The sequence below is a fragment of the Streptomyces sp. NPDC054770 genome (assembly GCF_053611985.1).
The window spans coordinates 1-57,671 of record NZ_JBSHBL010000034.1; the positions used below are offsets into that span (position 1 = coordinate 1).

At 68.1% G+C, this 57,671-nt stretch carries 43 protein-coding genes and 5 pseudogenes (1 of these 48 running past the window's edge); 31 read left to right on the top strand and 17 right to left on the bottom strand.

All coding sequences use genetic code 11. The annotated features are described in order from the left end of the window. Positions 1-500: TetR/AcrR family transcriptional regulator (locus tag ACWGKQ_RS26935; protein ID WP_453294531.1), on the bottom strand; the 500-nt coding region annotated here is incomplete at its 3' end. Between the two features lie 105 nt (positions 501-605). Between ACWGKQ_RS26935 and ACWGKQ_RS26940 the strand changes: the two genes are divergently transcribed. Then, positions 606-1,505, top strand: coding sequence for an NmrA/HSCARG family protein (locus tag ACWGKQ_RS26940; RefSeq protein WP_453294532.1), 900 nt, complete (start codon positions 606-608; stop codon positions 1,503-1,505). Positions 1,506-1,848: 343 nt separating this feature from the next. Here ACWGKQ_RS26940 and ACWGKQ_RS26945 read toward each other — a convergent pair whose 3' ends face one another. Next, positions 1,849-2,271 (bottom strand): ester cyclase, encoded by a 423-nt coding sequence (locus ACWGKQ_RS26945; protein WP_453294533.1) that lies wholly within the window; start codon positions 2,269-2,271, stop codon positions 1,849-1,851. A gap of 106 nt (positions 2,272-2,377) precedes the next feature. Here ACWGKQ_RS26945 and ACWGKQ_RS26950 point away from each other — a divergent pair, with 106 nt between their 5' ends. From ACWGKQ_RS26950 to ACWGKQ_RS26960, 3 genes are all read left to right on the top strand, one after another. Continuing rightward, a complete protein-coding gene (locus ACWGKQ_RS26950; RefSeq protein ID WP_453294534.1) occupies positions 2,378-2,992 on the top strand; it encodes a TetR/AcrR family transcriptional regulator in 615 nt (204 codons plus the stop codon). Between the two features lie 168 nt (positions 2,993-3,160). Continuing rightward, on the top strand, positions 3,161-3,664 hold the full coding sequence (locus ACWGKQ_RS26955; RefSeq protein WP_453294535.1) for a GNAT family N-acetyltransferase: 504 nt from the start codon (positions 3,161-3,163) through the stop codon (positions 3,662-3,664). Between the two features lie 259 nt (positions 3,665-3,923). Then, a complete protein-coding gene (locus tag ACWGKQ_RS26960) occupies positions 3,924-4,553 on the top strand; it encodes a class I SAM-dependent methyltransferase (RefSeq protein WP_453294536.1) in 630 nt (209 codons plus the stop codon). A 5-nt stretch (positions 4,554-4,558) separates the two neighbouring features. Here ACWGKQ_RS26960 and ACWGKQ_RS26965 read toward each other — a convergent pair whose 3' ends face one another. Together ACWGKQ_RS26965 and ACWGKQ_RS26970 are read right to left on the bottom strand one after the other, a co-directional pair. Then, positions 4,559-4,969 (bottom strand): hypothetical protein, encoded by a 411-nt coding sequence (locus ACWGKQ_RS26965; protein WP_453294537.1) that lies wholly within the window; start codon positions 4,967-4,969, stop codon positions 4,559-4,561. Positions 4,970-4,978: 9 nt separating this feature from the next. Further along, positions 4,979-5,284 carry a hypothetical protein gene (locus tag ACWGKQ_RS26970; protein WP_453294538.1) on the bottom strand — a complete coding sequence of 102 codons (306 nt, stop codon included), beginning with the start codon at positions 5,282-5,284 and terminating at the stop codon, positions 4,979-4,981. 837 nt (positions 5,285-6,121) lie between these two features. Here ACWGKQ_RS26970 and ACWGKQ_RS26975 point away from each other — a divergent pair. The 4 genes from ACWGKQ_RS26975 (at position 6,122) to ACWGKQ_RS26990 (ending at position 9,972) form a co-directional block, all read left to right on the top strand. Continuing rightward, on the top strand, positions 6,122-7,051 hold the full coding sequence (locus ACWGKQ_RS26975; protein WP_453294539.1) for an ABC transporter ATP-binding protein: 930 nt from the start codon (positions 6,122-6,124) through the stop codon (positions 7,049-7,051). Next, positions 7,051-7,875 carry an ABC transporter permease gene (locus tag ACWGKQ_RS26980; RefSeq protein ID WP_453294540.1) on the top strand — a complete coding sequence of 275 codons (825 nt, stop codon included), beginning with the start codon at positions 7,051-7,053 and terminating at the stop codon, positions 7,873-7,875. Before ACWGKQ_RS26975 ends, ACWGKQ_RS26980 begins: the two co-directional genes overlap by 1 nt. A gap of 181 nt (positions 7,876-8,056) precedes the next feature. Further along, a complete protein-coding gene (locus ACWGKQ_RS26985; protein ID WP_453294541.1) occupies positions 8,057-9,310 on the top strand; it encodes a sensor histidine kinase in 1,254 nt (417 codons plus the stop codon). Further along, on the top strand, positions 9,307-9,972 hold the full coding sequence (locus ACWGKQ_RS26990) for a response regulator (RefSeq protein ID WP_453294542.1): 666 nt from the start codon (positions 9,307-9,309) through the stop codon (positions 9,970-9,972). The genes ACWGKQ_RS26985 and ACWGKQ_RS26990 overlap by 4 nt, the downstream gene beginning before the upstream one ends. A gap of 70 nt (positions 9,973-10,042) precedes the next feature. Here the strand turns inward: ACWGKQ_RS26990 and ACWGKQ_RS26995 are convergent, their stop codons facing one another. Continuing rightward, positions 10,043-11,314: a sialidase family protein gene (locus ACWGKQ_RS26995; protein WP_453294543.1), complete on the bottom strand. Its 1,272-nt coding sequence runs from the start codon at positions 11,312-11,314 to the stop codon at positions 10,043-10,045. 557 nt (positions 11,315-11,871) lie between these two features. On the opposite strand from ACWGKQ_RS26995, the gene ACWGKQ_RS27000 reads away from it, so the two are divergent. Continuing rightward, positions 11,872-12,096 (top strand): hypothetical protein, encoded by a 225-nt coding sequence (locus ACWGKQ_RS27000; protein WP_453294544.1) that lies wholly within the window; start codon positions 11,872-11,874, stop codon positions 12,094-12,096. A 16-nt stretch (positions 12,097-12,112) separates the two neighbouring features. Here the strand turns inward: ACWGKQ_RS27000 and ACWGKQ_RS27005 are convergent, their stop codons facing one another. Next, positions 12,113-12,586, bottom strand: a complete 474-nt coding sequence (locus tag ACWGKQ_RS27005; RefSeq protein ID WP_453294545.1) for an SbtR family transcriptional regulator — start codon at positions 12,584-12,586, stop codon at positions 12,113-12,115. A gap of 102 nt (positions 12,587-12,688) precedes the next feature. Here ACWGKQ_RS27005 and ACWGKQ_RS27010 point away from each other — a divergent pair, with 102 nt between their 5' ends. Beyond that, positions 12,689-12,910, top strand: a complete 222-nt coding sequence (locus ACWGKQ_RS27010) for a hypothetical protein (protein WP_453294546.1) — start codon at positions 12,689-12,691, stop codon at positions 12,908-12,910. 234 nt (positions 12,911-13,144) lie between these two features. Then, a complete protein-coding gene (locus ACWGKQ_RS27015) occupies positions 13,145-14,209 on the top strand; it encodes a LacI family DNA-binding transcriptional regulator (protein WP_453294618.1) in 1,065 nt (354 codons plus the stop codon). Here ACWGKQ_RS27015 and ACWGKQ_RS27020 read toward each other — a convergent pair. Genes ACWGKQ_RS27020 through ACWGKQ_RS27035 form a run of 4 tightly spaced genes read right to left on the bottom strand, consistent with a single transcriptional unit; the run spans position 14,172 to position 18,808 of the window. Continuing rightward, entirely contained in the window at positions 14,172-15,563 is a 1,392-nt protein-coding gene (locus tag ACWGKQ_RS27020; protein ID WP_453294547.1) for a glycoside hydrolase family 32 protein, read from the bottom strand. The two genes, ACWGKQ_RS27015 and ACWGKQ_RS27020, sit on opposite strands and share 38 nt — an antisense overlap. Next, the gene (locus ACWGKQ_RS27025) at positions 15,560-16,414 is read right to left on the bottom strand and encodes a carbohydrate ABC transporter permease (protein WP_453294548.1); all 855 of its coding nucleotides are present in this window, start codon (positions 16,412-16,414) and stop codon (positions 15,560-15,562) included. Before ACWGKQ_RS27025 ends, ACWGKQ_RS27020 begins: the two co-directional genes overlap by 4 nt. Before the next feature lie 22 nt (positions 16,415-16,436). After that, a complete protein-coding gene (locus ACWGKQ_RS27030) occupies positions 16,437-17,387 on the bottom strand; it encodes a carbohydrate ABC transporter permease (RefSeq protein ID WP_453294619.1) in 951 nt (316 codons plus the stop codon). Positions 17,388-17,398: 11 nt separating this feature from the next. Continuing rightward, positions 17,399-18,808, bottom strand: a complete 1,410-nt coding sequence (locus ACWGKQ_RS27035; RefSeq protein ID WP_453294549.1) for an extracellular solute-binding protein — start codon at positions 18,806-18,808, stop codon at positions 17,399-17,401. A 151-nt stretch (positions 18,809-18,959) separates the two neighbouring features. On the opposite strand from ACWGKQ_RS27035, the gene ACWGKQ_RS27040 reads away from it, so the two are divergent. Further along, positions 18,960-20,519, top strand: a complete 1,560-nt coding sequence (locus ACWGKQ_RS27040) for a glycoside hydrolase family 32 protein (RefSeq protein WP_453294550.1) — start codon at positions 18,960-18,962, stop codon at positions 20,517-20,519. A gap of 226 nt (positions 20,520-20,745) precedes the next feature. On the opposite strand, the gene ACWGKQ_RS27045 is transcribed toward ACWGKQ_RS27040, so the two are convergent. Further along, a complete protein-coding gene (locus tag ACWGKQ_RS27045) occupies positions 20,746-21,084 on the bottom strand; it encodes a nuclear transport factor 2 family protein (RefSeq protein ID WP_453294551.1) in 339 nt (112 codons plus the stop codon). A 57-nt stretch (positions 21,085-21,141) separates the two neighbouring features. Then, positions 21,142-21,936, bottom strand: a complete 795-nt coding sequence (locus tag ACWGKQ_RS27050) for an AraC family transcriptional regulator (RefSeq protein ID WP_453294552.1) — start codon at positions 21,934-21,936, stop codon at positions 21,142-21,144. 91 nt (positions 21,937-22,027) lie between these two features. Here ACWGKQ_RS27050 and ACWGKQ_RS27055 point away from each other — a divergent pair, with 91 nt between their 5' ends. From ACWGKQ_RS27055 to ACWGKQ_RS27105, 11 genes and pseudogenes are all read left to right on the top strand, one after another. Further along, positions 22,028-22,834, top strand: coding sequence for a sulfite exporter TauE/SafE family protein (locus ACWGKQ_RS27055; protein WP_453294553.1), 807 nt, complete (start codon positions 22,028-22,030; stop codon positions 22,832-22,834). A gap of 142 nt (positions 22,835-22,976) precedes the next feature. Next, positions 22,977-23,582, top strand: coding sequence for a dihydrofolate reductase family protein (locus ACWGKQ_RS27060; protein WP_453294554.1), 606 nt, complete (start codon positions 22,977-22,979; stop codon positions 23,580-23,582). A gap of 172 nt (positions 23,583-23,754) precedes the next feature. Then, positions 23,755-24,867: a pentapeptide repeat-containing protein gene (locus ACWGKQ_RS27065; protein ID WP_453294555.1), complete on the top strand. Its 1,113-nt coding sequence runs from the start codon at positions 23,755-23,757 to the stop codon at positions 24,865-24,867. 411 nt (positions 24,868-25,278) lie between these two features. Further along, positions 25,279-25,509 (top strand): annotated as a pseudogene (locus ACWGKQ_RS27070) (transposase family protein); the annotation flags it as partial. Further along, on the top strand, positions 25,407-26,129 hold the full coding sequence (locus ACWGKQ_RS27075) for a transposase (protein WP_453294620.1): 723 nt from the start codon (positions 25,407-25,409) through the stop codon (positions 26,127-26,129). The pseudogene ACWGKQ_RS27070 and the gene ACWGKQ_RS27075, both read left to right, overlap by 103 nt. Before the next feature lie 717 nt (positions 26,130-26,846). After that, entirely contained in the window at positions 26,847-27,335 is a 489-nt protein-coding gene (locus ACWGKQ_RS27080) for a GNAT family N-acetyltransferase (RefSeq protein ID WP_453294556.1), read from the top strand. A 254-nt stretch (positions 27,336-27,589) separates the two neighbouring features. Continuing rightward, positions 27,590-29,172 (top strand): annotated as a pseudogene (locus ACWGKQ_RS27085) (FMN-binding glutamate synthase family protein). A gap of 14 nt (positions 29,173-29,186) precedes the next feature. Next, positions 29,187-31,001, top strand: a pseudogene (locus ACWGKQ_RS27090) (thiamine pyrophosphate-dependent enzyme). A gap of 59 nt (positions 31,002-31,060) precedes the next feature. After that, positions 31,061-31,355 (top strand): annotated as a pseudogene (locus tag ACWGKQ_RS27095) (hypothetical protein); the annotation flags it as partial. A 365-nt stretch (positions 31,356-31,720) separates the two neighbouring features. Next, entirely contained in the window at positions 31,721-32,065 is a 345-nt protein-coding gene (locus ACWGKQ_RS27100) for a MerR family transcriptional regulator (RefSeq protein WP_453294557.1), read from the top strand. Positions 32,066-32,475: 410 nt separating this feature from the next. Further along, positions 32,476-32,820: pseudogene (locus ACWGKQ_RS27105) on the top strand (transposase); the annotation flags it as partial. 140 nt (positions 32,821-32,960) lie between these two features. Here the strand turns inward: ACWGKQ_RS27105 and ACWGKQ_RS27110 are convergent. Then, the gene (locus tag ACWGKQ_RS27110; protein WP_453294558.1) at positions 32,961-33,788 is read right to left on the bottom strand and encodes an SAM-dependent methyltransferase; all 828 of its coding nucleotides are present in this window, start codon (positions 33,786-33,788) and stop codon (positions 32,961-32,963) included. A gap of 600 nt (positions 33,789-34,388) precedes the next feature. Here ACWGKQ_RS27110 and ACWGKQ_RS27115 point away from each other — a divergent pair. Beyond that, positions 34,389-35,522 (top strand): IS630 family transposase, encoded by a 1,134-nt coding sequence (locus ACWGKQ_RS27115; protein ID WP_453294559.1) that lies wholly within the window; start codon positions 34,389-34,391, stop codon positions 35,520-35,522. A 40-nt stretch (positions 35,523-35,562) separates the two neighbouring features. On the opposite strand, the gene ACWGKQ_RS27120 is transcribed toward ACWGKQ_RS27115, so the two are convergent. The 4 genes from ACWGKQ_RS27120 to ACWGKQ_RS27135 all read right to left on the bottom strand — a co-directional run bounded on the left by ACWGKQ_RS27120 (position 35,563) and on the right by ACWGKQ_RS27135 (position 42,884). Then, complete coding sequence (locus tag ACWGKQ_RS27120) at positions 35,563-36,189, bottom strand: XRE family transcriptional regulator (RefSeq protein WP_453294560.1); 627 nt, start codon at positions 36,187-36,189, stop codon at positions 35,563-35,565. A gap of 690 nt (positions 36,190-36,879) precedes the next feature. Next, complete coding sequence (locus ACWGKQ_RS27125; protein WP_453294561.1) at positions 36,880-37,014, bottom strand: hypothetical protein; 135 nt, start codon at positions 37,012-37,014, stop codon at positions 36,880-36,882. A 153-nt stretch (positions 37,015-37,167) separates the two neighbouring features. Further along, a complete protein-coding gene (locus ACWGKQ_RS27130) occupies positions 37,168-38,844 on the bottom strand; it encodes a hypothetical protein (protein ID WP_453294562.1) in 1,677 nt (558 codons plus the stop codon). 212 nt (positions 38,845-39,056) lie between these two features. Next, positions 39,057-42,884, bottom strand: coding sequence for a LamG-like jellyroll fold domain-containing protein (locus ACWGKQ_RS27135; RefSeq protein WP_453294563.1), 3,828 nt, complete (start codon positions 42,882-42,884; stop codon positions 39,057-39,059). 558 nt (positions 42,885-43,442) lie between these two features. Between ACWGKQ_RS27135 and ACWGKQ_RS27140 the strand changes: the two genes are divergently transcribed. The 7 genes from ACWGKQ_RS27140 to ACWGKQ_RS27170 form a co-directional block, all read left to right on the top strand. Further along, positions 43,443-51,884: a ricin-type beta-trefoil lectin domain protein gene (locus ACWGKQ_RS27140; RefSeq protein ID WP_453294564.1), complete on the top strand. Its 8,442-nt coding sequence runs from the start codon at positions 43,443-43,445 to the stop codon at positions 51,882-51,884. Between the two features lie 139 nt (positions 51,885-52,023). Beyond that, positions 52,024-52,437 carry an Imm10 family immunity protein gene (locus ACWGKQ_RS27145; RefSeq protein WP_453294565.1) on the top strand — a complete coding sequence of 138 codons (414 nt, stop codon included), beginning with the start codon at positions 52,024-52,026 and terminating at the stop codon, positions 52,435-52,437. A 1,037-nt stretch (positions 52,438-53,474) separates the two neighbouring features. After that, positions 53,475-54,590: an IS110 family transposase gene (locus ACWGKQ_RS27150; RefSeq protein WP_453294566.1), complete on the top strand. Its 1,116-nt coding sequence runs from the start codon at positions 53,475-53,477 to the stop codon at positions 54,588-54,590. Between the two features lie 32 nt (positions 54,591-54,622). Then, positions 54,623-55,942, top strand: coding sequence for a bifunctional 3-oxoadipate enol-lactonase/4-carboxymuconolactone decarboxylase PcaDC (pcaDC, locus tag ACWGKQ_RS27155; protein WP_453294567.1), 1,320 nt, complete (start codon positions 54,623-54,625; stop codon positions 55,940-55,942). 63 nt (positions 55,943-56,005) lie between these two features. Further along, positions 56,006-56,641 (top strand): MBL fold metallo-hydrolase, encoded by a 636-nt coding sequence (locus tag ACWGKQ_RS27160; RefSeq protein ID WP_453294568.1) that lies wholly within the window; start codon positions 56,006-56,008, stop codon positions 56,639-56,641. Between the two features lie 109 nt (positions 56,642-56,750). Further along, on the top strand, positions 56,751-57,530 hold the full coding sequence (locus tag ACWGKQ_RS27165) for an exodeoxyribonuclease III (RefSeq protein ID WP_453294569.1): 780 nt from the start codon (positions 56,751-56,753) through the stop codon (positions 57,528-57,530). 16 nt (positions 57,531-57,546) lie between these two features. Then, on the top strand, positions 57,547-57,671 hold the beginning of the coding sequence (locus ACWGKQ_RS27170; RefSeq protein WP_453294570.1) for a DUF6278 family protein. The gene runs 283 nt beyond the window's last position; only the first 125 of its 408 coding nucleotides appear in the window; the start codon lies at positions 57,547-57,549; its stop codon lies beyond the right edge, outside the window.

The window sequence follows — 57,671 nt, forward strand, 5'->3', positions numbered from 1 at the left end:
CCCCGTATCGTCGCGCACCCGACGGTGAGCGCGGCGACGTCCTCCGCGGTGACGTCAGTGCGGACCCCGCCGACCTGCTGGGCTGCGCGGAGCAGGTCGTCGAGTGCCTGGCGGAACCGTCGTGCCGACGCGGCCAGGCTCGGGCGCGGCCAGCTCGTTTCCGTGGTCAAGGCGTCGCACGCGTGCTTGCGCCCGTGGGACTTGTCGACGACCTCCAGGAGGAAGCCGAAGAACGCCGCGACAGGGTCAGTGCGGGCTGCCCACCGTCGAGCGGCGTCCACCAGGTCGTCGATCTGCTGGACGAGTACGGCCTCCAGCAGGATCTCCTTGCTCGGGAAGTGCCGGTACACGGTGCCGGCGCCGACCCCCGCCTGCCGTGCGATCGCGCCGAGCGAGATGTCCAGGCCGTGCTCGTCGAACGCCCGGGAAGCGGCGGCGAGAACCTTCGTGCGATTGCGACGGGCATCGGCCCGGCCGACGTCGTGGGGGGCTGCGGTCATGTCACGTAATCCCTTGTCCGTCGGACTCAACCGGGTGGAGCATTCCACATCGACCCCGGGCTCAACCCGACCGTGCCCACCGACAATCCCGGGGCGGAGGATGACATGACCACTGACCGCTTGGTCGTCGTGACCGGTGCGACCGGTCGGCAGGGCGGCGCCACCGCGCGTCGGCTCCTGGCGGCCGGCAGGCCGGTGCGCGCGCTCGTGCGGGACACGACCGCTCCCGCCGCCAAGGCACTTGAAACCGCCGGGGCCGAGCTCGTGCGCGGCGACTTCGACGACCCGTCGAGTCTGCCTGCGGCGCTGGAGGGAGCAGCGGCACTGTTCGCCGTACCGCCCGTGGCATTTGGGCCGGCCGGCTCCGACGTGGAGCGGGAGTTCGCCCGGGGCCGGGCACTGATCGATGCCGCGGCCGCCGTGGGGGTCGAGCACGTCGTGTTCACGGGCGTGGCGTCCACGCCGGGTCGTCCGGGTGGCTCCGAGGGGAAGAAACGTATCGAGGACCACCTGCGTGAGCGGATCCGGTCGGTGACCGTGCTGCGTCCGGTGCGCTTCATGTCGAACTATCTCGGTTCGACGCCCATGGGTCTCGACGGCATCGTCCACGGCGTGCACCGGCACATCTTCCCGTCGGACGAACCCGTCCAGATCATCGCGGTGGAGGACATCGCCGAATTCGCCGCGCTGGCCTTCGACCAGCCGGACCGGTTCGCGGGGCGGAGCCTGGAGCTGGCCGGGGACGCCCCCACCCCGGCCGAGGCGGTCGCTGCGATCGGCGAGGCCACCGGTTGCGCGGTGAGCTACGAACAGATCACCCATGCCGAGGCCGCTGCACTCAACCCCGAGATCGCCCAGGTCCAGGAGCGCTGGGCAGCCGGATCGCGCTGGCATGCCGACATCGAGGTGCTGCGCATCATCCACCCCGGACTGCGTACGCTCGCGGACTGGCTCGCCGAATCCGGCGCCGCCCTGCTGCGGAAGCGACTCCTCGAAACCGCCTAGTACCCCAGCTGTTGGTCGTGATCTTGCTAATCGGGGCCGGTGCGGACATGGGCGTGGCCACCGTTGATCACCGTGCGTTGTGTGGACTGACGAAGAGACGGCGGCTGCAGGTCACACCATAGATCCCGCGCGTTGGCGGGAGGCGTTCCAGGTGGCCATGGGCCGTATCGCGGGCAGGTCGGACAGCAGTGCAAGCACCGATCTCCTCGTCCGGCGCCGGGGTTCGACCTGGGTGAACGACCTGCGATCCGGCCCATGAGGTTGCCGTACGTCTCCTGCCATCGGGCGAGGTACGCGTTGGGCGCGGCCGTCGTCATCTGGCCGCCAGACGTGGGAGGTTCTTTCACCGTCCCAACTGGTCGCGTATCGCGTCGGTGTCGCGCAGGGCCCAGTGTTCGACGATCCGGCCGTTGCGGACGCGGACCATGTCCATGCTGAGGACCTCGTAGCGTCGGCCGGTCTCCGTGTGGGTGCCCCGGCTGGTGTACCGGTTGACGGAGGTGTCGCCGCAGACGACGTTCTGCTCGATCGTCACCGAGACGTCGTGGAACGCGCTGCCCGCGCCCATCCGCTCCCACTTCTGTCGCCAGGCGTCGCGCCCCCGGTGATCACCTTGGGTGCCTCCCCGGTGGTCGACGACCTCGGGGTCGATCAGTTCCAGGGCCTCATCGAGCCGGCCTTCCAGGATCTGCCCGTAGCTCTCGACGACGCGCTGGTGGATCTCTCCCGGTCCCGGGTGCGTGCTGTCTTCGGCGCCCTGCGGCATGGGGTATCTCCTCTGGTGGGGACACATGAGACGGTAAATGGGGAACTCCCCGTTTACTGCACTCGGCTACCGTAACCGGGGAAGTCCCCGATTAACAAGGAGGGTCATGGCATCGCAGAGCGCCAGACCTGCGCCGGATTCGGAACCCCAGCGTCGTCGTCGCGCGGACGCCCAGCGCAACTACGACCTGCTCGTGGCCGCGGCCAGGGACGTCTTCCACGACCACGGCGTCGACGCCCCGCTCGACGACATCGCCCGCCGGGCCGGCGTCGGCAACGCCACGATGTATCGGCACTTCCCGACGCGTCGTGAACTGATCATCGCCGTCTACTCCGAGGAAGTGGCCGAACTCTGCGCCCGCAGCCAGTCCCTACTGGCCGAGGAACCTCCCGGCGACGCCCTCTTCGACTGGCTTCAGGATTTCATCGCCCACGTGGCAGCCAAGCGGGAACTGGCACTGTCGATCACTGATGACCGCACCGGTCAGCGATCGGAGCTGTTCGACCACTGGCACCACTCCATGCACACAGCCGCGTCCGCACTGCTCACCCGAGCGCAAAGCGCCGGGACCGTCCGCGCCGACCTCAACGCATCGGAACTACTCGCCCTGGCCAACGGCATCGCCCTGACCGCCACGGATCCCACGCAAGCAGAGCGACTCGTCCTGCTGATCAGACAGGGCACGGACACTCCCTCGACACCGACCGACAGCCTCTGCTGAAAACGGCAAGCGTGACGCCGACTTCCGCCGCGTCCTCGAAATACACGCCCTGGACCGCTGCTGCGAGCCGCTCAGGCATGTAGATCGTGATGTGCCCTGGTCTGGGGGCTGTCTGCCGCTGGCGGAAACTCAGGTGGCCTCAACGCGTCATCCGGGTAGAGTCGGGCGGTGCCTGAGCTGAAGCAGCTGCATGCTGGCCATGCCCCGGCGGTCCTGGCCTTCGAGCTGGCGAACCGCGCCTACTTCGCTGCCTCGGTCTCCGACCGCGGTGACGAGTTCTTCGACCAGTTCGCCGACCAGTACGGCGCCTTGTTGGCTGAGCAAGAGGCCGGCATTGGCGCCTTCTACGTGCTCGTCGCCAAGGACGGCTCGGTTCTGGGCCGGTTCAACCTGTACCGCTTCGGGGACGGCACTGCTGAGCTCGGTTACCGGGTCGCACAGCACGTCGCCGGCCGCGGTGTGGCGACGGCGGCCGTCCGGGAGCTGTGCCGGCTGGCGGTGGTGCGGCACGGGCTGCGCACACTGCGGGCGGCCACCTCCCATAACAATGCCGCGTCCCAGAGGGTGCTGACCAAGGCAGGGTTCGTCCCGGTTGGCCCGGCAGACCCGGCCGACCTCGGCGGTAAGCCAGGCACCTGGTATCAGCACGACCTGGTGCTCCAGCCGTACTGATGACTCTTTGAAATAGGGGCTGGGTGGAATTTCGTGGCGGTCACGATCGCAGACGTCATCTTCAGGCTACGCTCTTGACGTGTGCGTCTCTTGCACCGGTTACCACTTCCTTCACAGCACTTCAGACCGCCACGCACGTTTCCGATCGGATCCAATAGGTTGAGGACCTGAAAGGTTGAGGCTCGTGGGTAAGCAAGGTCAACGTCACTCACACGTAGTTGGGCGCGGTCCTGGCGTAATCACGCCGGATGGTTGTGCAGTGGACTTGTGGGCCACCCTGCCACCCGGCGATATTCCTGCGATCATCGAGCCGGTACTTCCGCCGAATGCCCGCATTCTGGATCTTGGAGCGGGTGCCGGTCGCTTGACGCATCCGCTTGCCGCTGCCGGACATCATGTGACGGCAGTCGACGAGTCGGCAGAAATGCTGTCCCGCATTCATCGGGCCGAGACGATATGCTCAACAATTGAGAGCCTGCGCCTCGATCGCGAATTCGATGTCGTGCTCCTTGCATCGCACTTGGTCAACGTGCCCGATACTGCGGAGCGCAATGGCATCCTTGCCACCTGCCGTCACCACGTTGCAGAGGACGGCGTGGTGCTCATACAACGTTTCACGCGTAGATGGGCACAAGAGGCCGGTGGACCTAGATATTTGGGTGCGGGCATCGAGAGCGAGACAACAGTGGAACCGAAGAACTCTGAGGGGTGCGACTTGGTTTCAGTAGTCGCCAGATATTCCATCGGAGATCAACACTGGGAGCAGGAATACGTAACGTGCCTGCTCGACGATAGCGATTTGAGCGCGGACTTGAACCGGGCACGGCTGCAGCTCGATCGCTGGCTCAGTGAAGATGGGAGATGGGTAGTCGCGAAGCCTGAGCGCTGATTACCTCATCTTTCTGTCAGTCTCGGCTGATCTACCTGGTGTAGACGTCTCTGGGCGCGTCGGCGGGCTTTGACCTGCGTAGTTGCTGGCCGGGGGTCGGTTGCTCGATCGTCGTGGCCGGAGGAGATCAGGCGACGGGAGGCCGTGACCCAAGAGGAGATCAAGGAGTTGAAGCCGTTTTCGAAATGGCCCAAGTGGCCTTGGTGCATGCCGGAGTTGAAACTGCCGGTTGCAATGGTCGTCCCGCCGGAGGCGATGTCGGCCCAGTTGAGTCCGGCCTTGCCAGGCCCTGGTTCGTTCGGGGGCGGCGTAGAGGTGCACGCCGCGACGTAGGGTTTCCGGTCGGCGGCCTGGCCGGTGGTGAGGTTGTAGTCGTTGACGTAGCCCTCGATGGCGTTGTCCTTGGGGTCGAACACGGAGAACCACTACGTGTCGCCGTGTCCCCCTTGGTCCGGCTCACCCTCCGTCCAGCAAGCCAGGGCGAGCTCGTCGCCATTCTCGTAGGCCGTATTCGGAACCTGCCCGCTGTCGTAGCCGGCGTCCTGCTGCAGCGGCAGCGTCGCCCCGGCCGCCACAGCCGTGACCTTCGCGCAGTAGGCGCGATACTCACCGCCTTGCCGGTAGCACTGGTACGGGTCCGCTTGCGCGGCAGCCGGCAACGCCAACACGCCTGTGGCGGCCAGCAGCACGACAGCAAGCAGCCTGGATAAGATCGATTTGGTGTAGTTCATGAAAGTCCCCGTTGGATGGACTGGTACAAGCGCTTCAACCCGATCCGAATCTCAAGCCAGTCCGTGCTGGCAGGCCTCGTGACGGCGTCCGAGGTATCTCATTTCGTTCCCCGTGAGGTGTGTGGTTGCCGCGAAAGCTACGGGGGACTGCGGGGCGCGGACCGCCATCGCGTGCACCGGCTGTCGCCATTTCGCGCACCGGCGCCAGAAGTTGGCGTAAGCGCGCGGGTACCACCGGTGGAGGGTAGGTCTACGGTCCTGAGGGACATCAGCCCGACGGGGGGTGTGACACGGTCATCGACACCGGATACAAAGACGCCGATCACGAGCGAGTCGAGGGCCTGCAGGCGACCGCGTCGTCGATTCTCGTCCCCCTCACGGGTGACGGCACCCGTGGACACGCCGTTCCGGGCTGTCGTGGAGGCGGCACGCGCCGGGCCTGTGGCCCTCGCACGCATCCGCAGCACACCACATGTCGTGGCACGGGAAGCACGCGCGATCACGTCCACGGATCCGGATGTGTGTCGGTCGTACGGCTGCTGACGCCCCGCCGGTGTGGCAGCGCGGGTTGAAGAAGCCGGTCCTCGCTCGCGCGTGCAACCCGACCCTCTGCGCCCAGGGGCGGTCGCGGCATACCGTGCGCTGCACGGCTGAGTCCTGGACGACGTTCCGGGCGTCCGGCCAGATCGTCGATGACGACCTGGCCGGTGTACCGCGGTACCAGTGACCAGCGGGCATTGTGACCTCCGGGTCCACGGGTCGCGCCGTAGCCACTCCTAGCCTCGAAAGCAGTGACCCGGCCGGATGCCGGGCCGGACAGAAGCGGGAAGCGACGCCGTGATCGAAGTTCGTGAACTGACCAAGCGCTACGGGGACAAGACGGCGGTGGACAGCCTGAGTTTCACCGCGCCGCCGGGGCAGGTGACCGGGTTCCTGGGGCCGAACGGGGCGGGCAAGTCCACCACCATGCGCATGATCGTGGGCCTGGACGCGCCGACCAGCGGTACCGCTCTGGTCAACGGCAAGCCCTACACCCAGCATCGCGCCCCTTTGCAGGAGTTGGGGGTACTGCTGGAGGCGAAGGCCGTACATCCGGGCCGCTCCGCGTTCAATCACCTCATGGCGCTGGCGTACACGCATGGCGTGCCGCGTCGACGGGTGGAGGAGGTCATCGACCTCGCCGGACTGCACGAGGTGGCGCACAAGCGGGTCGGGGCGTTCTCGCTGGGGATGGGCCAGCGGCTGGGCATCGCCGCCGCGCTTCTCGGCGATCCCGCAGTCGTCATGCTCGACGAGCCGGTCAACGGGCTCGACCCCGAAGGCGTGCGGTGGGTACGGGAGTTGCTGCGCGGTCTGGCCGCCGAGGGCCGCACGGTGATGCTGTCCTCGCATCTGATGAGCGAGATGGCACAGACCGCCGACCGCCTGGTGGTCGTCGGGCGGGGGCGTCTACTGGCCGAGACGACCGTCGACGCTCTGGTCGAGCGGACCGAGGGCAGCGGGACCAAGGGGGTGCGGGTGGCCACCGGCGAGCCTGCGCGGCTGCGCTCGCTGCTGGCCGCACCCGGCGTCACCGTCACCTCGACGGACGCCGAGCGGCTGGTCGTCTCCGGCCTCGACACGCGGCGGATCGGGCAGGTCGCCGCTGAGCATCAGGTGCCGCTGTACGAACTGGTCACCGAGTCGGTGTCCCTGGAGGAGGCGTTCATGCATCTGACCCAGGACGCCGTCGAGTACCACAGCAGCGACGCAGGGAGGGCCGCCTGATGAGCGCGAACACCATCACCTCGACCACCCCGGTGCGCCCGAAGTACCGTGTGACGGGCCGGCGGGTGATCCGTTCCGAATGGTCCAAGTTCTGGTCGCTGCGCTCCAGTTGGATCACTCTGGGAGTGGCCGTGCTGTTCCTGGTGGCCGTCGGGGCTGTCGCCGCCGCCCTCTACAGTCCGAGCGGCCCGCTGGGCGGGAAGGACGCGGCCTCCGGCGCGGCGCTGACCCTGGCCCTGGCCGGCACCAATCTCGCGGCCCTGGCCGTCGGTGCGCTCGGTGTCCTGCTGTCGGCGGGTGAATACAGCACGGGGATGGTCCGCTCGACGTTCGCCGCGGTGCCGGGCCGGCTGCCTGTGCTGTGGGCGAAGTGCGCGGTGTACGGCCCGATCGCCTTCGTCACATCCACCGTGGGCGCCCTGGCCTCGTTCCTGTTCGGGAGCGCCGCCCTGCACGGCGAGAAGATCGCCCTGTCCCTCGGGGATGCCGGGGTCTTCCGGTGCCTGGTGGGCGCGGGCCTGTATCTGGGTCTGGTCGGTGTGTACGGCGTGACGGTCGGCCTGCTCGTGCGCAACAACGCCGGGGGCATCGCGATCCTGGCCGGTGTGGTGCTCGTCCTGCCCGGCCTGACCGGGCTGCTGCCCAGTTCGCTGGGAGACACCGTCAGCCGGTACCTGCCCAGCAACGCCGGCCAGTCGGCGATGACGCTGCACGAGTCCGGCGACTCTCTGGTCAGCCCCGGAGCGGGGGTGACGGCGCTGCTGGTGTGGGCCGTACTGCTGCTGGCAGGTGCCGCCTACCGACTGCGCCGCAGTGACGTCTGAGAGGCCGTCCGCGAGGATGGAGCCGATGGATCACACAAGGTCGGGCCACTCGGGCCGGGCGGGGACGGCCTCCCGCTCGCCCGGGGCGGCTCAGGCAGGAGCGGCGTCGCCCTCGACCGGGACGCCCCCCGGGCCGACAGCTGTCGGCCCGGGGGCCGAGGCCGTCTGGGCGCACCCCGTCATGCGCACGCTGCTGCGGATGCTGAGCCGTCTGCGGGCGGCGGACCGACGGCGTCCCTGGCTCCTCGACACCGCCGTGGTGGTCCTCGTCGCTGCCGCCGCGCCGCCGGATCTGCTGGTGCACAGCCCGGAGCATCCGGTGTCGCGCCCGGTGGGGGCCGGCCTGCCCGTCGCAGTGGTGCTGGGCATCGCGGCCGTACTGGTCGTGCCGCTGTGGTGGCGACGCCGCGATCCCGCCGCGGTCTTCGGCGTCTGCCTCGTGGTATGCCCGGTCATGTGGTCGCTGGGCCTGGGGCCCGCGGCCGCCGCCGTGCTGCTGATCGCCCTGTTCGACCTGGCCCTGCACGCTTCGCCCCGGGCGATCTGCTGGGCGCTGCCGGTGACCGTGGCGGGGTGGGTGCTGATCGTGGTCACCGTGATTCCGGCAGCCGATCCGGTGGCCTTTCTGATCCTGTCCGTCGGCACCGGCATCGGGGCCGTCGCACTGGGTCTGACCTTCCGGATCAGCCGGCTGTACCTGTCCGCGCTACGGGACCGAGCGGCACGGCTGGAGATCGAGCGCGACCAGCGCGTCCGGCTGACGGCGGCGGCGGAGCGCCGGCGGATCGCGCGCGAGATGCACGACATCGTCGGCCACAACCTGTCGGTCATGGTCAACCTCGCCGACGGCGCCGCCGTGCTCACCACCCGCGATCCCGCACGGACCGAGCAGGCACTCCATCTGATCGGCGACACCGGCCGGCAGGCGATGGACGAACTGCGTCGCGTGCTGGGGGTGTTGCGCGAGTCCCCGGAATCGGAGGACGACGGCACGCCCCGGTCCCCGCAGCCGGGCGTCCGGGACCTGGAAACCCTGCTCGACCGGGTGCGCGCGGCCGGCCTGCCGGTTGCCTGCCGCACCCTCGGCCCGGTCGACGAGCTGGGCCGCGGTGTGCAGCTCACGGTGTTCCGGGTGGTGCAGGAAGCCCTGACCAACACCCTCAAACACGTCGGACCCGGTGCCACGGCCGACGTCACGGTCGCGGTCGAGGACAGCCGGCTGCGCGTCCGGGTCACCGACACCGGTTCGCTGTCGCGGAAACGGGCCACAGCTCCCCGCGGGGACACCGGACACGGCCTGGTCGGCATCCGCCAACGGGCCGCGCTCTACGACGGCACCGCAACCATCGGACCGCGCGACGACGGCCAGGGCTGGATCGTGGAAGTCCTGCTGGATCCGTCCGCCTCGGCCACATCAGGAGAGTCCGCGCCATGACCACCGTGCTGATCGCCGACGACCAGCCGCTGCCCCGCATGGGCTTTCGGATGCTGCTCGACGGCACCCCCGGCATGAGCGTCGTGGGTGAGGCCGACAACGGCGCGCAGGCCGTCCGGATGGCGGCCGACCTGCGCCCCGACGTGGTCCTGATGGATGTCCGGATGCCCGGAATCGACGGCATCGAGGCGACCCGCCGGATCGTGGCGGCCGGCGCTCGCACCCGCGTGATCATCCTGACCACCTTCGATCTCGACGAGTACGCCTACGCCGGCCTGCGTGCCGGGGCCAGTGGCTTCCTGCTCAAAGACGTCCGGCCGGCGGAACTCCTCGCCGGGATCCAGGCGGTCGCGACCGGCGACGCCGTCGTGTCACCCCGGTTGACCCGCCGCCTGCTCGACGCCCACGCCCACCACTTCCTGGCACCCGGCGCCCAGCGTCACACGGACGCACGGCTGACCGCGCTCAGTGAACGCGAGCACGAGGTGCTCGTGGCGATCGGCATGGGGTGGACCAACGCGGAGATCGCCGACCGTCTCGTGCTGACCGAGTCCACCGTGAAGAAGCACGTCGGGCGGGTCATGGCCAAGGTGGGCGCCCGCGACCGGATCCAGGCGGTCATCGTCGCCTACGACGCGGGACTGGTCACTCCCCGCCCTTGACCTGTGCCGGCTGCATGGCAATGGTTCGCCGAGGCGCCTCGGCGAACCATTGCCATGCGGAGGACTGCCGTCAGTTCGTCGCCTTCGAGGCCGGGCGCCTGTACAGCTTCAGCGGCACCCGGCTGATGATCGAGTCGAGGGACGAGTTGTTCCGCCCGTCGGCCCAGGTGACGTAGGCGTACTTGTCGGTCAGGGTGATGCCCGACCAACGGTCACCGGGAGGGCCCGTCTCCCCGACCGGTTCGGTCACGTGGTTGACCCGCACCGGGGCGCTGAACGAGCGTCCATCGTCGAAGGAGACGACCGAGAACGCGTCACCCGTGGAGGTCCGCCACATGACCCCCAGATCACCGTTCGCGCCGAAGTCGATCGCCGGCCGCTGGGCGTTCGGGGTGGCGATCGTCGTCGGGCCGGTCCAGGTCCTGCCGGCGTCCGGGGTGATGTAGACGTCCAGGGTGTTGGAGTCCCGGGGCACCATCACGGCGAACCGGCCACGACGGGAGGTGTCGGCGGCCACCCACGGAACGGGGTCGGCGGCCGCGCCCAGGCCCGGAGTCGGCACCAGAGAACCGGTGCCCGCCGCGACAGGGGCCCCCTGGCCGTCCTTGACGGTGGTGTTCGTCCATGTCCGGCCGTCGTCACGGCTGACGTGGAAGTTCACCGGCTGCCCCGCCTCCTGGGAGGCGGACACGAGGATCCCGCCGTACACGGCGATCTCACGCCCGGGATAGCCGCACACGAGCGGGATGCCCGGCGCCACCTCGATGCAGGGCATCGGGCCCGGGATCACCCGCGAGTCACTGCTGAAGGTCTTCCCGCCGTCGGCGCTGACGGAGACCGCGCTCGGGTACTCCCATGCTGCCCCGGCGACCGCGTAGACCTTGCCGGTCGCGGCGTCCACCCGCATCTTCGGGGCACCGCCCAGGAGAAGCGGTGTGGACACCGGGTCGGTCCAGGTCCTGCCGCCGTCGGTCGACTTCGCGACCTGGTTGTGGTTCACCAGGTTCGCGTCCAGACCCGAGCTGACCTGGTTGTTGTCCACGTACACGGTGCCCTTCGCGTCGAACTGCACGCTCGGCTCACCGCACTTGGGCGCCGCGGTACCGAGCGGCCAGGCGACCTGGGTCCAGGTGTCGCCCCTGTCGTTCGAGTAGGCGAGGAAGCACCCGCCGTCGACCGGTTCCAGGCCCGGCGACGGCGGGAAGACGGTCGAGACGAAGACCAGGTTCTTCGGGTTTCCCGGGTTGACGGCGACCGTCGGCTGGCCTTCCTTGGTGGCCGGCATGCCGGTGACGTCGACTTCGTGAATGGCCGCGTTGCCCGCGTCAATCGGCGAGGCCACGGCGGCAGGTGTTCCAGACAGCAGGAACAGTGCGGAGAATGCCGCCGCGCTTAACTTTGTGGAGGAACTTCTGAACGGCACCATGTGATCCTCGATTTCCACGTCCGGTAGAACAGAATTCTTTCGTTCTCTGCGGCACGGGACCGAAATCGGTCGGACGGATATCGACTCCGTGGCCACAGGCTCGGCCAACTCTCACCAACATCGCTGATGAACGCCTGTTTCCTGCCTGGCCCGCTGACGTCGGGTTCCCGCCCGCGGTCGCAGGGTCAATGACTCGCTCCATCACTAAAGGCAAAATCGACTGCGGCAGACGGTGAACTGGCTTCTTCGCGTCGTTGTGATCCGGCCCGCTTAGGCTAGAGAGTCCCGCTGTCGTATCCGTGGGACTACGGGAGGCAATTGGCCCGACGGAGTGGTACCGCAGTACCATTCCAACTGGCGAATCTCTCATTTACGGGTGATTTCCCCGAAGCCGGCGGTAGAGTTCAAAGCCGCGACAGGTGGCGGAAGTGAGCGGATGGCGAGCAGGGCCGATGGTTCGCGACGGTGGACGGATGTGCACGCTGCGGTTCGAACTGCTGGACCACCCCGCGTGGGCCGGGGAAGAGACAGCCCGTCGGTCGGCCGACCTCGGTGTGGACCGCGCCGCCCGGCACGAAGCGGACCTCGTCGCCGTCGAGGGCGAGTCGGCCGTAGTGCGGTGCGGGGAAGTGGGCGGGAAAGAGGAACGCGTCCTCGCCGAGCGCCCGTCTCGTACGGCAACGCCCTCCGTCAGTTGACGGAGGGGCCGGGAGGTCAGCTGTTCGGGTCGGGCTTCCGTGCGACGGTGTCGCCCGCCGGCAGGGCGCGGAGCATGGCCCTGTAGAGGCCGTCGTGCGCGGGCGAGGCGGGAAGGGGGGCCCGGGCCGGGGCCTCGAAGGACTGGATCATCAGGGCGACGACACGTCGCCAGGCGTCGGGAGCGGCGTCGCCGCAGGCGTTGACGACGCCGAGGTTGGCCATGTGCAGCAGTACCAGGTCCGAGGGGTCGAAGTCCTCGCGCAGCCGGCCCGCGGCCTTGGCGCGGCCGATGAGCCGCACCATGCCCTCATACGCCTCGTTCCGGCGCTTCTCCATGGCCTTGGCGGTGGGGAAGGTCATGGTCAGTACGTCGGCGAAGCCGTTGTCGGCGGCCTGCATCGCGCAGGCGGCCTCGATGTAGCCGGTGAAACCGTGCCAGGGATCGGGGTCTTCCTGGCACGACAGTTGAGCCCGCTGCCCTGGAGTCACGTCCCCGTTCCGGACTGTTCCCGCGAACGCGGGAGGACTGGGAAGAGATCCGCGAAGTCAAGATCTTCACCGTCGGCAGACTGCCTTCTGCATGCCCGCCAGGTGGTGCGCATCCGCCGCAAGTGCCGCCGCATCGGCGAGAAGGAGCGGCAGGCCGAGACCGCCTACGCTGTCACCGGTCTGCGCGCCGAGCAGGCCACCGCGAAGAGGATCGCGGCCCGGGCACGCGCGCACTGGGCCATCGAGAACACCGTCCAGTGGACCGATGACGCCACCTTCAGCGAGGGCGCCAGGCAGGTCCGCCACCACACCCGGTCGTCGTGAGCGGCCCCGCGGTCCGGTCCGCGCTACCCTCCACCGGGCCGGTGGGCCGGCATCGCCGGCGGATGACGTGCTTACGCCCGGTCCGAAGCGGTCCCCGCCCTCCGGGGAATCCGGTGATCACATCGGACGTCCACGCCCGCGGCGCCCTGAGGCTCTCCCGTGTGCCGCGGCGCTCCCCGCGGATAGGGTGGACGGTGATCGACAGGGACGGGCTGGGTGAGGGCGGCGGACGGCATGGGCGGTGCCGAGGAGAGCAGGAGCACGGGCACCGGGCGCCCGACGTCACGGGACGTCGCCCGGCTTGCCGGCGTGTCGCACACCGCGGTGTCCTTCGTGTTCAACGGCCGAGCCGAGGGCAACCTCTCGCCCGCCACCCAGGAACGCATCCGGCAGGCCGCGACCCGGCTGGGCTACCGCCCCGACCCGGTGGCCCGCGGTCTGCGCAGTCGCCGTACGGCCGTGATCGGGCTGGTCACCGATGAGATCGCGTCCTCGCCGTTCGCCGGCCGGCTGCTGCGCGGCGCCATGGAGACCGCCTGGGACAGCGACCATCTCGTCCTCACCGTCGACTCCGGCGGTGACCCGGCCAAGGAGGACGCGGCCGTCGCGGAACTGCTCGACCGGCGCGTGGACGGCATCATCTACGCGGCCATGTCACTGCGCCGGGTCCGCGTCCCCGAGGGCCTGCACCGCACCCACTCCGTGCTGGCCAACTGCCTGCCCGAGGACGACTCCCTGCCCGCCGTGGTCCCTGCCGAGCGCGCCGGTGGCCGTACCGCGGCCCGGCTGCTGCTCGGTGCGGGCCACCGCCGGCTCGCCGTGATCGGCGGTCTGGACGACATCGCCTCGGTGGAACGTACCCGCGGCTTCCGGGACGCGCTGCGCGCCGAGGGCGTCACCGTGCCCGAGGAGTGGATCGTGCGCGGCGGCGGGGAGATCTCCGCGGGATATGCGGGGGCGCTGCGCCTGCTCGACGGGGTCGAGCCGGGCCGTCGCCCCACTGGCGTCCTGTGCTACAACGACCGGGTCGCGGCGGGTGTCCTGCACGCCGCGACCCGGCTCGGGATCGACGTGCCCGCCGATCTGTCCGTGGTCGGTTACGACGACCAGGAGCACATGGCCGCGTTCCTCACACCGCCGCTCACCTCGGTCGCGCTGCCGCACCGGGCGATGGGCGAGGCGGCGGCCCGGCTGCTCCTGGACGCCATCGAAGCCGGCCGTACGCCGCCCGCGACCGTCCGGCGCCTGGCCTGCCCTGTGGTCAGCCGCGACTCCGTGGGGCCGGCGCCCACCCGGTGACCCGGGCACCCGGCCCGTCGACGACCAGCTCGGCGATGTCGCCGGGGCGCCGGTAGACGCGCTCGGTGACCATGGCCCGGTCCGCGACGAAGAGTTCGAGGAGCGAGCCGTCGACGAGCAGCCGGAGCGCGAGTTCCGGCCCCTTCGGCACGTGCACGGTGATCGGGGCGGAGCCTTCCCGGCCGGCCCGGGGCCAGGCGCTGCGGTCGAGGACGACGGTCCCCGAGCCAGGGTCCGCCCGGACGGTCAGCTCCCGGCCCGCCGCGTCCCGGAGCAGGCTCACCGTGGTCGGGTCACATGCGGTGACCGTCAGGTCGTACGTGTGGGGAAGCGGGACCCGGCCCGGCGCGGTGACGAACGGCTCGGCCGGGCGCAGCAGTTGGAGCTCCGGGGCCGGGCTCACCTGCAGTGAACCGTCGGGGTGGATGTCGACGACCCGTGGCGCGGTGAGTACGCCTGCCCATCCGGCCCGGTGTATCTCCTCCTGCGGGCGGGCCTCCCACGACCAGCCCCACAGCAGTGCGCGGTCGGGCTCCTGGAGCACGGCGGGGGCGTAGAAGTCCCGTCCCTGGTCGAGTCGGCCGCCGGTGCGCGGCAGAAACCTCAACGCGCCTGAGTCGTCAGCTTCCAGACGGCCCGTCAGGTACCCGGTGGAGCAGGGATCTCCGTCCCACAGGCACACCGCAAGCACGTGGTCGCCGCCTGCTGTCCGGTACAGGTGCGGGCACTCCCAGCCCACCGACTTGTCGCCGAACACGCCCGCCGCCACCGGGTCCTTGCCGTCCAGCAGCACACCGGCGAACCGCCAGTCGGTCAGGTCGTCGCAGTCGTAGAGCAGGACCGACGGCGTGCCGTCGGCGTGCCCGGCGCCGACGAGGGCCCAGCGCCGGTCCGCGCGGCGGAAGACGAACGGGTCGCGGAACATCACCACGTCCAGTCCCGGCGGCGGCCCGGCCACCACCGGCGTCGGCAGCGGCTTCCACCCGGTCAGCAGCTCGTCGTCCGGATCCGCCGCCCGCGCCAGGCAGATGGTGCCGAGTCCGGTGTGGGTTCGGTCGACTCCCGTGTACACGGCGGTCGGTGTGCCGGCGTCGTCGGTCACGCAGCCCGACCAGCAGCCGGCCTCGTCGGGGCCGCCCGGCGTCGGGGTGAGCGCGATCGGGTGGTGCTCCCAGTGCGCGAGGTCGGCGCTGGAGGCATGACCCCAGTGGACGTTCGCGTGCACCGGTGCGTCGGGGTTGTGCTGGTAGAAGAGGTGGTAGCGGTCCCGCCAACGGAACGGCCCATTGGGGTCGTTGATCCAGCCGGCGGGCGGGCGGACCCTGAAACGCGGCGCGTTGGGGTCATGGCTCAACGGTTGACTCCTGCTGAGGTGATGCCCTCACGCAGAGGGCGCTGGCCGACGACGAACACGGCGACGGCGGGGAGCATCGAGAGGACGACACCGGCGAGGACGACGGAGATCGAGCCGGTGCCGAGGTTGCCCTGGAGGGAGACCAGACCCAGCGGAAGCGTGTAGTTCTGGCTGGAGGTCTCCAGGATCAGCGGGCGGAAGAACTCGTTCCAGTGGTAGTTGAAGGCCAGCACGCCGACGATCGCCAGGCCGGGCGCGGCCAGCGGCGCGTACACCGAGCGGAAGATCCGCCAGGGCCCCGCGCCGTCCAGCATGGCGGCCTCGCCCAGGTCCTTCGGCATACCGAGGAAGTACTGGCGCATCAGGAAGGTGCCGAAGGCCGTCGGGAAGGCCGGGATGATCAGGCCGAGGAGCGTGTCGGTGAGGCCCATCGACTTCAGCACCAGGAACACCGGCACGATGGTGACCTGCAACGGCACCATCATGGTCGCCAGGACCAGGCCGAAGAGCGGCTTCTTGAAACGGAACTCCAGGCGCGCGAAGGCGTATCCGGCCAGGCCCGCCGTGATCATCTGGCCTACGGCGATCAGTGCCGTCACGAGAGTGGAGTTCAGGGCGAGCAGCCATACGTCGATCTGCTGGAAGACCCCGCGATAGGCCGCGGCCGTCGGGTGCGTCGGGATGACCTGCGGGGGCAGGTCGAAGGACTGGGCCGGAGTGCGCAGCGATGTGGCGACGGTCCAGATGACCGGGCCCAGCGTCAGCAGGGCGCACACGGTCAGTGCGGCGATCCGGGCCCAGGGGGTGAGTGAGTGACGTACGCGGCTCAGGGTCGGGGTTGCTTGGCTCATAGCGCTCATGCGGCTCACCGGCTCACTGGTAGTGGACGAAACGCCGGCTGAGCCGGAACTGGACGGCGGTGACCGCCATGATCAGCGCGAAGAGCAGCACGCCCACCGCGGATGCCTCGCCGAAGTCGAGCTGCTCGAAGGCCCGCTCGTAGATCACCATCACCACGGTGCGGGTGGCGTCGCCGGGGCCGCCGTCGGTGAGGACGTAGGGCTGTTCGAAGACCTGGAGGGCGTTGATGATGCCGACCACCGACGCGACGAGCAGCGTCGGCGACAGCAGCGGCAGCGTGATGCCGAGGTGCTTGCGCAGGCCGGTCGCGCCGTCGAGGGCGGCGGCCTCGTGGATCTCCTTGGGGATGTTGTTCAGTCCGCCGACGAACAGCAGGAACGAGAAGCCGAACTGCTGCCAGACGTAGACCAGGACCACCGTGGCCATCGCCGCGTGCTCCGAGGTCAGCCAGGGCACGGGGGCGACGCCGACCAGGCCGATCAGCCAGTTCACCACCCCGAAGTCCTGGTTGAACAGGTACTTCATCACCACCGAGATCGAGGCGGCGGACAGCACCAGCGGGAAGAAGAACGCCGAGCGGAACACCGACCGCAGCCACCCCGGCATCCGCCCGTTCAGCGCGAGCGCCAGCGACAGCGCGATCAGCAGTTGCAGCGTGACCGCGAGGACCATGAACAGGAGCGTGTTGCGGAAGGAGACCAGGACGGTCGAATCCGTGAATGTGGTGCGGTAGTTGGCGCCGCCGGCGAAACTGGGCGGGTCGATCACGTTCCAGTGGAACAGGCTCAGCACGATGGACCCGATGATCGGCACGACCGTGAAGACGACGATGCCGACGACCGTGGGCGCCAGGAACAGCGTGGCCAGCAGCCGGGTGCCGCGGTCGCGGACGGACGGCCGTACGGCGACGGCGGGTGGCGCGGCGGGCCGCGAACGCACGGGCGGGACCTGGGAGTTCGGCACCTGAGTGTTCGTCATATCGCACGCTCCATGGCCTGCTCCAGGGCGCCCTGCATCCGGCGCAGCGCGGGACCCACCGCACGCGGCGAGGCCAGCGCGGAGCCGGTGTACTTGAGCAGGACGTCGGTCACCTCGGCGACCTGCGGCGGCGCGGGGATCGGGCCGGTGTCGGGAAACCGGTCGAGGGTGTCGTAGAAGACCCGCCAGTGGGCCGGGCCGCTCTCGGCGTAGCGGGCGGCGTTCAGCATCGAACGGCGCGCCGGGGTGGTCTGGTTGCTCTGGAACAGCCGGGTCATGGTGTCCTTGCGGGCCGCGTACTTGATGAACTCCCAGGCGGCTTCCTGCTTCTTGGAGGTGCGCAGCAGCGCGTAGCCCGCCGCGCCGAACTGGTGGCGCTGGGTGCGCCAGCGCGGGAAGTACTGCACGTCGTAGTCGGCGGCCCGCATGCCGGCCTGTTGCAGGCCGCCCGCCCAGAAGCCGCCCGCCGGTGTGACGCCGACGCGGCCGGTGGAGAACACGCCGACCAGATTGCTGCCGTTGCCGCCCTCGGGCCGGGTGCACAGGTCCTCCTGGACGAGGGAGGCGAGATAGTCGTACGCCTCCTCGACCCGGTCGGCGGTGGCCTGTGGGGTGCTCCAGCGGAAGCCCCCGCCGCGCCCCTGGCGGTCGGCGGCCGGGTAGAAGGTGTCCCACAGCCAGGAGCCGCCGGGAGCCTTCGACTCCTTCAGCAGGTTCGTGCCGTTCGCGAAGAGCCAGGGCACCACGCCGCCCCACAGCCGGTTGGTCCAGAAGTACGGCGTGAAGTGCGCACCGCCGGCACGTTTCATCTCCCGCAGCAGCGCGGTGAAGTCGTCGCGGCTCCAGTCGGCCGCCGGGAAACCCGCGCCCGCCCGCTTCAGCACCTGCTTGTTGAGGTAGATGTCGGCGGCGTTGAACTCCATCGGGAGTTGGTAGAGGTTCCCCTCGTACATCATCGACTCCACCAGCGAGGGGTGGACGTCGGCGAAGTACTCATGCAGCTCCGCCGCGTCCCGCCGTACCCAGCGGTCCAGGGGCACGCCGAGCCGGCGGGCGAACAACTGCACGCCCTCGGTGGCCACATACACCAGGTCCGGGGCCGTGCCCGCGGCGATCTGGGTGAGGATCTTCGCGAAGAAATCCGACCAGTCGACGGCCTGCACCGCGTTCACCCGCAGCGGGATGTCGGGGTGGAGCCGGTGGAAGCCCTTGGTGAGGGCGTCGACGGTGGCCGGGTCGAAGGCGGAGCCGAGGGTGGCGACGACGAGGGAGCCGTCGTCACGGCCGGGGATGTCGGCTCCCGTGAGCCGGTCCCAGCTCGCGGCGGTCGCGGCCAGGGCGGCTGCTCCGGCCCCGTACGCGCCGTACCGCAGCAGCGTGCGGCGGGGGAGGTGCGAGTCAGTCATCAACGGGCCTAACTCGTGTTAGTTCAGGGGTGATGCCCCAGATGATGGGAACCGGGCAGCAGGCCTGTCAAGGGTCGGGAACGCTTGACCTTTAACGAGTTAGGTCTACAGTCCTCGTTCGCAGGAGCCGCCATGAGAGGAACGATGCGTCATGCCCGGAACCCCGGGGATTTCCAGGAGATCACTGTTCGCGGGATCGGCGGCGGGCACCGCCGCCGCGCTGCTGTCCAACGGAACGGCCACGGCCAAGAGCAGGACCAAGTCCGCGGCGAGCGGGGCGAGTTACCGCGCCACGTACCACTTCACGGTCCCCGACCAGTGGAAGAACGACCCGCAGCGGCCCGTCTGGATCGACGGCGAGTACCACTACTACTACCTCTACAACGCCGACTACTTCACCGGTGTCGTCGGCACCGCGTGGCGCCTGGCCACCACCAAGGACCTGGTCTCCTTCGCCGACCGCGGGGTCGCCGTGCCCAAGGACAGCACGCCCAACGGCGATCTCTGGTCGGGTTCGGCGGTGGTCGACACCGGCAACACGGCCGGATTCGGCGCGGGCGCGGTCGTCGTCATCGTCACCATGTCCCCCGGCGGCGGCACCGACCACCAGGAGCAGTTCCTGTACTACTCGACCGACGGCGGTCTCACCTTCGACAACTACGGGACCGACCCCGTCCTGCCCAACCCCGGTGTCGCCGACTTCCGCGACCCCAAGGTGATCCGCGACGAGGACCGGGGCCGCTGGGTGATGGCCCTCGCCGAGAACGACAAGATCGGCTTCTACCACTCCGACGACCTCAAGTCCTGGACGTACGTGAACGGTTTCGTCCACGACGGCATCGGCGTCCTGGAGTGTCCCGACCTCTTCCGCATCACCGCCGTCGACGGCACCGCGAAATGGGTGCTCGGCGCGAGCGCCAACGGGAAGGGCTCGGGGCTGCCCAACACGTACGCCTACTGGACGGGTTCCTTCGACGGCAGCGCGTTCACCGCCGAGGCGAGTGAGCCGCAGTGGCTCGACCACGGCTGGGACTGGTACGGCGCCGTCACCTTCGAGAAGCGGGACGCGAGCGGCGCGGTGGACGCGGCTGCCCGGTACGCGATCGGATGGGTGAACGACTGGGACTACGCAAACACCACCCCCACCATCGACTGCGACGGCTTCAACGGCACCGACTCCGTCGTCCGCGAGATCACCCTGAAGAAGGCATCCGACAACACCTACTACCTCGCCTCCCGGCCCGTCGCCGGCCTCGACTCGTATGTCTCCCGCACCGTGAACCTGGGCGACGTGACCGTGGACGGCACGAAGGTGCTCGACTACACCGGTATCTCCTACGAGGTGACGACCCAGATCACCTGGTCCCAACTCACCGGCGCCGGGCTCCAGCTGAGGCGCTCACCCGACGGCGGCCGGCACATCGACGCCGGGATCTACGCCGACTACGCCTTCCTCAACCGACGAGGCACGGTGAACGCCGACACGTCCGGCAAGTGGCAGGAGAGCCACACCCCGTTCGACCCGTCCGCCGGCACGGTGAAGCTGCGCATCCTGGTGGACCGCACGTCGGTGGAGATGTTCGTCGACGACGGCCGCTACGTGCACACCAGCCAGGTGTTCCCGTACCTGCTGGACACCCGGCTCGCACTGTTCACGATCGGCGGCAGCGCGGTGTTCCGCAACACGGTGATACGCGAGTTCTCGGTGTGAGGCCGGCCAGGGGCGCGGGTGCACACCCTACGCGTGAACCCGATCGGCAACACCGGAACGGGCCACCCGGTCCGCGGGGCTGAAGTCGGTTCCCCGTGTCCCTGGCGGGATTCCGCTTCTCGGGCGGGCCGTACAACTCGGAGCGGGCCACGGATCGAGCAGACAGCACACACCCCAGTCGCTTGACTGTCACGGCTCTCCAGTGAGGCTTGGTTCGCCGGTCCGCTCACACTTTGCCGCCGAAGAAGACCTGTACCTCCTGGATGAGCCCGTCCCGGACAGTGATCGCCTCGACGTTGCGGTACCTGCCGCCCGTCGTGAGCTCGTACTCGTACTGGACGAAGACGAGTTCTTCGTCCGCGGCGGTGACGTGCAGCAACCGCTGCTCCTTGAACCGGTCGGCGGTAGGGAAACACCGCTCGAAGAAGGCCGCCTTGCCTATGTGATCGTCCTGCGGACTCGTGAACGTGAAATCGGCGGCGTAGAGCGGGACGGCCGCGGCGCGGTCCTGTGACCCGTAGTACTGGAACGCCGCTGCTACGACGGCTGCCGGGCTGTTGGTCATGTGGGCTCCCCGGTCGGACGACTGGCCCTGTTCCGCCACCGTACCCTTGTGCGTCGATCAAGCCCCACGGCCCGGAACGCCGCCGGTGCCCGGGCTCCGGTACGCCGTCGGCGGGCGGCCGAGGAGTTTCCTGAACGCGGCCGTGTAGGCGGCGGGGTTGTCGTAGCCCAGCATGACGGCGATGCGTGTGACGGGTGTGCCGGTACTGAGGTGCCGGAGGGAATGCAGGACGCAGGCGCGTTGCCGCCACTGCGAGAAGCTGAGGCCGGTGTCGCGCCGGAACAGGCGGGCCAGGGTGCGTTCGCCGATGTTGAGGGCCGCGCACCAGCGCGCGGGCGGGTCGTGGATGTCGGGCTTCCGCAGGAACGCCTCGCACAGGCCGCGCAGCCCGGGATCGGAGGGCAGCGGCAGATCGAGCGGGAGCGGGGTGAGGTTCCTGAGCTCGTGGAGGATGAGATCGGCGATCGTGGCGTCGCGGCTGTGCTCGGGGTAGCGCGGCTCCATCTCGACGGCCTCGATGATGAGCGTCCGCAGCAGGGGGGAGACGTCGACGGCCTGGCAACGGGCGGGAAACCACGGTACGGCGGCGGGTTCGATGTAGAGGCTGCGGGTGCTGACGCCCGTCATCGTGACCTGGTGTCGGGCCAGGGGCGGGATCAGTACCGCGCGGGCGGTGGGAATCGTCCAGCTGCCGTCCGCCGTCTCGACCCGCATGACACCGGTGGCCGCGTACAGGACCTGGGCACGCCGGTGCTCGTGCCAGACCAGCAGATGGTCCTGGGGGTAGTCGGTGCCGATGGCCAGCACGGCGCGATCGAGCTCGTCCACCTTCGCCACGGGGATGTTGCGCATGCCGCGAGACTACGTGCCGTGTCTGCTGCGCGTAGGAAGTAGGCAGTTCATCGATTGTCCGCCAAGGCATCGGATCCCTAGCGTCGTACCAGTGCTGACCTCGTTCTCTGTTCTCGTGTTGTTCGGGTGCCTGACCGGCATCACGACCTGGCTCTTCGGCTTCGGCGGCGGCTTCGTCACGGTTCCCGTCGTCTGCGGGGTGCTCACCGCCACGGCGCGTCCGGGAGCGGACGCCATGCACGTCGCGGTGGCAACTTCGGCAGCGGTCATGGTCGTCAACGCCGGGGCGGCGACGCCGGCCCAGTGGCGGCAGGGCCGACTGCGCCGCGCGTACGTCTGGCCGCTGGCGGCGTTCATCGCGCTCGGCGCCGCCGCGGGATCCTTCGCCGCCACCTTGATCGGCGGTACCGCGCTGCGTCTGCTGTTCGCCGCCTACCTGCTGGTGACGATCGCCGACAGTCTGCTGCGCAAAGGCTTCCTCTCCGTGACGCACCGCACGCGTCCCAAGCCACTGGGCCGGGGCACCACCACGCTCGGCGGCATGGGTATCGGCCTGGTGGCTGCCTGCCTCGGGGTGGGCGGCAGCGTCATGACGGTTCCGCTGCTGCGCCGCAGGGGCCTGCCCATGGCCGAGGCGACCGCCATGGCCAACCCGCTGAGCGTTCCGGTCGCCGTGGCCGGAACCCTCGTCTACGCCCTCGCCCCCACCGCACCCGCCGGCGCGGGACAACTCGGTTACGTCGATCTCGGCGCGGGCGCCGCCCTGTTGCTCGGATCGCTGCCGACCATCGCGATGGCGCGACGGGTCACCGGCCGCGTCCCGGACCGCGTCCATTCCGCCGCGTACGTCGTCCTGCTGATGGTCGTCCTGATCGTGATGGTGGACATCGGGGTATGACGCGCTGTTCGAGGTCGACCGACAGGTACTGCACCTCACGGCCGGACTGATCCGGACGACGGCCCCGGTGCTGCGCCACGGAAGTTCTGCCGATGAGTTTTCGGCGGTCGTGCGGTCTACCCGTCGACGAAGGGAGCGCACCATGCGCGAGATCATCCTGTGCACGTTCCTGACGCTGGACGGCGTCATGCAGGCGCCGGGCGGTCCGGACGAGGACGCCGAGAGCGGCTTCGAGCACGGCGGCTGGCAGAAACCGGTGGACGACGACGAGGTCGGCGCGGCCATCGCCGGTTGGTACGAGCACTCCGACGCGATGCTGCTCGGCCGCAAGACCTACGAGATCTTCGCGTCGTACTGGCCGACCGCCGATCCCGGCAACCCGTTCACCGCCCGGATGAACGGCATGCACAAGTACGTGGCGTCCCGGACCCTGACGTCCGTCGAGTGGCAGAACTCCACGCTCCTGGCGGGCGACACCGTCGATGCCGTACGCGAGCTGAAGGCGTCCGACGGCGGCGCCGTCAACGTCGTCGGCAGCGGCGACCTCGCCCAGACCCTCATGCGGCACGGCCTCGTCGACGAGTACCGGCTGACCATCCATCCGGTGATCATCGGCACCGGCAAGCGGCTGTTCGCCGACGGAGCGATCCCCACCGCACTGGAGCCGGTCAGTGTCTCCATGACGAAGGGCGGCACCGTCGTCGGCGTCTACCGGCCGAACGGTAGGCCCAGCTACGACAGCTACTAGGCGGGTTCGGTTCGATCACCGAGCAGACCGGAGAAGGAGCCCGCGACGCAGAGTCTGGCCCCAGTGCTCTGACCGGGAAGGTTCGCCGGGTTCGGCCTTGTCCTGGGATCCTCTGGCTATGGGGGGATCTCTTCGTGGCCGGTCGCGCCTGAATCGTGCCGTTGCTGTGGCGGTGGCCGCACTGGCCGTGATCGTGTCACTGGGTGTCGTGCTCCTGGTTCTTCCGGGGCTGATAGTCGACCACGACCTCGCGGGTGGCCACCTCGATGCAGCGGACCGGCTGAACGCGGTGAACGACGTGCGCACCACGCTTCTGCAGACGGTCGGCGGTGCGGTCGTCCTTTTCGGTGCCTATGCCACATGGCGGCAGCTGCGCGTCAGCCAGGACGGGCTGAACGCAACCCGCGAGGGAAACATCACCGATCGCTTCAGCCGGGCCGTGGATCAGCTTGGCAGTGACAAGCTGGACGTGCGGATCGGAGGCATCTACGCACTGTGGCGGATTGCGGATCATTCCGACCGTGACCGCGAGGCGGTCGTCTCCATCATGGCGGCGTATCTGCGGACACACCTTCCCTGGCCTCCGCAGGAACCCGCAGTTCCGGCGGCGGAGATGTCCATTAATTCGGTGCCCCCGTTGGAGACCCGCGCCGCGGACGCCCAGACGGCGCTGACCTGCCTCGGGGTCCTGTACCAGGAACGCCGTCCGGAGTGGCTCAACGTCAGTTTGACCGACCTGCGCCGAGCCGACTGCGACGGATTGTGGCTGCACGGAGTCAACTTCGACGGCGCATGCATGGAAGCGGCGAGCGTCTACCAGGTCAACCTGAGCAAGGCGTCACTGATCGCCGCCAACCTGCGGCATGCCGAACTCGGCACTTCCATTCTCCACCAGGTCCGCTGCCTGCAAGCCGATCTGCGCGGCGCACGCCTGGTCAAAGCCGACTTGAGGTCGGCGGATTTCTCCGGTGCGGACCTGCGGGAGGCGAACCTGCGCAAGGCCCGTGCCCAGGGTGCCGTGTTCGCCGGCGCGGACCTGCGGTCGGCCGACCTCAGAGGCTGCGACCTCACCGGCGCTGACCTGCGAGAGGCGAGACTGGAAGGCGCGCTGGCGAGCGACCTTACGATCTGGCCGACCGGCTTCGACGCTCAGACAGCCGGCGTCGTTGTCACGGCGGACCCTGGCATCGAACCGGACAATCCGCTTCCGGCTGCCGCGCTCACGAGGCGAGTCCCGCTGCTGCAATCGGAGCCGATGCGTGGTCCGTCAGCGTCGGCGAACTGAGCAATCAGGCGGTTGTGGCCGCTCTTCCGTGACGGCTACGGCAGGGGGCGAGCCCGTGGTGGACACAGCCCTTCCTGTGAGTGACCGAGCGCGCCTGGGGAGCTTGCAGTGCTGGACGTACGCTGCCGAGATGCACTCGGACCGCCCCCGGGGCACTCCCGCCCTCCTGATCAACGGCACGGTCGGTGTGGGTAAGACAACCATCGCCACGGCAGCGAGCCCGAAACACTTCAATGGCATCTGAATCGGTCCGGCGAGTTGGACGGAATCCTCGGCCGGGCTGGAGTCGAGGACTTCACCGTCGATACCGGTGCGGCCCCCGTCGCTGACGTCGCCGCATCCGTGATCAAGGCGGCCGGCTGGCAGTGACCACCGGATTGCCGGACCGTTCCGCCAGGGGATCACCCCGTCATGAAGACGGAGGCGCTGGAGGATGTCCCTTTCCCGGGCCTGCACCTAATGGTGCGGCAGGTCGTGGCGGTCGATGACAACTTGGTCATGGACGCAGCGGGGTGCGGACCGCCGGGAAGGTGTCCGCAGTGCGAGCGTCCTGCCACTCGGGCTCACCGCCGCTATCGGCGCCGCATTGCCGGGTTGCCCGTAGGCGGGCACACGATGATCGTCCGTCTCAGTGTGCGTCGGTTTTCCTGCGATCAACGCCACAGGCGCCGGCCCGGACGACCGCCGAGCTCTACCGCGACCGCCTTCATGGCCGACCGCAGGGACCGGGCGCCGCGGATACTCGGTATCGACGAGTTCGCCTTCCGCCGGGTCGGACATACGGAACGGTCCTCGTGGACATCGAGACGTCCAGGCCGGTCGACGTGCTGCCTGATCGTGAGACCAGCACGGTCGCCGCCCGGCTCCTTGAGCACCCCGGCGCAGAAATCGTGTGCCGTGACCGGTTGATGGCCTTCACCAAGGCCATCAACCAGGCGGCCCCCGACGCGCTGGACGTCGCAGATCGCAGCCTTCACAACCAAGCAGCTCCGTCGACGCGCGTACCGGCTCATGGCAATCCTCGGTCTCCGTCGAGTCCGTCTTGCCCCACCTACCTGGCCAACAACGGCGTGCCAGATCACATCCTTGCGCGGTGGGTCGGACATACGAACGTGAAGACGACCGAGAAGCTTGCACGGGGGTGCGACGGAGGGGTAGGCGTGAGCCGGGGGGGCGGGTTTTCAGCCGAGCGACTTGCCAAGCCGTATGGCCCGCAAGGCCGAGGTGGACCCGGAGTTCGGCTGCCGGCTGTGGGCCGGTAGCTGCAATCGGGAGGGCGCGTCCGGGTGCCGCACCGTCGCCCACCGGGAGAAGACGGAACTCGTTCACCATGTGGGGTTTTGGCTGCTGATTGGGGAGATCCCGGAAGGCTTTCAGGTGGGTCACGCCGTGCCACGGGGATTCCACCGCGCTCGTTGCTGCAACCCGCATCACCTGGAAGCCGTGACGCGTGAGGAAGCTCTTCGGCGCGGGGACCGGGGGAGATCACGCTCCCGGAGGGTCCACCGTCGACACGGTCACGTGTAGACGCCGGAGAACGCGTACCTGGACCCCGAGGGTTCCGGCAGTGCCGGGCCCGTCGTAGTGAGAGGGCCAAGAGCCCTTAGGTTGGGACCGGCGATGTGAGATCTCGTGAGGGATGAGAGGGTCTGACGGGTGAGCGAGACACCACCGAACACCCTGCAATACCGCTTTGACGGGCCAGAAGACGCTCCGGTCCTGATCTTGGGCCCGTCGCTGGGCACCACCTGGCACAGGTCGTAACGGCCGTCCATCGGCGTCCGGTCCTTCCATCGCGGGAACGAAATCGCAGGTCACGGCCTTCACGTCCGGGAGGGCCCGTCCGGTTGGTGGCCACTGTGTGACTACTATGTGACAGCGGGTGACGTGGCGGGGCCCTGTCGGGAACCATCCAGGCGGGGCTTGCGAGCAGCCGACCCGCCGGCCAAGGGTGCTCCCCGGTGCGAAATACTCTCCCGATGAGTTCACGCACTTCCCGGATCAGTCAGCCGATCACCATACGGAGAGCCGTCGCGCGGGATGCCAAACGGCTCACGCGGCTCGTGCGTGGCTCAGGCGCCTACCAGGGTAAGTACGCGGCCGCGGTCGCGGGCTACCGGGTCGGTCCCGATTACATCGAGGCTCACCGCGCCTTCGTGGCCGTCGGCGCCGACGAGCACGGGGACCGGGTCCTCGGGTTCTACTCGCTCGTCCTCGCTCCGCCGGAGCTCGACCTGCTGTTCGTCGCCGACGAAGTGCAAGGACGGGGTATCGGACGGCTGCTCGTGGCGCACATGCTGTCCGAGGCCCGTGCCGCCGGGCTCGACCGTCTCAAGGTCGTGTCGCATCTTCCGGCCGAGGACTTCTACCACCGCATGGGCGCGGTGCGGACCGGGACCACGTTCGCGAACCCGCCCGCCGTGCCGTGGGACCGCCCCGAATTCGAGTTCCGCATTCCCCCGGAGTGACGCGCGGCGCAGCCTCGCGGGACACCGACTCCAGATCGACGAGTGGCGCGTCCACCCGGCCGAGGAAGCGCCCGCTACAGGATGTCTCGGGGCATGTCGTACATATCGCCCCGGCGCTGCTCCGCCTCCCGGAGAGTCTTCGGAGTCGGCGGCGACGTACACCGCTCTCTCCGGTGGACGCCTCCCGCCCCGGCGCCGGTGACCCGAGGACGTTTCCCAGGACTGCAGAGCGATCGCCCGGCAATGAGCAAGGGGTGACACGCATCGCAATCGTCGTCCTGACTCTCGTCGCAGGTGCACTGGCGGCCCTGGCAGCGGCCTGGCTCTCCCCTTGGTGGCTGATCGTCGCCTACCGGTGATGCTGCTGGGTCTGGTGGGCGCGTGGGATCTGCTGCAGCGCCGCCATTCGGTGTTGCGCAACTATCCGGTCCTCGGTCACGCCCGCTTCCTCATGGAGCGCATACGTCCGGAGCTTCAGCAGTACTTCATCGAGCGGAACTACGATGGACGCCCCTTCGACCGGGACGTGCGCAGCATCGTCTACGAGCGGGCCAAGGGCACCGACGCGGAGGAACCGTACGGCACCGAACGGGACGTGTACCAGCCCGGTCACGAGTTCCTGGTGCCGTCGATGGCGCCGCGCCCGGTCCCGAAGGCTCCGCCGCGCGTGCGGATCGGCGGTCCGGACTGCGGTCGGCCCTACGGCATGGCGCTGCTGAACGTCTCCGCGATGAGCTTCGGCTCACTGTCCGCCAACGCCGTCCTCGCTCTCAACGGGGGTGCGGCGGCGGGAGGTTTCGCACAGGACACCGGTGAGGGCGGGCTGTCGGAGTACCACCTGCGTCCCGGTGGCGACCTCGTTTGGGAGATCGGCACCGGATACTTCGGCTGCCGTACCGGGCAAGGCGACTTCGACGCGGCCGAGTTCGCCGACAAGGCCGCGCACGAAAACGTCAAGTGCGTGTCCCTGAAACTGTCGCAGGGTGCCAAGCCCGGCATCGGCGGTGTGCTCCCGGGCGCCAAGGTGAACGCCGAGATAGCCCGGGTCCGGGACGTGCCGCAAGGACGGACGGTCATCTCTCCGCCGTACCACCGGGTGTTCTCCACCCCGCGCGAACTCGTGCGCTTCGTCGCCCGCATGCGGGACCTGTCCGATGGCAAGCCCGCCGGGTTCAAGCTCTGCGTGGGCTCGCGCCGGCAGTTCCTGGCCGTGTGCAAGGCCATGCTGGAGGAAGGCACGGCACCCGACTTCATCGTGGTCGACGGCGCCGAGGGCGGAACCGGTGCGGCGCCGCTGGAGTTCGCGGACCATGTGGGTACCCCGCTCACCGAGGGTCTGCTCACCGTGCACAACGCCCTCGTGGGCACGGGCCTGCGTGACCGCATCAAGATCGGTGCGAGCGGCAAGATCGCCACCGGGACAGACCTGGTCAAACGCCTGGTGCAGGGTGCCGACTACGGCAACGCCGCGCGGGCGATGATGTTCGCCGTCGGCTGCATCCAGGCGCAGCGGTGCCACACGAACACCTGTCCCACCGGCGTCACCACCCAGGACCCCCGTCGAGCCCGCGCCCTCCACGTCCCCGACAAAACGGCACGCGTACAGCGCTTCCAGGAAGCGATCGTGGCCAGCGCATTGCAGATCATGGCGGCCATGGGCGTCACCGACCCCGCCCAACTGCGTCCGCACATGCTCCGACGGCGCGTCGACCCCTTCACCGAGCGCTCCTACGAGGAACTGTACGAGTGGCTTGAGCCGGGGCAGTTGCTCGCCGAGCCGCCGGCCTCCTGGGCGGCCGACTGGAACGCCGCCGACCCCGACCACTTCACCAACTGACCCGGAGGACTCACGTGGCCCGTACTGTTGCCCGCGCCATCGTGGACGCGCTGAGCGAACTCGGCGTGCGCCAGGTGTTCGGCGTCGTGGGAGACGCGCTCAATCCGCTGACCGACGCCATCCGCACCACCGATGGTCTGGAATGGGTGGGCTGTCGGCACGAGGAGGCGGCGGCCTTCGCCGCGAGCGCCCAGTCGCAGCTCACCGGAACGCTCGGGGTGTGCATGGGCACCGTCGGGCCGGGTTCGGTCCACCTCCTCAACGGGCTGTACGACGCGGCCAAGAGCCACGCCCCGGTTCTGGCGATCGCGGGCCAGGTACCGCTCGCCGAACTCGGCAGCGACTACTTCCAGGAGGTGGACAACGACGTCCTCTTCAGCGACGTGGCCGTCTTCCGCGCCACCGTCACCTCGCCCGACCAGCTGCCGCAGATGCTGGAGACGGCGGTGCGCACGGCACGCGGCCGCAAGGGCGTCGCCGTACTCACCGTGCCGGGCGACCTGGGCGAGCGGGAACTGACCGCCGACCGGCCGTCCCGGTTCTCCCTGAACCTTCCGGTGAGCCGGCCCGACGAGTCGGCCGTCCGCCGCGCCGCGGAACTCCTCGACCGCTCCGAACGGGTCACCCTGCTCGTCGGGGAGGGCGCCCGCGCGGCCCGCGAGGACGTCCTCGCTCTGGCCGACCGTCTGGCCGCACCGATGGTCCTCACCCTGAAGGCCAAGGCGGGCTACGAGGACGGCACCAACCCCTTCCAGGTCGGCCAGACGGGACTGATCGGCAACCCCGCCGCCGCATCGGCCTTGCAGGACGCGGACACGATCCTCCTGCTCGGCACCGACTTCCCCTACCGTGACTGGTATCCCGAAGGCCGGACCGTCATCCAGGTCGACACCGAGGCCACCCACATCGGACGCCGTGTACCGGTCGAGGTCGGGCTCGTCGGGGACACCGGCGCCACCGTGCGTGACCTCCTGGGCCACCTCGCGGCCGGCCCCGGTCCGGGCGGCGCCCGCGACCGCTCCCACCTGGACAAGGCGCGTGCATGATTCGACCAGTGGCGCGCCGGTCAGGCACGGCTCGCCGACCCGTCGCACGACAAGGGCCTCCTGGGCCGAGTCCGCTCCGCGCTGGACAACCGCGCCCACGACATCCGCCCGGAGGCCCTGGCCGCGGCCGTCGACCGGGTCGCGGCCGACGACGCCGTGTTCACCTCCGACACGGGTATGGCCACCGTGTGGCTCTCGCGCTTCGTCGAGATGCGCGGCGAGCGGCGCCTCATCGGCTCCTACAACCTGGGCTCGATGGCCAACGCCATGCCCCAGGCCCTCGGCGCCCAGTGCCTGGACCGCGAGCGGCAGGTCGTGGCCTTCTGCGGGGACGGCGGGCTGAGCATGCTCCTCGGCGACCTCATGACCCTGAAGACGTACCGTCTTCCCGTCAAGCTCGTCGTCTTCGACAACCGTCGCCTGGGCATGGTGAAACTCGAACAGGAGCAGGCCGGTCTGCCCGAGTTCGGCACCGTGCTCGACAACCCCGACTTCGCCGCCGTGGCCGAGGCCATGGGCATCACCGGCATCCGCGTGACCGACCCGGCCGACGTGGAGCCCGCCGTGCGACGCGCCTTCGCCACGCCGGGCCCGGTCCTGCTCGATGTCCTCACCAATCCCGACGAGATCGCCGTTCCGGCCAAGCCGACGGTCGAGCAGGGGTGGGGGTTCGCGGTGGCCAAGGTGAAGGAAGGCGTGCGGAGCCACGGAGAGCCATTTCCACGGTGCGCTTCACGGAGTCCTGTGCGCCGGACAGGCGCGGCCGGCCGCCTGTCGAGGTGAGGTCGATGCGGGTGGCGAGCGGGACGTCGGCACCGCTTGAGTCCATGAACGTGGAGGTGACCCGGCTGGTGGTGAGCGAGCTGGTGACCGGCGCGCGGAAGTACGCCGTCGGCCCGATCCTGCTGGGTCTGCGGATCGCCGGCGCTCTGGTGGAGGTCCAGGTGTGGGACTCCGAATCCGGCGCTGCCGGTGGCTCAGGCCTCCGACGTGGGCCGGGTGGGGCAGCACGGCCTGGAGATCGTCATGGCCGTCTGCCTCGCCGTCTTCCTAGTGCACCCGGCGCAGAAGTACCCGCACGCTCCAGCGAGAAAAACTGTCATGGTGGCAGTAGACATTCCGCCGTCGCAGGGTTAACATTGCTTGCGTACCCAGAAGTCGAAGTGGGCACAGCAGACACGAACTGCTGTGCAGGTAGTCAGAAGGACACGGCCCCGATGGGGCTGTGAGCAGCACCCGCCGTATCCGCGTAATCGAAAGGTAAGGAGCAGAACGCCATCAGGATCGCCCGGGCGAGGAGCAGTCCGCCCGGGTACCGCAAGGCCCCGGATTGGAAGGTGGTCCCCGGTCACGCATTCGCGATCCCCGCAAGCCCGCCCCCGTGGGCGGCACCTGCGGAAAAAGAGGCCGGCGCAGAGCGCCGGTAGATGGTGTTGAAAGCTCGGGGCCCGGGTGCCGTTCTGGCAGCCGGGCCCCCCGACGCGTCTTGAAAGAAGAGGTCTATGCCGCCTGCCGATTCCCGTCCCGTCGGCCCCCTCGATGATGATGACTATCCCGCCTACACCATGGGCCGGGCCGCCGAGATGCTCGGCACCACCCCTGCCTTCCTCCGCACCCTCGGTGAACACCGTCTGATCACCCCGCTGCGCTCCGACGGCGGGCATCGCCGCTACTCCCGTTACCAGCTGCGCATCGCCGCCCGCGCACGAGAACTCGTCGACCAGGGCACCGCCATAGAGGCCGCCTGCCGCATCGTCATCCTCGAAGACCAGCTCGAAGAGGCGCAGCGCATCAACGATCAACTGCGCGCCGAGGGCGGCCAGCCTCAGCCGAGGACATCAGCCTGATCAGAACGCTCGGACCCCAGGCAACCGATGCACCGCCGACGGACGAGCATCACCTTCCCTGACCCCGATGACAGTGCGCCGATGCCCAGTTGGGAAGGTGACGTCGAGGAAGCTCGGCGCAACAGCGGACTGACGTCAGCGGCAACCGAGCTGAGCGGGCGTCGGCCATCTCAGCCAACACGACGTGCTCCCCTTCGGGCACGAGCGGCAGCAAGATCGGCGTAAATGTCGGCGATGGGGAGTTCGATCAGAGTCTTTCGCTCGTACCTACAGAGATCGACCCCCCTACCCCCTGCCCACGTGGTCGGAGAAGTGCGGCCGCGCCACTGAACTTGAAAGCGTGATGTCGGCTCGTTTGCCTGACAAGAGCCGGGTGGGTCCGATAGGTCTGCAGGCCGTGGCTCGCTTCCGGCTGGCGCGACTTCCGCGACCTGATCGTGCGGGTCCGCATCCAGCTCGGCGGCCCGATCGTGCTGGTCCGGGACAACGTCCGGATGCACCTGACGGAGCCACTTCGCCAGTTCATCGACGCGAATGCGGAGTGGTTGACCGTCGTCCGGTTGCCCACTGACGCACCCGACCTCAACCCGACCGAAGGCGTCTGGTCTCTGGTCAAGCGGGACATCGGGAACCTCGCCGCTGCCAACCTCGGCGAGGTCACCCGTGCGGTCAAGCACCGGCTCAAGGGGCTCCAGTACCGGCCGGACGTGATCGACGGCTGCCTTGCCGACACCGGCTTGACCCTGAGCAGGTGATCCTCTCAGCCTGGGCCTGAACGCGTGGCTCGTCCGGCCATCGGGGAGGATGCCGGCGTCGATTGCCGAGGAGCTTCGCCACCCCGGCGACCTGCCGCCGCAGGCGCAGCTGCCCGGCGGTCGTCATCCGGGGATCACGTCTAGGCTTTCCGGGCCAGTCCGGCGGCGATGAGGTGTTCCCAGACCGTGAGCTCTCGTCTTTCGCCGCTGTTCCACGGATTGTCGCTCTCGTCGGGACGCCACAGGGACGCGGGGACGATCCCGGGGTCGAGGATCTCCAGGCCGTCCAGCAGGGAGGCGATCTCCGCGTCGGTGCGCCACCGGCCGCGGCCGAACGTCTGCTGGAGGACCTTCTCGGCCTCCGCGGTCTCCGGGTTGTTGCCGGAGCGGAAGTGGCTGATGAAGAAGTAACTTCCGGAGGGGACGTGGTCTCGCCAGTAGCGGACGATGCCGGCCGGGTCCTCGTCATCGTTGACGTGGTGGAGGATGGCGCTGAGGATGACGGCGACGGGACGAGTGAAGTCGATGATTTCCAGGGTGTCGGGGTGGGTGTGGATGCCTTCGGGGTTGCGCACATCGACCGCGACGACGCGGGTCCGGTCGTTGTTCTCCAGCAGCGCTCGGCCGTGGACCAGTACTTGGGGGTCGATGTCGACGTAGACGACCCGGGACTCGGGGGCGTGCCGTTGCGCGACCTGGTGAACGTTGTCCGCGGTCGGCAGGCCACTGCCCAGGTCGATGAACTGCCGAATGCCGGTGGTCTTCGCGATCTCCCGGACCGCCCGGGTCAGGGCCGCGCGGTTGGCGAAGGCGATGGCCACCGAACCGGGCAGGTCGCGCCTGAACACGTCGCCGATCTCACGATCCACGGCGTAGTTGTCCTTGCCGCCGAGCAGGTAGTCGTAGACGCGGGCGATGCTGGGCTTGGCTGGGTCGATGGAGGAGCCTTCGTACGTCATGCCTGCCATTCTTTCCCGCAACGTCGCCTGCGGACCCTCGTTTTGGGATCCTCCGGTCGGTCGCGTGCGGCGCGAGGGCATGGATGCCCGGGCTCGGTGTCAAACGCATGGGTCCGCTGACTTACCCCTTGACAGGTCAACCTGTCACCCGAAGCTGCAGCAGACCCGTCCGGCTGCTGGTTGCAGACCGGTGGCTATAACCGGGGGCATCCGGCTACGGCCAAGTCTTCTACCGATCGAGGACAGGTCTTGTTCACCATGTGGCGTTCAAGCTGCTGATGGGCGGGATTCCGGAAGGTTTCCAGACGAGTCACGCCGAGCCTCGTCCGTGCCACCACACTCGATGCTGCAACCCGCCCCCCCCGGAGGCCGTGACCAAGGAGGAAAGCCTTGCTCGTAGCGACGGAGGGAGGGCACGCGCCCGGAGGACCCACTCTCGACACGGCCACGAGCACACGCCCGTGAACATATACCTGGACTCTCGTCGGGGAGTCCGGCAGCGCCGGAGTAGGACAAGACCCGCTAGTGCCGCATCAGGCAACATTCGCCCTCTCGTGACGAGTCGCCCGGGTGCTGCGGATAGTGGCTCCGGGCGGTCAGAATGATCACGTGGCTGAACGCGTGCAGGTCCGTGAGATCGATGACGACGCGGGGCGGCGGCTGCTGCGGATCGTCCGCCGGGGTACGGGTTCGGTGGTGACCTGGCGCCGAGCCCAGATGGTGTTGCTGTCCGCCCAGCGCATGCCCGTGGCGAAGATCGCCGAGGTGACGTTCACCAGCGCGGACCGGGTCCGGGACGTGATCCACAACTTCAACGCCGACGGCTTCGACTCGCTCTACCCGAAGTACCGGGGCGGCCGCCCGCGGACGTTCACTCTCCCGGAACGCCGGGAGATCAAGAAGATCGCCAAGTCCAAGCCGGCCGAGCACGGCTTGCCGTTCTCGACCTGGAGCCTGGCCAAGCTGGCCGACTTCCTGGTCGCCGAGGGGGTGGTCGACGACATCAGCCACGAGGGCCTTCGGGTCCTGCTCCGCGAGGAGAGTGTCTCGTTTCAACGTGTGAAGACCTGGAAGACCTCGAAGGATCCCGACTACGAAGCGAAGAAGGCCCGCGTCGAACACCTCTACGCGATCGCCGACGGCGAGGTCACACCAGAGGAAGGCGAGCCCGAAGTTGTCTTCTGCATGGATGAGTTCGGCCCGCTCAACCTTCAACCGCATCCCGGCCGGCAGTGGGCCGAACGCGGCGGCAAGGGCAAGGACCCCGATCGCGAGCCCAGACCCCGGCGGCGGGCCACCTACACCCGCCCGTACGGGGTCCGGCACCTGTTCGCCGCCTACGACATTGCCAAGGACCAGCTCTACGGCCACGTCAAGAGGACCAAGAACCGCTCCAAGTTCCTGGAGTTCTGCCGCTACCTGCGCTCGCTGCACCCGGCGGACGTGCACATCGCGATCGTCTGCGACAACTACTCGCCGCACCTGACGACGAAGCGCTGCCAACGGGTCGGAACGTGGGCAGCAGCGAACAACGTCGAGATCGCCTATACCCCGACCAACAGTTCCTGGCTGAACCGGATCGAGGCCCAGTTCACCGCCCTGCGCTACTTCGCTCTCGACGGCACTGACCACGCGAGCCACAAGGAGCAAGGCAGCATGATCCGTCGGTACATCATCTGGCGGAACAAGCACGCCGCCGACGAGCGCCTACGCGAAGTCGTCACCAGGGCGAACGCCGCTTGACGCAGCGCCAAGGCCGCATCGTGACGCCGCCACCTGTCAACTACTGCGTGCTGCCGTCGTCGAGTCCGGCGATGACTCTGACGTCCGCTTCGGACATGTCCAGGATCCCGGCGATCAGGCGGGCCTGCAGCAAATTCGGGTTGTGCCCGCGGCGGAGCATATGGATGGTGGACATCGACAGTCCGGCGGCCCTGGCCATGTCCCTGACCGGAATCCCGCGCAGGTCCATCAATCCGGTGAGTATCCGTCCGAACGGATGCGGCTCCGACCGCCCGGCAGGGGCAACGGCCGGGCCGATGACAACGTCACCGATCTTGGCCTGGAAGCGGATCAGCCGGTCGCCCATGAACCCGACCTTCGCGACGAACGGCAGGCTCTCGCCGTTGCCGGAAGCGACCGTTCCCGGGATCGACACCTCGGTGAACCTCACGGCGGGATCGCAAAGGTGATCCCCAGTCTCTGCGGGAAGTCCCGGCTGGACGCGGTCGACTTTCCAGTTGCGGTTCCACCACGGAAGTTCCTGCAGCACCTCGTTGAAGAAGGGCGGCAGGACGGTCATGTCCACCGGGTCCGGAGGATGCTTCTGACCTACCCATATGACACCGGGCCAGTACCTCAGTGCCGCGATCACGTCCGCCGTCAGCGCGCGGTTGGCAGTTGTCTCCACAGCCACACTCTCCCCCAACCGACGGGGCGGTCTCCCATAACCAGGCAAACGTTGTTTGATGCGGCACTAGGTTCACCCCGGCGATGTGAGATCTCGTGACAGATGAGAGGCTCAGGCGGGTGAGTGAGACACCGATGAACACCCTGCAATACCGCTTTGACGGGCCAGAAGACGCACCTGTCCTGATCCTCGGTCCCTCACTGGGTACCACCTGGCACATGTCGTAGAAGCCATCCAGCGCCGTCCATCCAGTCCTGTGCGGGCATATATGTCCAGCTTCGAGATCCTGTGCCGAGAGGGTGTCCACGGGGTTTGTGACCCGCCCGTGACAGCTGGCAGCGTGATGAAACCCCCGTCGGCTGGTTGTGTTTTGGTCTGGCTCGGCGGTATGGCTGGCGCGGTGGTGGATATCGCGCGCGCTGAGCCCAGACGTACTTGATGCGGGCCTCTTCTGTGGCGGCTTCCCGGTGGATGCGCCTGTGGTTTGCCGCTTCGATGTCTGCAACGCGCCTGTGCTCGGAGGTTGCGCTGGCGGGCGTGATCTCCTGGATGGGCCCGCAAGCTGGTCTTCGGTGGAGCGTTCGACGGTGTCGGTCCGTTCGCCGGCTGGGTGTGGCTGGCGGTTGCCGCGGATGTGGGCGCCCGCGCTGCTCCTGTCGGAGTCGGCGCGGGCCCTGGTTCGGCGGTGGGTCAGTGCAGTGCGCTGGCTTCGGTCGCCGAGAGTGTGCGTGGGTAGACGTGGACGTCGGCGACGGAGCCGGGGAAGGCCAGGTAGGGGGTGGTGGCGGGGGCGCTGTTGATGCAGCCGCCGGTGGTCAGGGGCATGGAGGAGCCGTACGGGGGGGCTGAGGTTGGTGGCGGTCCGGTTGAGGGTGCCGTGCTGGTAGAGGGCCATGTTGCCGCTGGTGGAGCCTCCCGGGACTGGTGCCCGGAAGGTGGCGACGAGGTGGGTCCAGGTGCCGTCGCCACGGGCAACGGCTAGCGGACGTCGACGTAGTCGGTGACCCGGGCGCTTCTGAGGTAGTGGTTTCCGGTCTCTCGGCTGAGCGCGAGGGCCCAGGTGCCGTCCTGCTTGGCGGTCGCCATGCCGATGAGGTGGCCCTTCTTGTCGGTGTCCAGCTCGCAGACGTAGTGGTAGGTGCTGGAGCCGCGCGGTTTGAAGTAGAGGGTGGGCCAGGCGTCGTCGGTGAGCGGTTTCCAGGTGTTGCCCTTCTTGTACTGGAGGGTGCCGCCGAAGCTGATCGGCTGTCCCTTGCGGACCGGGTCGGGGGAGGCGTGGAAGCCGGTGATACGGGTGGCGTAGCGGTAGAGGTGGACGGGCTTGGTGGTGCTGGTGCCCAGGTCGGGGTTGCCGTCGAAGTGGGCCCGCCAGTAGGCGTCGGTGTCCGGCGCGGTGAGGGTGCGGGCGAACGTCTCCAGGGTCAGGGGTTTGTTGTGGCGGATCGGGAGGGGAACGGTGGTGGCGTTCTTCCAGCCGGTCTTGCCGTCCTCGGAGTACTGCAGGGTGACGGTGGGCTTGGCGGGCCATTTGGCGCGCGTGTCTTCGTAGTAGACGTAGCCGGAGACCTTCAGGGATCCGTCGTCGTTGAGGTCGGCGCTCATGTCGGTGTGGGTGGTGTAGGCGACGTGCAGGCTGAAGGGTTGGGTGGCGACCTGCTGGAAGGGCATGTAGTCGGCGCCGGCGAAGAGTTCGGCGTTCGGGGCGGGGCTCTCCGAGGAGACACGCAGGGTGTAGTCGCCCCGGCTGTCGGTGGTCGTCTGCCCGGCCACCACCGAGGAGCCCTCAAGGGTGATCGCGGTGTTCGGCAGCGGTTGCCAGCCGGCGGTGGTCTGAATCTCGGCGTGGCCGGTGACGGTTCCGGTGGCGCCCTGTGCCAAGTTCAGGGCGTGGGTGCTTGCCGTGAAGCGGACCGGTGCCTGGGTGGTGTGCAGCCACTGGGTGGGGTATGTCGACAGGTCGATCGCTCCCGGGTAGCTACTGGAGGCCTGGGGTGCGGCGGACAGCCGGAAGGACTGCTCGGTGGGGACGTAGGCGGCGGTGAAGCGGCCGTCGGGGCCGACGGTCGCGGTCGTGATCGTCCGGCCGAGTCCGGTGTCGGCGACGACGTCGACGGGGGTGCCGACGGCGGGAGTCGGGGTGTCGGGGGTGCGGGGATCCCGGGCGACGACGATGCCGCTGACGGAGACCTGCTGGTGGAGGTAGTCCGGCACACTCGGGGTGGCCGTGAGACCGGAGATCGTGAGGATGGTCCGGTACCGCAGGGGGTCAGGGGAGAGGGCGCCGGTGACGGTGGCGCCGGAGGCGTCCTGCAGATCGACGGTCACCCGGTAGTCACGGAGGTCCGCCAGGTGGACCGGCGCCCGCCAGGTACCGGATGTGGCGTCCTGTCCGGAGTACTGGGTGAAGTCCTCGGTCGATCCGGCCTCTTGGGTGCCGTCCGGTGCGTCCAGCGGATAGAAGTGGGCCGTGATGTGGGTGATCGGGCTGTCGGAGTGCGCGGTCACGAAGACCAGACCTGGCTCGTTCCAGCCGTTGGCGTCGACCAGGACGGGGCCGCCGGTGGTGCCGTCCGCCCAGGCCGGGGAGAGGCCCGTGAACAGGCTGGCGGTCAGTGCGGTTGCCGTGGCCGCCGCCAGGAAGGCGCTGCGTCTCATGATGGTCCCCCAGAGGACTGGTCGTCTCTGCAAGCGGGAGCGCGAGGCCCGGACTGCGGTCCCTCGGCGCTCTTGGATCGGTCAGGTGATCGAGAACTGTAGGGGTGTGCTCTGACGGTTCGGTACGTAGGTCTGCTGCGTGATCGTCCCGTCGGACCTGGCAGGCGCTCGACCGCAGTGACTCGGTCGAGCGCCTGAACGTCCCTCAGTGGTCAGTCGAGTTGGCTGATGGCGGGGTTGTCACCGGTAGCGGCTGCGTCGGCGGGAGGCAGGGCGGTGTTGTAAATGTGGATGTCGCTGATGCCTGCGTTGGCGTACTCGCCGTAGGCGCCGGAGGAGAGTTTGCGGCCGATCTGGAGGGAGCCGGTCGCGTTCCAGGGAGTGTAGGTCCAGTCCTTGGCGGCGGTGAGCTTGCCGTCGACGTAGAGCCGGATTTCCTGGTTGGTGGCGTCGAAGACGCCTACCAGGTGTGTCCATTTGCCTATGACGGGCTTGCTGCCGTAGGTGGCCTGCCAGACGGCACCGCTCGCGTCGGTGCTGTGTCTGCCGAAGGCCCACGCCTGGGCGCCCGAGGAGTAGTACAGCTGAAAGCCGTTGTTGACGGCCCCGTCCTGCGAGACGAATGTCGAATTGGCGGACGACGAATTGAGCTTGATCCAGGCGGAGACGGTGAAGCCCCGCGAGGTGTCCACGGCAGCCCCGGAGGTGTTGGCATGGCCGGTGGTGCCGTTGAGGTTGATGTACTTGCTGCGAGTCGAGTCGCTGCTCCAGGTATAGGCGCCGTTGAGGGACGCGGGGAGGCCGTGGCTGCAGTCGGAGTCTGTGGCGGTGGCGCAGTCGGCGGCGGTGTTGCCGGTGCCGTCGTCAAGGTTCCACCAGTGAGTCGCGGCGTTGGCGGCGGTGCCCAGGGAGACAGGGGCGGCGAAGTTGGCGGTGGTACTGGTCGGCGCTGTACCTGGGTACTCGATCAGTTCGCCGTGGGTGTCGGTTACGTTGAGATCGGGGTTGCCGTCCGGGCCGCCGGAGAGGCTGTTCACGTCGCCGGAGGATGCGATCTTGGGGTAAGTCGTCGGAGGCAGGGTGAGGGGCAGGGCGGTGTGGGTGGAGGCGTGCAGGAGTGGAGGGAGCCCGGTGGAGTCGTGGGCCAGCGAGTAGGTGTAGAGAGCGCCGGTGGAGTTGTCGCGGGCCCATAGAGTCGGGGTGCCGTTGACCTTGCCGGGAGCGATCAGGGTCATGCCGGTCCAGTCACCGTCGCCGAGGAGCATCGGGTAGCTCAGAGCTGGTCCTCCAGTGACCTGGTAGTACCAGAGTTCGCCGTTCTCGACGGTGATGATTGCGGGGAAGCCTCCCCCGTAGAGGTCGCCAGGAGCGACGAGCTGGCTGATCTTCCAAGGGGTGGATTTGTCGTATCCGGCGGCGCCGCAGCGGCTGTCGGGAACGATGGTCGTGTCACAGCTGGGCTTGTCCAGTACTTCGGGGGACCGTTTGCCGAGGAACCCGGGATAGGTCGAGTAGGTCGCACCGCCGGCTGCCGGGTCGAGGTCGTTCTTGACCACGTACAGCTGCTGATTGTGCTGGTTGTATGCGATGAGGTCGTCGTAGGTGGCACCGTTCAGATTGCCGCGGTGGGCGATGAGGTAGTTGTTCCAGCTGCTTCCGTCGGGTGAGCCCGCAGGGGTCGAGACGAGCACCGGGCCGTTGATCGCGGGCGCTGTGCCGGTGATCGGATCGCTCTGGGCGGGGGCCGCGTTCTGGGCGGGGTCGGTGTTGCCGGGGATCAGTTCGAGGTCACCGGTCTTTGTGGTGGCGAGAAGGTCGGGGACGCCGTCGCCGCTGATGTCCCCTGGTGTGATCTTGGTGTCGGGGTTCCAGGGGACGGTGAAGGTGTAGCTGGCGGGGGCTTGGGAGATATTTCCAGCCGCGTCGATTGCGGCCACGTAGAGAGTGTGAACACCCCAGTTGGTGATCGGAACCGGGATTGTTCCGGTCGCGGTGCCGGAGCTGTCGCTGCTGGTGACAGCGGCCGGGGTGCCGGTGAGGGCGGTGGGCTGGCTGTCCAACTGCCACAGGAAGTGGTCGATGCCGCTGGACATGCAGGCGTTCGGCGTGCAACTGGTGTCGGACGCGGCTCCGTCCGCTGCGGTGACGGTGAAGCTGGTGGTCTTTCGTGGTGCGGCATAGACCACTGGATTGGCAGGGCCGGTGCCCACGGGTGGGAATGATGCGTTGTTGGCAATGTCGGGTGTGTCGGGTGGGGTGAAATCGGTCTTGAACCAGCAGTGATCGCTGATGTCGGAGGACAGGGGCTTTGCGTTGTTGTCCTGCGCGTAGGCGTCCCAGCCATACTCGTGGCCGTCTTTGAGGGTGAACCCGATGGGCAAGCTGACGTCTCTGGCGGTCTCCGCCGCGGCGTAGCCGGTGGTGGGGCTTCCCTCGTCCCGGGCGTTGCCGCTGGAGTCGAGGACGGTCCGGTCCCAGACGTGAAAGATCGCCCTGACGTTCTCGCCGGAGACGTTCGACTTGATCTTGGCGTGCAGTTGGATGTTGCTTCCGGCGCCGGAGTAGGTGACTGCGCCGATCCAGCCGTCGCCGCTGGTGACACAGGAACCGGCTGCTCCGTTCGCGGGCGGCGTGGTCAGGAGACTTGTCGGGACGTCCGGTGGGATGTCGAATTTCACGGTCATCGCGAGGGAAGCGGACATTCGCAGGTAGTCATCGTTGCCGGAGGAGATGGTCTCGTTGCCGAAGAGACCGACTGTCCAGTAGTCACCGGCGGCGCTGTGGTACTGGGCTATCCGCTGGGCCTGGTCGGGGACCTTGAAGGTCGCGGTGTGGTTGCTGCAGCTGCTGCCGGAATTGGCCGCACCGGGAATCGTTGTTTTGACGGGGTCGTAGCTGTCGTCGACCGTGCCTGGTTTGTTGTTCCAGTCGGTGCCGGAGTCGATCGACCCCGTGGTGTGGAGGGTGATCGGCTGGTCTTTTGAGCAGTCGAAGCTTGCCGCGTAGGTGGAGAGAACGGTGATGAGGGCGTCGTAGACGTGCATCGATGGGTCGAGGCCACTGGTGGGGATGGCGTAGTAGGAGCGCTCGAGTCCGGTGCCGCAGACGCCGCCCCAGCGCTGGTAGCCCACGCCCTCACCGTTGGTTTGGAGCTTGTCGTACTGGGGGCTGTCGGAGCAGGACGAGCTGGAATACACCTCGTCGTAGTGGCCGGAATTCTTGCTGACCGGGTTGTCGAACGGGTCGATGTACACCGGGTAGGTGGTGTCCGGGTCGTTGAGCACGGTTGTGTCCGGTGTCAGTGTGATTCCACTGGACGTGGTGCTCATCGGCACCGTGTTGACGTTGGCTCCCTCACCGGGGCCGTCGGCGGAGGATGCCGTAGGGGCATCGCTGGCCGTCGTGGTGTCCGAGGCGGGTGCGGTTGTCGCCGGTACGTTCGAAGTGGTGCTGGAGTCCCACATCAGCGGGCGCGGGCTGGTGTAGGCGACGGTGCCGTCCGCGGTGGTGGCGTTCATGCCGCCCGAGTCCGTGGAGGAGAGGGTCAGGCCCTGGGTGGAGGCGGCCTCGGTGAGCTTTTTGATGTGCGGGTCGGTTGCGGCTGCGGCGTCGTGGACGATCAGTACGTCGCTGAAGCCGCCTTGGTCGGTGACCGACACGGACAGATCCACGCCGGGCAGAACCGACCTGTAGACGGCGGTGTCGTCGCTGACGACGGGCGCGGGCAGCGTGAAGGGCATGGTCAGAGCCATGCTGTGCCCGTCTTCGTTGGTCTGTGTGACCAGCGGGCCACTGCCGCCGCCCGACAGGGTGACGTCGTTCGGCGTGGCCTTCGGCGAGAGGGTTCCGTCCGCATTCGTGGCCAGAGTGGCGTCGACGGGTGTCCAGGCGCCGTCCTTGAGGACTCTTACCGGCATGACGTTGGTGGTGGAGGTGAACGTGCCGTCAGGGTTGGCGGTGACGGTGGAGGTCTCCGTCGTGAGGGAATCGACGGGCGCATCGTGACCGCTGGCGACGGCCTCCGCCTGAGCGGCCAGCATCGGATCACTCGGGGATGACTCGCCGGCGCTTGCCGGCGTAGCGGGAACAGTGAGCAACAACGCTGCCAGCGCGGGGATCAGCGCCAGACGGCGCGTCAGTTCCCTTCTCCTGCGCTGCTTTCGGGAATATCCGGACAACACTTAGCAACTCCCCCTCTTTTTGCAAATGCTTTGCGTTCGTGATATTCGCCACATCGATGGATGTTGAAGCTGTGGCGAACGGTGTGCGTGGTGTCCGGTTTGCCATCAGGTGTTGATGTTCGCGACTTCACGGAAAGTGCACATCAGGCACTCAGTTGGCATACGTCATGGTCACATCGCCGGCACAGGGTATTGAGTTGACCGGGCCCCTATCAATAGCCTCCCGACGATCACGCAGCGGGCGTGGTGGGGGGACGACGGTCTGTCAGGACCGCTGGTCGTGGGGGGATTTCAGTGAGCGGCAAGCGGCGTTGGTATGCGAGCGTCCAGTACCGGGTCTGGGGGAGAGCGCTGACTCTCGCGACGACAGCTGTCGCGTTGCTGACTCTTCTCGTGCCCACTGCGGTGGCCGCCGGCGTGGTCGTTGGGCCATACCGCTTCAAGGGCACGGTGTGGAACCCGAAAGCCCTGCCGAAGACCCCGGCAGTTGGCAGTCATACCCTCCGCCAACCCGCCACCGTCCACCCCAAGGGCTACAAGGCGGCGAGCCGTTATCAGGCCGTCAAGCCGGTGTGGCCGAAGGCCGGTACGAAAACTGTCTCCCTGACGCGCACCATCGCATCCGGCAACACCGCCTCCGCCACCGCGGCGACGCCGGTCCTGCCACCCAGTCCCGCCGGCGCCTCCGCTGCATCGCCCAAGGCGGCATTCACGCCTTCCCCGAGCACCCGCGTCCTTCCGGTGACGAAGCCCGTCAAGGCCGGTGCCCTACCGGTGTGGGTGTCACCGGCACCTGCCGCCAAGCACAAATCAGGGTCCGCCAAGGCATCCGGCCCGGCGGCGGTCAAGGTGAAGGTCGCGTCGCACGCCCAGACCCTGCGGGCAGGCGCCGACGGCATGCTCCTCGCCTTCACTCGCGCCGATGCGAAGTCCGGTGGCGGCCGGGTGCGCGTGGTCATCGACTATTCCTCGCTTGCCAAGGCGTATGGCGGTGGGTTCGGTTCACGGCTGCGGCTGTTCCAGGTTCCGGCCTGTGCGATGACCACGCCTCAGCTGAAGCAGTGTGGGACGCGGACCCCCATCACCTTCACCAACAGAGCGACAGCGGACCAGCTGACCGCCACACTCTCCCTCGGCTCCTCCCGCGCCGCGACGTCACATGCCGCGAGCGGTACGGCCGAGCCGATGTCGTTGTCGGCGAACACCACCACGGCGAACACGACGACCGTGGAGGTCACCTCCGGCAGCTCCGGCTCCCAGGGCACCTACGCGGCAACTTCCCTGAACCCTTCGGGGAGCTGGCAGACCTCCGGTACCGGCGCCTTCACCTACTCCTACCCGATCGACGTCCCGTCCGCAGTCGGCGGGAACGCCCCGTCGGTGGCGCTGTCCTACGACTCGCAGTCCGAGGACGGGGAGACCTCGGCCCGGAACTCCCAGGCGTCCTGGATCGGTGACGGCTGGGACTACCAGCCGGGCTTCGTCGAGCGGACGTATCGTTCCTGCGGCGCTCTGCTGGACAGCAGCGGCAAGAAGATCCTCAAGGGATCCGGGGACCAGTGCTGGGCCGGTGACAACGCCACGGTCTCCTTCGGCTCGCACTCCGGGCAGCTGGTGCCCGACGGCGTCGACTCCAGCGTGCCGGGCGAGATAAAGCAGTGGCGGCTGCAGGGCGACGACGGCACCCTGGTCCAGGAGCTGTCCGGAGCCGCCAACGGCCTGCACGACGGCGTCTACTTCCGGCTGCTGACCACGGACGGCACTGCCGCGTACTTCGGTGCCGACCACTCCCCGACTGGCCCCGGACCCTCCGGGGCGATGCAGTCCGGTACTCCGGGCGACTCCTCGACCGATTCCGCCTGGGGTGTGCCGGTACTGCACCCGGAATCGAGCGACCCGTGCTACGACTCGGCCAAAGGCAAGGCGTCGCAGTGCGACAAGCATGAGGGCTGGCGCTGGAACCTGGACTTCGTCGTCTCGCCGAGCGGGTTCCTCCAGCGCTACGACTACACGACCGAGACCAATTACTACGACCTGGGCGGCGGCCAGGCCGCGACCGGTGACTCGGGCACCCTGACCTCGTACGTCCGCGGCGGCAAGCTCGACTCCGTCTCCTACGGCTACAAGCTCACCGATGAGCAGACCGGCCGCAAGCCCGCCGGTCAGGTGGTCTTCACCTCCAAGCAGCGCTGCCAGACCACCGACACCTTCACCGACTGCTCGGCCGGAAACCTCAACGACAACACGGCCCCGCACTGGCCTGATGTGCCGTGGGACCTGCACTGTGACTCCACCGACAGCACCACCCTGCCGTCCGGGTCCACCTCCGTGCCCACGAACGTGTGCGTGACCGCCGGACCGACGTTCTGGTCCACCACCCGGCTGGACAGCATCACGACCAAAGTCCACGTCAAGGATTCCTCGACGGACGATCTCGTCGACGTGGACAGCTACCAGCTGGGGCAGGTGTACTCGGACGCGGGCGGGACGGTCGACCCGGTCACCGGTACCACCATTGACCCCAAGGACGCGGGTTCACTGCAGGCCGTGATGTGGCTGCAGTCGATCCAGCACACCGGCAAGGACACCTACGGCAATGGCAACAGCGCCATCAAGCTCAACCAGGTCTCCTTCACCGGTACCGAGATCGACAACCGTGTCAACGACACCTCCCCGTCCGCGCCGCCGCTGTACCGGCCGAGGATCTCCTCGATCCAGACCGAGACCGGCGAGTCCATCGCCGTCGACTACAACACCAACCCGTGCGCGAACAAGACGCTGTCGATCTCGGCCGCGGACGGCAACACCAACTCCTGCTATCCGGTCTACTGGACGGTGCCGGGCGCATCGAAGCCGATCGCGGACTGGTTCAACAAGACCACCGTGCACACCGTCACGGCATCCGACCGGACGATCGCCTCCCAGTACAAGCCGAACTCCACGAACAGCAACGCCGCGGGCTCGGAGATACAGGTCTCCACCTACAGCTACGCCGGGCCCGCCTGGCACCGGGACGACTCGGCCCAGACGGACGACCAGTACCGCACGTGGGACCAGTTCCGCGGCTTCCGCACGGTCACGGTGCAGACTGGTCAGGCTCCCGAGCCGGTGACCCAGCAGACCACCACCTACCTGCAAGGCATGGACGGCGACTACAAGGCCGACGGCACCCGCCGCTCGGTCAGCGTGGACGCCAAGGTCGGTGGCTCCACGGTCCAGACCGTCACCGATGCCAACCAACTCGCCGGCCAAGCTCTTCAGAGCGACACCTACACGGCGGCGGGGGGCACCGTCAATGCCGTAACCGTCAACGGCCCGTTCACCTTCACCACCACCGCCCACGCCGCCCAGACCCCGTGGACGGACTGGACCCAGGACGACAACCCCGGCCAGAGCGAACCGGACCTGTCGACCCTCCCCGATCTGATCGCTCTGCGGATCAAGACCACACAGTCGCACGGCTACGCGCTGCTCGCCAACGGGACATGGCGCCACACCCGCACCGACACCACCTACGACAGCCAGGGCCGCGTCTCAACGATCGACGCCCACGGGGACGTGAGCGTGGCCGCGCAGGAGAAGTGCGCCACCACCACGTATGCGGCGCCGTCGTCCAGCAACACCATGACCCTGTCCTACCCGGACCAGGTCACCTCCGTCAGCGGCCCCTGCGGCACGGCGGCCTCTGCGAGCACGCTGCTGGCGGACAAGAAGATCTACTACGACGGTGACGGCACCCTCACCAACCTGGGCACGTTCGGGCAGCTTGATCAGACCAGTAGCACCGCCATTGGCCAGGCCACCGCCGTACGCACCGCCACCGGTTACACCGGGATCACGGAGAACTGGCAGACCAGCTCGGCCATGAAGTACGACGGGGCCGGCCGGGTCACCGATGCCCTGGACGCCACCGGGCAGAACACCCACACCGACTTCAGCCCCGCCTGGAGCCCGTTCGGCGGCAACACCAACCCCACCAGCATCACGACCACCAACTCCAAGAACTGGACGGTCACCTCCACCCTCGACCCGCTGCGTGGCCTGGCCACCGAGAACCTCGACGCCAACAATCGCATCACCGACATCAACTACGACGCTCTCGGTCGGCGCACGGCCGTCTGGCTGCCGGGCCGGAACAAGGCGTCCGGCCAAAGCGCGGACGAGACGTTCGCTTACTCGATCAACCCCGGCGCGGTTGTCGGGCCCAGCGGGAGCGTCACCTCGCCCGGCGATCCCTCCGCGGTGACGACAAAGACGCTGCGTGAGGACGGCACCTACGCCGCGTCGATCACCATCTACGACGGAATGCTGCAGCCCCGCCAGACTCAGGCCACGGCCGACGGCGACACCAACTCCGGCCGGATCATCTCCGACAACTTCTACGACTCACACGGCTGGCAGACCGCGTCGTTCGCGCCCTACTCCGATCCGAACAACTCCCCCTCCACCACCCTGTATGCGGCGAACGAGAACCAGATCCCGTCGGAGACCACCACCGGGTACGACGGCGAGGGCCGCGCGACCACCAGCACGCTGTGGCACACGGCGATTCCGCAGTGGCACACCACCACGACCTACCCCGGGGCCGACGAGACCGACACCACCGCCCCGGCCGGCGGCCGCTCCACCGCGACCTACACCAACGCACTGGGACAGACCACCAAAAGCGTCGTCAAGAACACCGGCAGCACGGTCAAACTCGCCCAGGGCCAGGTCATCCCATCAGGCACATCGCTGACCTCGGACAGCACCCGGCTGGCCATGCAGGCTGACGGCAACCTGGTACTGACCTCCCTCGCGACGGGCAAGACCCTGTGGTCGACCAGCACCTCCGGTAACCCGGGAGCCTTTGCCACCTTGCGGAGCGACGGCAACTTCGTCGTCTCCAACGCGGGCGCCACCACCACGCTGTGGTCGACCGGAACCACCACGGGCACCGCGATGCAGATTCAGAACGACGCCAACATGGTGCTTTACGACAGCACCGGTGCCGCGATCTGGAAGACCGACACCTGGCACCTGGCCAGCGAGGCCGACACCGCCACCACCTACACCTACACCCCAGCCGGCCAGATCGACACGATCAAGGACAGCGCCGGCAACACCTGGTCCTACCACTACAACCTCCTGGGCCAGAAGACCTCCCAGACCGACCCGAACACCGGCACCACCAGCTACGACCAGTACGACGTCGCCGGCAACCTGCAACAGACCACCGACCCACGCGGACAGGTTCTGTCCTACAGCTACGACTGGGACAACCGCCCCACAGCCGAGTACAAGGGCGCGTGGTCGGCCACACCGGATCCCACCAAGGAACTTGCCTCCTGGGAGTACGACACGCTCGCGAAGGGCTACCCGACCTCATCCACCCGGTACGTCGGCGGGAAGTCGGGATCGGCGTATATCCAGGCAGTCACCGGCTACAACACGGCCTATCAGCCGACCGGCAGCACCCTGACCGTCCCGGCCTCAGACGGCTTCGCCGCGGCCGGGCAGTCCACCGCCCCCAGCAGCGGCACCGTCACTTACACCACGACGGCCGACTACACCCCCACGGTGGGGCTGCTGTCCAGCACTCATTACCAGGCCGACGGAAACCTGCCCGCCGAGACTGTTAACTTCGGCTACACGGTCAACGGCAACCTGAACGGCTTCGGCGGTGCCATCAGCCTGTCCAACCTCCCTTCCTACCTGGACACCACCGTCCACGACCCCTTCGGCCGGGTCCTGCAGACCAACTACGGCCCCACCGGCAAGGAACTGGTCAACTACGCCCAGTACGACGTCACCACCGGCCGGGTCACCCAGACGGAAAGCCAACTGCAGACGTCCACCACCCCCCTGGACACGACCAACTACCGCTACAACCAGGCCGGCGAGATCACCGCGATCGACGACCAGCAGAACAACACCACCCACGACACCCAGTGCTTCACCTACGACTCCCTCCAGCGCCTGACCGCCGCCTGGACGGACACCGCAGGCATCACCGACTCCACCAACTCCCAGGTCGGAGCCGTCGGCGGCTGCACCACCGGCTCCGTGCAGACCACCACCACGGCCCCGGTCACAGCCGGCACAGTCGGTGGCCCGGCAGCGTACTGGCAGACGTACACCTACGACCTGCTCGGCGACCGCACGAGCATGGTCAACCACGACACCACCGGTACCGCGGCCAACAACACCACACAGACCACCGCCTACACCGGAACCGACGGCACCGCGGCCGCCACGCTCCCGGACCAGGCCGGTACCACGACCAGCAGCAACCCGACCACCGGCACGGCGACCTGGACCCCCTCCTACACGGACCCGTCCTACAGCAACAAGAACGCCGGCGACACCATCAGCCGGAAGACCACCACCACCGGCCCGCTCAACACCGGCTTCACCCTTTCCGGAGGCGGGAAGCTCTGCATCGACGACGCAGGCGCCTCCACCACCCCCGGCGGGGTTGTCCGTACCTACACCTGCAACGCCTCCGCCGCCCAGAACTGGACGATCGGCACCGACGGCACCGTCAAGGTGCTGGGCACCATGTGCCTGGACACCACAGGTAACGCCACCACCGCCGGCACCCTCCTGGTCATCGACACCTGCAACAGCGACGCCACCCAGAAGTGGAAGGTCACCAATACCGGCACCCTGGTCAGCAACGCCAACAGCGCGATGTGCGTGACCGACCCCGGCGCAAGTGCCACCATCCGCACCCAACTGACCCTCGCCACCTGCGGCAGCGCGGGCCAGACCTGGACCACTGCCGGCACCGGAGCCCTGGCGCCCGGCCAGACCCAGACCTTCACCTACGACGCCGAGGGCCGCACCGCCACCGTCGCCACCGGCTCGGGCACCGACACCAACACCAGCAGCTACCTCTACGACGCCGACGGCAACCTGCTGGAACAGACCAGCAGCCTCGACGGCACCGCCAAGACACGCATCCTGTATCTGTTCGGCGGCACCGAACAGATCACCCTCAACGTCTCCGCCAAAACCTGGACCGGGCTGCGCTATTACCACGGCCCGGACGGCACCACCATCTGCCGCTCCAGCAGCGGGAGCGTCACCTACGAAGTCGCCAACGCCCAGGGCACCGCCACCACCGCCATCGACGCCAGCACCCTGGCAGTCACCCGCCGCTACTACGACCCCTACGGCAACATCCGCGGCACCAAGCCCACCACCTGGGTGGCTGCCGACGAGAACCACGGCTACCTCGGCCAGCCCACCGACGCCACCACCGGCCTGGACCTCCTCGGCGCCCGCAACTACGACCCCGCCCAGGGCCACTTCCTCACCCCCGACCCGGTCTTCGAGGCGGGCGACCCCAATCAGATGGGTGGCTACACCTACGCCGGCGACAACCCGGCATCGGGAAGCGACCCGACCGGAACCATCCTGGTCAACAACGACGGCACACAGTGCAGCGGCGGTTGGAGCAAGTGCAGCGGGCAAGCGGGCTCGGGCGGCGGGTCGAGCAGCGGCGCCACCACGAGCAGCGGTAGTGGGAGTAGCAGCAGTCCCACCACCCCAGGAAATCCATACGCTTGCGGCCGATTCGGAGAATGCGGACCGACGGTCAGCTACAAGCACGACCCCGCGAAGATCGTCGTCAAGGTCGTCATCGAGCCCCTCTGGGATTTCGCCCTCTGCGAAGCCGGAACTTTCGAGGCTTTTGGGAATGGTTTGAAGGGAGGAAATCCCCACCAGGACGCATGCGACGTCGCTGGCGGAGTGTACTCGGGCGGCCTCGACGACGGGATCGGAGCCGTCGATAGCGGTGCGGCGCGTGACCTGGAAGGCGCCGGTGACGGGGCTCTCGAAGGCAACGCGGCGGCCGCATCCGACTCCCTCAACGAAGCTGCCGCCGACGAAGCCGACATAGTCGCGGCGAAGCGTGCCAACGCACAGGAACACGCCAAGGAAGCGGACGCTGCAGCGACCAAGCCCAGCGAACCGGAAACCGGCAACGCGGGCACAAAGTCCGCCCCCGAGTCGCATTCGAGCCGCTGCAGCTTCGCCCCGGACACTCCCATCCTCATGGGTGACGGCAAGACCATGCCGATCGGCAAGATCAAGACCGGTGACAAGGTTCAAGCCGCCAACCCCAAGACGGGAAGACACCAAGGCGCCCGAACCGTCCAGCACGTGTGGATCAACCACGACCACGATCTGCTCGACGTCACCATCCGCACCAAGAGCGGCCACACCGCCACCCTCCACACCACCGCCAACCACCCGTTCTGGGACGACACCACCCACACCTGGGTCGCCGCCGGTAAACTCCACCACGGCGACGCCCTCAACACCGCCACCAATGGTCACGCCTACGTCATCACCACCCAGCCCACACCCGGCACGGCAAATCGCTGGAACCTCACCGTCCAGCAACTCCACACGTACTATGTCGTGGCGGGCGGCATCCCGATCTTGGTCCACAACTCCAATGGTCCGGATTCCTGTTCGGTCACGTGGAACCATTTGCCGAAGGACGCCGGGCATCGTCTGGATTACGAGCTTCGTGACAAGAATGGAGACCTGAAGGTTTCTGGCGGCCTGTGGAGTGGTAATTCCACGCCAGCGGAGAAGACCTTGTCGGGTTGGAATCAGCAGGCAGCAACAAACACCGAGAATCGGCTCATGCGAATGTTTGGCATACTCGGCAAGCAGCAGGTCATACCGGGCGACGAATACTTCGGTTTGTTGATGCATATCCCACTGGAGCCAGGAGATGTGCTGACCCTTCGTGGGCTTCAGGTGCCATGCTCAAGATGTCAGGGAATGATGATTGCTTTCATGGACGAGACGGATGTCGAAGTGAGATACACCTGGGGGGCCGACGGTACCTGGCCCTAGGATGTGTGGAGGGGCTCCGGCTGTGCCACTCAAGCGGAGCCCCTGGGAGCCCCTGGTGGCAGCGTCAGTGGTGCGCAGGCGTCTGCAAGCGGTGCTCCCCGTGCCAGCGGACAGCAGGTCAAGGAAAGGGTTTGAGGAAATGGAATTGACCATCCGAGAGATCAACCAGGACGAGGAGTATAAGACGTATACGCTGGCCCTATTTACCTCTTGGGGCGAGGGTGTGCAAGGGTTCGAATTTCAGCGTAACCTCCGTGGTTCAGAGGATCGTCATGCCCCACGCCCTCCTTTCGATTCCTACTGTGTGGTGAATGAGAGCCATAAGACAAGTTTTGGAGGCGTCAAGAGCGTCGAATTGCGAGACGCGCTCCTGAAGATTAGCTTCAGTGAAAAGGCTCAAGAGGAGCTTGGGCTTCCCGCCCCTGTTGTATCCCTGTTCCTCGATCTATCGAGGGATGAGATCGAGAAGGTAAAAGCGGGCCTAGTGTATGTATTCTCTTATGGGTCAGCCGAACTCTTGCCTGAGATCATTGGACTTTCCGCGGATCGTTGAGATGAAGAGGCTGAGTTTCGCATCTCTCGGTCTGTTTTTTTCCTAGGTTAGTTTGTCGGCGCAAAGGCCCCACGGAATCTGTTTCCCGATGGGGCTTCTGGGGTGTCTGACGGCAGTTCAGTCCTGCTTTGATTGACGGATTGCAGTGTTCCGGTTCAGCTCGCGGGGATTCCGCTAATGGTCGATGCTTCAGTTGACTATTTTTGCGGTGGCGTGCCAGTTCATTACGAACGAAACTCCGTCTTCCGGGACACTTGAGGCCCCACCGGACAGTGTTCTTGGGTCGGGTCTTCTTGGTGCCCGGCGGAAATATCGGCGGATTGGTGCCGCGCAGACCCGCGGGTCGTTGTCGTAGTCGGGCTCGGGAGAGATTTGATCGAGGGTCCCGAGGCGTGCCCGCTGTTTGTGGACTCATAACTATGAGGACGTTGCTCTCGTAACGGCCGAAGAAGCATGGACTTGCACTCGGGATTCCACGTTCGAGCATCCGGGATGGCATGGAATTTCAATTCCACGATAATGATCTTGAGGTCTATGAGGACATGGGGCATGCGCTGGGTCGTGGATCCGCGCGGGCGGGTGGGGCCCATACGCATGGATTCCGAAGTCGGCGGCCGCCTATTCGATCGGTGACGCAGCCGACGAGGGCGGCGCCAGGGTCGCCGCTCTTGCGGCTGGCGACTCCTGATCGCGCCGCTTGCCTTCGTGTGCTGTTGTGCTCGGCCGGGATCAGGTTCGGGGTGTTGCGTGAAGGAGGTTGAGCATGTCCTGCGGTCCCTGGGTGGTCGCGAGATGGGGGCGGGAAGATGGCCGGGTGCTGTCCCGGGCCTATGGTCTGACTCGTGATATTTCTGACCGAAGTGTCTCAGTCACACGGTGTCGGCCGGCGGCCGGGGATGGTGCATTGTCGGTGCCGGGCTGGCGGGGTGTGTCCCGATAGGGGCCTGTCGATTGTTGTGGCGTCCTCACGATTCTGACCGTCTGACGCGGCTCGGTACCGGCAACGCGATGCGTCATCGGGCCGGAAGGGAACGGGCATGCGTGGTTCGGCGCTGTCCAGTACGACGCCTGCTCCGCGGGCCCGCCGTCGTCGCCCTGTGGGGGAGGTGGTGCTGGGAGTGGACACGCACCGGGACGCCCATGTGGCTGCGGTGCTCTCCTTGACGGGGGCGGTGCTCGCCACTGACGAGTTCCCGGCCACCTCGGCTGGATACCGCGATCTGCTGAAGTGGGCCAGGAAGTCGGGGACCGTAGGGCGGGCCGGGGTGGAGGGGACCGGTTCCTATGGGGCATCTCTGTCCCGCTATCTGCTGGCCCAAGGCGTGGACGTTTTTGACGCGAACTGGATGGACCGGGCTGATCGTCGTCGGCGCGGGAAGTCGGATCCGCTCGATGCCCAGAACGCGGCGCGAGCTGTGTTGAGCGGGCGGGCTAGCGCCCGGGCCAAAACGGGCGACGGGCCGGTACAGATCGCGAGAATGTACAAACTCACGAAGGCGTCGGCCGTCAAGGCTCGCACCCAGGCCATCAATCAGCTCAAGGCCGTCCTTGTTACTGCTGATCCCGCTTTGCGGGAGGAGCTGGCCGGACTGGGTAATGCCGAACTCTTTCGTACCTGTGCGCAGTTCGCGGACAGGAGCAGTTGCGAGGAGATCGGCGAGGAGTCGGTGCTGCAGGCCACTCGGATCACGCTGGGCCTGCTGGCTCACCGGATCGACCAGCTCTCCGAGCAGATCCGGGACGTGGAGACTCGTCTGACCCGGCTCGTGGAACGGCATGCCCCGCAGCTGCTCGACGTGGTGGGGATCGGCCCGGACACGGCGGTCACGTTGCTGATCACGGTGGGGGACAACCCGGAACGGCTGGACAGTGAGGCATCGTTCGCCGCGCTGTGCGGGGTCAGCCCTGTCGAGCGTTCCTCGGGGCGCCGGCAGTTCCGTCGCCTCAACCGCGGAGGCGACCGGCAGGCCAACGCCGCTCTCCACCGCATCGTGTTCACCCGCTTGAGGGTCGACCCGCGCACTCAGGACTACTACGAGCGCCGGATCAAGGAGGGCAAGACCCGGCGCGAAATCGTCCGTTGCCTCAAACGCTACGCTGCCCGCGAGGTCTTCCACCTGGTCAAACAGCTACAGCCAGCACCCCGCTCATAGGGGCTGTCGTGACAGATGAGAGGGTCAGGCGGGTGAGTGAGACGCCAGCGAACACCCTGCAATACCGCTTTGACGGGCCAGAAGACGCTCCGGTCCTGATCTTGGGCCCGTCGCTGGGCACCACCTGGCACATGTGGGACCGGCAGATCCCGGAGCTGGTCCAGCAGTGGCGGGTCTTCCGCTACGACCTTCCCGGGCACGGTGGCGCGCCGGCGCACCCGGCGGGTTCCGTGGCCGAGCTGACCGCCCGGCTGCTGGCCACGCTGGACTCCTTCGGCGTGCAGCGCTTCGGCTACGCGGGCTGCGCGCTCGGCGGCGCCGTCGGCATCGAGCTGGCTCTGCGGCACCCGGAGCGGGTCGCCTCGCTGGCGCTGGTCGCCGCCTCGCCCCGGTTCGGGACGGCGGACGAGTTCCGGCAGCGTGGCGTGATCGTACGGACGAACGGCCTCGACCCGATCGCCCGGACCTCGCCCGACCGCTGGTTCACCAGCGGGTTCGCCGCCGCCCAGCCGGCGATCACCGAGTGGGCCGTCCAGATGGTCCGCACCACCGACCCCGGCTGCTACATCGCCGCCTGCGAGGCCCTGGCCGGCTTCGACGTACGGCACGAGCTCGCCCGGGTCGGCGTACCGGCGCTCGTGCTGGTCGGTTCCGACGACCAGGTCACCGGCCCGGCCGAGGCCCGCACCCTGGTCGCCGGGATCCCGGACGCCCGGCTCGCGGTCGTACCCGGCGCTTCCCACCTGGTTCCGGTCGAGCAGCCGGCCGCCGTCACCGACCTGCTGGTGCGGCACTTCTCCAGCGCCTGGCAGCCCGCCTACGACTCGACCACCGGCCAGATGGCCATCCCGGCCGCCCCGGTCAAGCCGGTCCTGATGGCCGCCCCGCAGTCCGTGCCCCAGTTCGCTCCCCAGGTCACGCCGATCGCCGAGATCGCCCCGCCGGTCGTACCGCCGCAGCCGCTCGGCCGCCCCGACCCGTACGACGCGGGGCTGAAGGTCCGCCGGGAGGTGCTCGGGGACGCGCACGTGGACCGGGCGCTGGCGCAGGCCGACGACTTCTCCGGGGACTTCCAGGAGTTCGTCACCCGCTACGCGTGGGGCGAGATCTGGGACCGGCCCGGACTCGACCGGCGCTCGCGCAGCTGTGTCACGCTCACCGCGCTGGTCGCGGGCGGCCACCTGGAGGAGCTGGCCTTCCACGTCCGGGCGGCGCTGCGCAACGGCCTCACTCCGGACGAGATCAAGGAAGTGCTGCTCCAGGCGGCCGTGTACTGCGGAGTGCCCGCCGCGAACAGCGCGTTCCGGGTGGCCCAGCAGGTCATCCGGGAGGAGACCACTCCCGAGGGCTGAGGGCTCCCGAGGACACGGGGAATGCCGGGGACCGGGGGACGGTGCGGGGGCAGGATGGTGACCATGAAGCTCACCAAGAAGTCCCACGCGTGCGTGCGCCTGGAGAAGGACGGGCGCGTGCTCGTCCTCGACCCCGGCGGGTTCAGCGAGGAGGACGCGGCCGTCGGCGCCCAGGCGATCCTGATCACCCACGAACACCCCGACCACTTCGACGAGGGCCGGCTGCGGGCGGCCCTGGACGCCGACCCCGCCGCCGAGATCTGGACCCTGAAGTCCGTCGCCGACCAGCTCGCGGCGGCCTTCCCGGGCCGGGTGCACACCGTCGGCCACGGCGACACCTTCACCGCCGCCGGCTTCGACGTCCAGGTGCACGGCGAACTGCACGCGGTGATCCACCCGGACATCCCGCGCATCACCAACGTCGGCTACCTGATCGACGGTGGCAGGGTCTTCCACCCCGGCGACGCCCTCACCGTCCCCGACCACCCCGTCGAGACGCTGATGCTGCCGGTGATGGCCCCCTGGAACAAGATCTCCGAGGTCATCGACTACGTCCGCGAGGTGAAGCCGCAGCGCGCCTACGACATCCACGACGCCCTGCTCACCGACCTGGCCCGGCCGATCTACGACCGCCAGATCGGCGCCCTGGGCGGCGCGGACCACCAGCGGCTGGCGCCGGGGGCCTCGGCGGACGTCTGAGGCCGGGCGTCCCGAGCCAGGGCGTCCCGAGCCAGGGCGTCCCGAGCCCGGGCGTCCCGAGCCCGGGCGTCCCGGCCGGTTGTCAGAGGGGCCCGGTAGGTTGTGGGGCATGCGCATCGCGACCTGGAACGTGAACTCGATCACCGCCCGCCTGCCGAGGCTCCTCGCCTGGCTGGAGAGCAGCGGCACGGACGTGCTCTGCCTCCAGGAGGCGAAGGTCGCCGAGGAGCAGTTCCCGTTCGAGCAACTGCGCGAGCTGGGCTACGAGGCGGCGGTGAACGCCACCGGCCGGTGGAACGGCGTGGCGGTGCTGTCGAAGGTCGGCCTGGCGGACGTCGTCAAGGGCCTGCCCGGCGACCCCGGCTACGACGGCGGCGTGGAGCCGCGCGCGATCTCGGCGACCTGCGGCCCGGTCCGCGTCTGGTCGGTGTACGTGCCCAACGGCCGCGAGGTGGACCACCCGCACTACGCCTACAAGCTCCAGTGGTTCGAGGCGCTGAAGGCGGCGGTGGCCGGGGACGCGGGCGGCAGCCGCCCGTTCGCCGTGCTCGGCGACTACAACGTGGCGCCGACCGACGACGACGTCTTCGACCGGGCCGCCTTCGAGGGCCTCACCCATGTCACCCCGGCCGAGCGCGCCGCCCTCGCCTCCCTGCGCGAGGCCGGTCTCTCCGACGTCGTCCCGCGCCCGCTCAAGTACGACCACCCCTTCACCTACTGGGACTACCGCCAGCTCGGCTTCCCCAAGAACCGGGGCATGCGCATCGACCTGGTGTACGGCAACGAGCCGTTCGCCAAGGCCGTCGAGGACGCCTACGTCGACCGCGAGGAACGCAAGGGCAAAGGCGCGTCCGATCACGCTCCGGTGGTGGTGGACCTGGAGGTGTGAGTGTCAACCTGGGACCATGAACATCCCCTTCCTGGGTAACAGGCACGGCAAGACCGGTGACGTCCCCCACATCGCCGACCCCGATCTGCTCGCCGAGTGCGAGCTGCTGCGCGCCCAGGCGGCCGAGGAGGGTGTCGCGCT

Bases quoted from the DNA above. Each gene is read 5' to 3' on its own strand.
- ACWGKQ_RS27150 (WP_453294566.1), top strand. From the start codon at position 53,475: ATGCGTGGTTCGGCGCTGTCCAGTACGACGCCTGCTCCGCGGGCCCGC.
- ACWGKQ_RS26980 (WP_453294540.1), top strand. From the start codon at position 7,051: ATGAGCGCGAACACCATCACCTCGACCACCCCGGTGCGCCCGAAGTAC.
- ACWGKQ_RS27080 (WP_453294556.1), top strand. From the start codon at position 26,847: ATGAGTTCACGCACTTCCCGGATCAGTCAGCCGATCACCATACGGAGA.
- ACWGKQ_RS27135 (WP_453294563.1), bottom strand. From the start codon at position 42,884: ATGCTGGCCGCTCAGGCGGAGGCCGTCGCCAGCGGTCACGATGCGCCC.
- ACWGKQ_RS27035 (WP_453294549.1), bottom strand. From the start codon at position 18,808: ATGACTGACTCGCACCTCCCCCGCCGCACGCTGCTGCGGTACGGCGCG.
- ACWGKQ_RS26945 (WP_453294533.1), bottom strand. From the start codon at position 2,271: ATGCCGCAGGGCGCCGAAGACAGCACGCACCCGGGACCGGGAGAGATC.
- ACWGKQ_RS27045 (WP_453294551.1), bottom strand. From the start codon at position 21,084: ATGACCAACAGCCCGGCAGCCGTCGTAGCAGCGGCGTTCCAGTACTAC.
- ACWGKQ_RS26990 (WP_453294542.1), top strand. From the start codon at position 9,307: ATGACCACCGTGCTGATCGCCGACGACCAGCCGCTGCCCCGCATGGGC.
- ACWGKQ_RS26950 (WP_453294534.1), top strand. From the start codon at position 2,378: ATGGCATCGCAGAGCGCCAGACCTGCGCCGGATTCGGAACCCCAGCGT.
- ACWGKQ_RS27145 (WP_453294565.1), top strand. From the start codon at position 52,024: ATGGAATTGACCATCCGAGAGATCAACCAGGACGAGGAGTATAAGACG.
- ACWGKQ_RS27110 (WP_453294558.1), bottom strand. From the start codon at position 33,788: ATGGCAGGCATGACGTACGAAGGCTCCTCCATCGACCCAGCCAAGCCC.
- ACWGKQ_RS27165 (WP_453294569.1), top strand. From the start codon at position 56,751: ATGCGCATCGCGACCTGGAACGTGAACTCGATCACCGCCCGCCTGCCG.
- ACWGKQ_RS27025 (WP_453294548.1), bottom strand. From the start codon at position 16,414: ATGAGCCAAGCAACCCCGACCCTGAGCCGCGTACGTCACTCACTCACC.
- ACWGKQ_RS26970 (WP_453294538.1), bottom strand. From the start codon at position 5,284: ATGAACTACACCAAATCGATCTTATCCAGGCTGCTTGCTGTCGTGCTG.
- ACWGKQ_RS27040 (WP_453294550.1), top strand. From the start codon at position 18,960: ATGCCCGGAACCCCGGGGATTTCCAGGAGATCACTGTTCGCGGGATCG.
- ACWGKQ_RS27125 (WP_453294561.1), bottom strand. From the start codon at position 37,014: ATGCCCCTGACCACCGGCGGCTGCATCAACAGCGCCCCCGCCACCACC.
- ACWGKQ_RS27000 (WP_453294544.1), top strand. From the start codon at position 11,872: ATGTGCACGCTGCGGTTCGAACTGCTGGACCACCCCGCGTGGGCCGGG.
- ACWGKQ_RS26940 (WP_453294532.1), top strand. From the start codon at position 606: ATGACCACTGACCGCTTGGTCGTCGTGACCGGTGCGACCGGTCGGCAG.
- ACWGKQ_RS26985 (WP_453294541.1), top strand. From the start codon at position 8,057: ATGCGCACGCTGCTGCGGATGCTGAGCCGTCTGCGGGCGGCGGACCGA.
- ACWGKQ_RS27130 (WP_453294562.1), bottom strand. From the start codon at position 38,844: ATGAGACGCAGCGCCTTCCTGGCGGCGGCCACGGCAACCGCACTGACC.
- ACWGKQ_RS27060 (WP_453294554.1), top strand. From the start codon at position 22,977: ATGCGCGAGATCATCCTGTGCACGTTCCTGACGCTGGACGGCGTCATG.
- ACWGKQ_RS27015 (WP_453294618.1), top strand. From the start codon at position 13,145: ATGGGCGGTGCCGAGGAGAGCAGGAGCACGGGCACCGGGCGCCCGACG.
- ACWGKQ_RS27050 (WP_453294552.1), bottom strand. From the start codon at position 21,936: ATGCGCAACATCCCCGTGGCGAAGGTGGACGAGCTCGATCGCGCCGTG.
- ACWGKQ_RS27160 (WP_453294568.1), top strand. From the start codon at position 56,006: ATGAAGCTCACCAAGAAGTCCCACGCGTGCGTGCGCCTGGAGAAGGAC.
- ACWGKQ_RS27100 (WP_453294557.1), top strand. From the start codon at position 31,721: ATGCCGCCTGCCGATTCCCGTCCCGTCGGCCCCCTCGATGATGATGAC.